At 72.1% G+C, this 57,671-nt stretch carries 51 protein-coding genes (1 of these 51 running past the window's edge); 32 read left to right on the forward strand and 19 right to left on the reverse strand.

What is annotated here, in order from left to right:
- Positions 1-570 precede the first annotated feature (570 nt).
- Entirely contained in the window at positions 571-3,297 is a 2,727-nt protein-coding gene (gene polA / locus ACF09J_RS02075; protein ID WP_392303436.1) for a DNA polymerase I, read from the forward strand.
- 232 nt (positions 3,298-3,529) lie between these two features.
- A complete protein-coding gene (locus ACF09J_RS02080; protein WP_392303437.1) occupies positions 3,530-3,916 on the forward strand; it encodes a hypothetical protein in 387 nt (128 codons plus the stop codon).
- A 36-nt stretch (positions 3,917-3,952) separates the two neighbouring features.
- Here the strand turns inward: ACF09J_RS02080 and ACF09J_RS02085 are convergent, their stop codons facing one another.
- Positions 3,953-4,885 carry a DUF4184 family protein gene (locus ACF09J_RS02085; protein ID WP_392303438.1) on the reverse strand — a complete coding sequence of 311 codons (933 nt, stop codon included), beginning with the start codon at positions 4,883-4,885 and terminating at the stop codon, positions 3,953-3,955.
- Positions 4,886-5,169: 284 nt separating this feature from the next.
- On the opposite strand from ACF09J_RS02085, the gene ACF09J_RS02090 reads away from it, so the two are divergent.
- Positions 5,170-6,930 (forward strand): lytic transglycosylase domain-containing protein, encoded by a 1,761-nt coding sequence (locus ACF09J_RS02090; RefSeq protein WP_392303439.1) that lies wholly within the window; start codon positions 5,170-5,172, stop codon positions 6,928-6,930.
- A gap of 93 nt (positions 6,931-7,023) precedes the next feature.
- Here ACF09J_RS02090 and ACF09J_RS02095 read toward each other — a convergent pair whose 3' ends face one another.
- Positions 7,024-9,864 carry an ATP-dependent RNA helicase gene (locus ACF09J_RS02095; protein WP_392303440.1) on the reverse strand — a complete coding sequence of 947 codons (2,841 nt, stop codon included), beginning with the start codon at positions 9,862-9,864 and terminating at the stop codon, positions 7,024-7,026.
- A 36-nt stretch (positions 9,865-9,900) separates the two neighbouring features.
- A complete protein-coding gene (locus tag ACF09J_RS02100; RefSeq protein ID WP_392303441.1) occupies positions 9,901-10,788 on the reverse strand; it encodes a class I SAM-dependent methyltransferase in 888 nt (295 codons plus the stop codon).
- 316 nt (positions 10,789-11,104) lie between these two features.
- On the opposite strand from ACF09J_RS02100, the gene rpsA reads away from it, so the two are divergent.
- The 4 genes from rpsA (at position 11,105) to ACF09J_RS02120 (ending at position 14,888) form a co-directional block, all read left to right on the forward strand.
- Positions 11,105-12,595, forward strand: coding sequence for a 30S ribosomal protein S1 (rpsA, locus tag ACF09J_RS02105; RefSeq protein ID WP_225074198.1), 1,491 nt, complete (start codon positions 11,105-11,107; stop codon positions 12,593-12,595).
- 178 nt (positions 12,596-12,773) lie between these two features.
- Positions 12,774-13,712, forward strand: coding sequence for a PAC2 family protein (locus ACF09J_RS02110; RefSeq protein ID WP_392303442.1), 939 nt, complete (start codon positions 12,774-12,776; stop codon positions 13,710-13,712).
- 69 nt (positions 13,713-13,781) lie between these two features.
- Positions 13,782-14,444: a dephospho-CoA kinase gene (coaE, locus tag ACF09J_RS02115; protein WP_392303443.1), complete on the forward strand. Its 663-nt coding sequence runs from the start codon at positions 13,782-13,784 to the stop codon at positions 14,442-14,444.
- A gap of 81 nt (positions 14,445-14,525) precedes the next feature.
- Complete coding sequence (locus ACF09J_RS02120; RefSeq protein ID WP_392303444.1) at positions 14,526-14,888, forward strand: tetratricopeptide repeat protein; 363 nt, start codon at positions 14,526-14,528, stop codon at positions 14,886-14,888.
- Positions 14,889-14,962: 74 nt separating this feature from the next.
- On the opposite strand, the gene ACF09J_RS02125 is transcribed toward ACF09J_RS02120, so the two are convergent.
- Positions 14,963-15,229: a DUF6343 family protein gene (locus tag ACF09J_RS02125; protein WP_392303445.1), complete on the reverse strand. Its 267-nt coding sequence runs from the start codon at positions 15,227-15,229 to the stop codon at positions 14,963-14,965.
- A 130-nt stretch (positions 15,230-15,359) separates the two neighbouring features.
- Here ACF09J_RS02125 and ACF09J_RS02130 point away from each other — a divergent pair, with 130 nt between their 5' ends.
- Positions 15,360-16,058 (forward strand): class I SAM-dependent methyltransferase, encoded by a 699-nt coding sequence (locus tag ACF09J_RS02130; RefSeq protein WP_392303446.1) that lies wholly within the window; start codon positions 15,360-15,362, stop codon positions 16,056-16,058.
- Between the two features lie 111 nt (positions 16,059-16,169).
- Positions 16,170-16,616 carry a DoxX family protein gene (locus ACF09J_RS02135; protein WP_392303447.1) on the forward strand — a complete coding sequence of 149 codons (447 nt, stop codon included), beginning with the start codon at positions 16,170-16,172 and terminating at the stop codon, positions 16,614-16,616.
- A 24-nt stretch (positions 16,617-16,640) separates the two neighbouring features.
- Here ACF09J_RS02135 and ACF09J_RS02140 read toward each other — a convergent pair whose 3' ends face one another.
- A complete protein-coding gene (locus ACF09J_RS02140; RefSeq protein WP_392303448.1) occupies positions 16,641-17,141 on the reverse strand; it encodes an RNA-binding S4 domain-containing protein in 501 nt (166 codons plus the stop codon).
- Between the two features lie 55 nt (positions 17,142-17,196).
- On the opposite strand from ACF09J_RS02140, the gene ACF09J_RS02145 reads away from it, so the two are divergent.
- A complete protein-coding gene (locus tag ACF09J_RS02145; protein ID WP_392303449.1) occupies positions 17,197-17,910 on the forward strand; it encodes a uracil-DNA glycosylase in 714 nt (237 codons plus the stop codon).
- 58 nt (positions 17,911-17,968) lie between these two features.
- Complete coding sequence (pip, locus tag ACF09J_RS02150) at positions 17,969-18,967, forward strand: prolyl aminopeptidase (RefSeq protein WP_392303450.1); 999 nt, start codon at positions 17,969-17,971, stop codon at positions 18,965-18,967.
- Here the strand turns inward: pip and ACF09J_RS02155 are convergent.
- Positions 18,939-20,168: an MFS transporter gene (locus ACF09J_RS02155; protein ID WP_392303451.1), complete on the reverse strand. Its 1,230-nt coding sequence runs from the start codon at positions 20,166-20,168 to the stop codon at positions 18,939-18,941. The two genes, pip and ACF09J_RS02155, sit on opposite strands and share 29 nt — an antisense overlap.
- Positions 20,169-20,357: 189 nt before the next feature.
- Between ACF09J_RS02155 and ACF09J_RS02160 the strand changes: the two genes are divergently transcribed.
- Positions 20,358-20,543, forward strand: coding sequence for a hypothetical protein (locus ACF09J_RS02160; RefSeq protein WP_392303452.1), 186 nt, complete (start codon positions 20,358-20,360; stop codon positions 20,541-20,543).
- 30 nt (positions 20,544-20,573) lie between these two features.
- Here ACF09J_RS02160 and ACF09J_RS02165 read toward each other — a convergent pair whose 3' ends face one another.
- Positions 20,574-21,026: a hypothetical protein gene (locus ACF09J_RS02165; protein WP_392303453.1), complete on the reverse strand. Its 453-nt coding sequence runs from the start codon at positions 21,024-21,026 to the stop codon at positions 20,574-20,576.
- Positions 21,017-21,655 (reverse strand): ATP-binding protein, encoded by a 639-nt coding sequence (locus ACF09J_RS02170; protein WP_392303454.1) that lies wholly within the window; start codon positions 21,653-21,655, stop codon positions 21,017-21,019. The genes ACF09J_RS02165 and ACF09J_RS02170 overlap by 10 nt, the downstream gene beginning before the upstream one ends.
- A gap of 247 nt (positions 21,656-21,902) precedes the next feature.
- Here ACF09J_RS02170 and ACF09J_RS02175 point away from each other — a divergent pair, with 247 nt between their 5' ends.
- From ACF09J_RS02175 to ACF09J_RS02185, 3 genes are all read left to right on the forward strand, one after another.
- Complete coding sequence (locus ACF09J_RS02175) at positions 21,903-22,763, forward strand: helix-turn-helix domain-containing protein (protein ID WP_392303455.1); 861 nt, start codon at positions 21,903-21,905, stop codon at positions 22,761-22,763.
- Positions 22,764-23,036, forward strand: coding sequence for a DUF397 domain-containing protein (locus ACF09J_RS02180; RefSeq protein WP_100569534.1), 273 nt, complete (start codon positions 22,764-22,766; stop codon positions 23,034-23,036). It begins immediately after the preceding gene.
- A 92-nt stretch (positions 23,037-23,128) separates the two neighbouring features.
- A complete protein-coding gene (locus ACF09J_RS02185; protein WP_392303456.1) occupies positions 23,129-23,917 on the forward strand; it encodes an SAM-dependent methyltransferase in 789 nt (262 codons plus the stop codon).
- Positions 23,918-23,981: 64 nt separating this feature from the next.
- Here ACF09J_RS02185 and ACF09J_RS02190 read toward each other — a convergent pair whose 3' ends face one another.
- Both ACF09J_RS02190 and ACF09J_RS02195 read right to left on the reverse strand, forming a co-directional pair.
- Positions 23,982-25,469 carry a glutamate synthase subunit beta gene (locus ACF09J_RS02190; protein WP_392303457.1) on the reverse strand — a complete coding sequence of 496 codons (1,488 nt, stop codon included), beginning with the start codon at positions 25,467-25,469 and terminating at the stop codon, positions 23,982-23,984.
- Between the two features lie 231 nt (positions 25,470-25,700).
- Positions 25,701-26,417 (reverse strand): DUF2293 domain-containing protein, encoded by a 717-nt coding sequence (locus ACF09J_RS02195; protein WP_392303458.1) that lies wholly within the window; start codon positions 26,415-26,417, stop codon positions 25,701-25,703.
- A gap of 69 nt (positions 26,418-26,486) precedes the next feature.
- On the opposite strand from ACF09J_RS02195, the gene ACF09J_RS02200 reads away from it, so the two are divergent.
- On the forward strand, positions 26,487-27,128 hold the full coding sequence (locus tag ACF09J_RS02200) for a uridine kinase (protein ID WP_392303459.1): 642 nt from the start codon (positions 26,487-26,489) through the stop codon (positions 27,126-27,128).
- An 18-nt stretch (positions 27,129-27,146) separates the two neighbouring features.
- On the opposite strand, the gene ACF09J_RS02205 is transcribed toward ACF09J_RS02200, so the two are convergent.
- Complete coding sequence (locus ACF09J_RS02205; RefSeq protein WP_392303638.1) at positions 27,147-28,238, reverse strand: magnesium and cobalt transport protein CorA; 1,092 nt, start codon at positions 28,236-28,238, stop codon at positions 27,147-27,149.
- Between the two features lie 158 nt (positions 28,239-28,396).
- Between ACF09J_RS02205 and ACF09J_RS02210 the strand changes: the two genes are divergently transcribed.
- Entirely contained in the window at positions 28,397-29,311 is a 915-nt protein-coding gene (locus tag ACF09J_RS02210; RefSeq protein WP_392303460.1) for a methyltransferase domain-containing protein, read from the forward strand.
- Between the two features lie 50 nt (positions 29,312-29,361).
- Here the strand turns inward: ACF09J_RS02210 and ACF09J_RS02215 are convergent, their stop codons facing one another.
- From ACF09J_RS02215 to ACF09J_RS02230, 4 genes are all read right to left on the reverse strand, one after another.
- Entirely contained in the window at positions 29,362-30,309 is a 948-nt protein-coding gene (locus ACF09J_RS02215; RefSeq protein ID WP_392303461.1) for a carbohydrate kinase family protein, read from the reverse strand.
- Positions 30,294-31,199, reverse strand: coding sequence for a pseudouridine-5'-phosphate glycosidase (locus tag ACF09J_RS02220; protein WP_392303462.1), 906 nt, complete (start codon positions 31,197-31,199; stop codon positions 30,294-30,296). The genes ACF09J_RS02215 and ACF09J_RS02220 overlap by 16 nt, the downstream gene beginning before the upstream one ends.
- Before the next feature lie 226 nt (positions 31,200-31,425).
- Complete coding sequence (locus tag ACF09J_RS02225; RefSeq protein ID WP_392303463.1) at positions 31,426-31,980, reverse strand: methylated-DNA--[protein]-cysteine S-methyltransferase; 555 nt, start codon at positions 31,978-31,980, stop codon at positions 31,426-31,428.
- Between the two features lie 55 nt (positions 31,981-32,035).
- Complete coding sequence (locus ACF09J_RS02230; protein WP_392303464.1) at positions 32,036-32,914, reverse strand: glycerophosphodiester phosphodiesterase; 879 nt, start codon at positions 32,912-32,914, stop codon at positions 32,036-32,038.
- A gap of 285 nt (positions 32,915-33,199) precedes the next feature.
- On the opposite strand from ACF09J_RS02230, the gene ACF09J_RS02235 reads away from it, so the two are divergent.
- The 7 genes from ACF09J_RS02235 (at position 33,200) to aroQ (ending at position 41,912) form a co-directional block, all read left to right on the forward strand.
- Positions 33,200-34,078 (forward strand): MHYT domain-containing protein, encoded by an 879-nt coding sequence (locus ACF09J_RS02235; RefSeq protein ID WP_392303465.1) that lies wholly within the window; start codon positions 33,200-33,202, stop codon positions 34,076-34,078.
- 40 nt (positions 34,079-34,118) lie between these two features.
- A complete protein-coding gene (gene uvrB / locus ACF09J_RS02240; protein ID WP_392303466.1) occupies positions 34,119-36,293 on the forward strand; it encodes an excinuclease ABC subunit UvrB in 2,175 nt (724 codons plus the stop codon).
- Positions 36,294-36,422: 129 nt separating this feature from the next.
- Positions 36,423-37,001, forward strand: a complete 579-nt coding sequence (locus ACF09J_RS02245; RefSeq protein ID WP_358732688.1) for a TerD family protein — start codon at positions 36,423-36,425, stop codon at positions 36,999-37,001.
- A gap of 80 nt (positions 37,002-37,081) precedes the next feature.
- Positions 37,082-39,049, forward strand: coding sequence for a TerD family protein (locus ACF09J_RS02250; protein ID WP_392303467.1), 1,968 nt, complete (start codon positions 37,082-37,084; stop codon positions 39,047-39,049).
- Positions 39,050-39,171: 122 nt separating this feature from the next.
- Positions 39,172-40,191 carry a TerC family protein gene (locus ACF09J_RS02255; protein ID WP_392303468.1) on the forward strand — a complete coding sequence of 340 codons (1,020 nt, stop codon included), beginning with the start codon at positions 39,172-39,174 and terminating at the stop codon, positions 40,189-40,191.
- 64 nt (positions 40,192-40,255) lie between these two features.
- The gene (locus ACF09J_RS02260) at positions 40,256-41,356 is read left to right on the forward strand and encodes a calcium:proton antiporter (protein WP_392303469.1); all 1,101 of its coding nucleotides are present in this window, start codon (positions 40,256-40,258) and stop codon (positions 41,354-41,356) included.
- Between the two features lie 82 nt (positions 41,357-41,438).
- On the forward strand, positions 41,439-41,912 hold the full coding sequence (gene aroQ / locus ACF09J_RS02265; protein WP_392303470.1) for a type II 3-dehydroquinate dehydratase: 474 nt from the start codon (positions 41,439-41,441) through the stop codon (positions 41,910-41,912).
- A 202-nt stretch (positions 41,913-42,114) separates the two neighbouring features.
- Here the strand turns inward: aroQ and ACF09J_RS02270 are convergent, their stop codons facing one another.
- Positions 42,115-42,771 carry an MBL fold metallo-hydrolase gene (locus ACF09J_RS02270; RefSeq protein ID WP_392303471.1) on the reverse strand — a complete coding sequence of 219 codons (657 nt, stop codon included), beginning with the start codon at positions 42,769-42,771 and terminating at the stop codon, positions 42,115-42,117.
- A 48-nt stretch (positions 42,772-42,819) separates the two neighbouring features.
- Positions 42,820-43,506 carry a maleylpyruvate isomerase family mycothiol-dependent enzyme gene (locus ACF09J_RS02275; RefSeq protein ID WP_392303472.1) on the reverse strand — a complete coding sequence of 229 codons (687 nt, stop codon included), beginning with the start codon at positions 43,504-43,506 and terminating at the stop codon, positions 42,820-42,822.
- Positions 43,507-43,740: 234 nt separating this feature from the next.
- On the opposite strand from ACF09J_RS02275, the gene uvrA reads away from it, so the two are divergent.
- Positions 43,741-46,749, forward strand: a complete 3,009-nt coding sequence (uvrA, locus tag ACF09J_RS02280) for an excinuclease ABC subunit UvrA (protein ID WP_392303473.1) — start codon at positions 43,741-43,743, stop codon at positions 46,747-46,749.
- Between the two features lie 196 nt (positions 46,750-46,945).
- Here the strand turns inward: uvrA and ACF09J_RS02285 are convergent, their stop codons facing one another.
- Positions 46,946-47,857, reverse strand: a complete 912-nt coding sequence (locus ACF09J_RS02285) for a carbohydrate kinase (RefSeq protein ID WP_392303474.1) — start codon at positions 47,855-47,857, stop codon at positions 46,946-46,948.
- Positions 47,858-48,023: 166 nt separating this feature from the next.
- Here ACF09J_RS02285 and ACF09J_RS02290 point away from each other — a divergent pair, with 166 nt between their 5' ends.
- The gene (locus tag ACF09J_RS02290) at positions 48,024-48,452 is read left to right on the forward strand and encodes a Rieske (2Fe-2S) protein (protein ID WP_392303475.1); all 429 of its coding nucleotides are present in this window, start codon (positions 48,024-48,026) and stop codon (positions 48,450-48,452) included.
- A 35-nt stretch (positions 48,453-48,487) separates the two neighbouring features.
- Here the strand turns inward: ACF09J_RS02290 and ACF09J_RS02295 are convergent, their stop codons facing one another.
- The gene (locus tag ACF09J_RS02295) at positions 48,488-49,435 is read right to left on the reverse strand and encodes a hypothetical protein (protein WP_392303476.1); all 948 of its coding nucleotides are present in this window, start codon (positions 49,433-49,435) and stop codon (positions 48,488-48,490) included.
- Positions 49,436-49,710: 275 nt separating this feature from the next.
- On the opposite strand from ACF09J_RS02295, the gene uvrC reads away from it, so the two are divergent.
- The 6 genes from uvrC to ACF09J_RS02325 form a co-directional block, all read left to right on the forward strand.
- A complete protein-coding gene (gene uvrC, locus ACF09J_RS02300) occupies positions 49,711-51,855 on the forward strand; it encodes an excinuclease ABC subunit UvrC (RefSeq protein ID WP_392303477.1) in 2,145 nt (714 codons plus the stop codon).
- Positions 51,852-52,853 carry an RNase adapter RapZ gene (rapZ, locus tag ACF09J_RS02305; protein ID WP_392303478.1) on the forward strand — a complete coding sequence of 334 codons (1,002 nt, stop codon included), beginning with the start codon at positions 51,852-51,854 and terminating at the stop codon, positions 52,851-52,853. The genes uvrC and rapZ overlap by 4 nt, the downstream gene beginning before the upstream one ends.
- Complete coding sequence (gene yvcK / locus ACF09J_RS02310; protein ID WP_392303479.1) at positions 52,850-53,944, forward strand: uridine diphosphate-N-acetylglucosamine-binding protein YvcK; 1,095 nt, start codon at positions 52,850-52,852, stop codon at positions 53,942-53,944. Before rapZ ends, yvcK begins: the two co-directional genes overlap by 4 nt.
- Entirely contained in the window at positions 53,935-54,924 is a 990-nt protein-coding gene (gene whiA, locus ACF09J_RS02315; protein ID WP_392303480.1) for a DNA-binding protein WhiA, read from the forward strand. The genes yvcK and whiA overlap by 10 nt, the downstream gene beginning before the upstream one ends.
- Before the next feature lie 589 nt (positions 54,925-55,513).
- A complete protein-coding gene (gene gap / locus ACF09J_RS02320; RefSeq protein WP_141362002.1) occupies positions 55,514-56,521 on the forward strand; it encodes a type I glyceraldehyde-3-phosphate dehydrogenase in 1,008 nt (335 codons plus the stop codon).
- 166 nt (positions 56,522-56,687) lie between these two features.
- Positions 56,688-57,671, forward strand: the 5' portion of a protein-coding gene (locus tag ACF09J_RS02325; protein ID WP_392303481.1) for a phosphoglycerate kinase. Its footprint extends 228 nt past the window's final position; 984 of the gene's 1,212 nt are visible here — the first part of the coding sequence; it begins with the start codon at positions 56,688-56,690; its stop codon lies beyond the right edge, outside the window.

The following is a 57,671-nucleotide window of genomic DNA, read 5'->3' on the forward strand; positions in this document are numbered from 1 at the left end:
GCGCCGCACGCCACCGCACGCACGGCCCGCCCCAGGGCCGACGACAGCCGGGGCGCGGGCCGCGCGGACGGCCTTCCGGCGTGGGGCCGGTCCGGCCGCGGCCGGCACGGCGCTGCGGGCGATGGCGTCGGGGGTTGACCCGCCGGTCCCGGTTCGGATCGTGCCCTGCGGTCGGTCTGCGCTGCCGGATGTCCTGCACTGCGGACCGTCTCCGGCATGGGCCCGGTTCCGGCCCGGGACGGCACGAGGCCACAGCGTGACGGCCGCCGGGCGCATGGCCCAGCCCCCGCTCGCCGACCGAGCCGCCGGGCTTACGGCCGGACGTGACCTTCGATGGCCGCGCGGCGAGCGTGCCGTGGAGTGGGGCGTCTCCCGGCGCTGGCTCGGCTCCGGGCTCCGGGCTCCGGGACGGCGCGATGTCGTGGGGCGTCGTGGCCGGGCCGGGCGGGGGCCGGGGCGTGGCGTTCCGCCGGGTGCGGAGGTGGACGGTGGGCCGCGGAGGCGGGCGGTGGGGGCCGGCTGTCAGGGCGCGGGCTTCGGCTGTCAGTGGTACGTGGCAGGATCGGGGGCGTGGCAGAGACAGCATCGAAGAAGACCGACACCACCCCCGGCGGCGCCCGGCCGCGGCTGATGCTCATGGACGGGCACTCGCTGGCCTACCGCGCGTTCTTCGCGCTGCCCGCGGAGAACTTCACGACCGCGACGGGCCAGCCGACGAACGCCATCTACGGCTTCGCGTCGATGCTGGCCAACACCCTGCGTGACGAGGAGCCGACGCACTTCGCCGTCGCCTTCGACGTCTCCCGCAAGACCTGGCGCTCGGCGGAGTTCACCGAGTACAAGGCGAACCGCTCCAAGACCCCGGACGAGTTCAAGGGCCAGGTCGAGCTGATCGGCGAACTGCTCGACGCGATGAACGCCTCCCGCTTCGCCGTCGAGGGGTACGAGGCGGACGACGTGATCGCCACCCTCGCCACCCAGGCCGAGGCCGAGGGCTTCGAGGTGCTGATCGTCACCGGTGACCGCGACTCCTTCCAGCTGGTCTCCGAGCACACGACGGTGCTCTACCCCACCAAGGGCGTCTCCGAGCTGACCCGGTTCACCCCGGAGAAGGTCATCGAGAAGTACGGGCTGACACCGGCCCAGTACCCGGACTTCGCCGCACTGCGCGGCGACCCGTCGGACAACCTGCCGGGCATCCCCGGCGTCGGTGAGAAGACCGCCGCGAAGTGGATCAACCAGTTCGGTTCGTTCGCGCAGCTCGTGGAGCGGGTCGAGGAGGTCAAGGGCAAGGCGGGCCAGAACCTGCGCGACCACCTCGAGTCCGTCAAGCGCAACCGCCGGCTCACCGAGCTGGAGCGGAGCGTCGAGCTCCCGAAGGCCGTCACGGACCTCACCCGCACCCCGTACGACCGCAAGGCCGTCGCGATGGTCCTGGACACCCTGGAGATCCGCAACCCCTCCCTGCGCGAGCGGCTCTTCGCCGTGGACCCGGGCGCCGAGGAGGCCGAGACGACCCCGATCACGACGGACGGCGTGGAGCTGGACGGCACCGTGCTCGGCACCGGCGAGCTGGCCGCCTGGCTCACCGAGCACGGCACGCAGGTCCTCGGCGTCGCCACCGTCGACGCCTGGGCCCTCGGCGCGGGTTCGGTCGCCGAGATCGCGCTCGCCGCGCCCGACGGAGCGGCCGCCTGGTTCGACCCGTCGCAGCTCGACGAGGCGGACGAGAGCACGCTCGCCGCCTGGCTGGCCGACGCGGACCGGCCCAAGATCTTCCACAACGCCAAGGGCGCCATGCGGGTCTTCGCCGAGCACGGCTGGACCATCGAGGGCGCCACCATGGACACCGCGCTCGCCGCCTACCTGGTCAAGCCGGGCCGCCGCTCCTTCGACCTGGACGCCCTGTCCCTGGAGTACCTGCACCGGGAGCTGGTCCCCGCCGCCGCGGCCGACGGGCAGCTCGCCTTCGGCGCGGACGAGGGCGCCGAGGCGGAGGCGCTGATGATCCAGGCCCGAGCCGTCCTCGACCTCGGCGAGGCCTTCGAGGCCCGCATCCCGGAGGTCGGCGCCGCGGACCTGCTGCGCGACGTGGAGCTGCCGACGTCCGCCCTGCTGGCCCGCATGGAGCGGAACGGCATCGCGGCGGACCGCGCCCACCTGGAAGCGATGGAGCAGATGTTCGCGGGCGCGGTGCAGCAGGCCGTGAAGGAGGCGCACGCGGCGGCCGGGCACGAGTTCAACCTCGGCTCGCCCAAGCAGCTCCAGGAAGTCCTCTTCGGCGAGCTCGCCCTCCCGAAGACGAAGAAGACGAAGACCGGCTACACCACCGACGCCGACGCCCTGGCATGGCTGGCCGGCCAGACGGACAACGAGCTGCCGGTCATCATGCTCCGCCACCGCGAGCAGGCGAAGCTGCGCGTCACCGTCGAGGGCCTGATCAAGACGATCGCGGCGGACGGCCGCATCCACACCACGTTCAACCAGACGGTCGCCGCGACCGGCCGCCTGTCGTCGACGGACCCCAATCTGCAGAACATCCCCGTCCGCACCGACGAGGGCCGGGCCATCCGGCGCGGCTTCGTGGTCGGCGAGGGCTTCGAGTCGCTGATGACCGCCGACTACAGCCAGATCGAGTTGCGCGTGATGGCCCACCTGTCCGAGGACGCGGGCCTGATCGAGGCGTTCACCTCGGGCGAGGACCTGCACACCACGGCGGCCTCGCAGGTCTTCGGCGTCGACCGCTCGGCGGTGGAGCCGGAGATGCGGCGCAAGATCAAGGCGATGTCCTACGGCCTGGCGTACGGGTTGTCGGCCTTCGGCCTCTCCCAGCAGCTGAACATCGAGGCGGCCGAGGCGCGCGGTCTGATGGACGCCTACTTCGAGCGTTTCGGCGGCGTACGGGACTATCTGCGCCGCGTGGTCGACGAGGCGCGGGCGACCGGGTACACCGAGACCCTGTTCGGCCGCCGCCGCTATCTGCCCGACCTCAACAGCGACAACCGTCAGCGCCGAGAAATGGCCGAGCGCATGGCCCTCAACGCGCCCATTCAGGGCACGGCGGCCGACATCGTCAAGATCGCCATGCTGCACGTGGACCGCGCCCTGCGCGAGGCGGGCCTCACCTCCCGCATGCTGCTCCAGGTGCATGACGAAATCGTCCTGGAGATCGCTCCCGGGGAACGCGAGACCGTGGAGCAGATCGTCCGCCACCAGATGGCCGGCGCGGTACAGCTCAGGGCCCCGCTGGACGTCTCGGTCGGCGTGGGCCCGGACTGGGAGTCGGCGGCGCACTAGCCTGCGGCGCGTGGGGGGCCCACGGAGCCGGGGCCGGAGCCCCGTCGCGTGCCGTGGCCACCGCGTACCGGCCACCGCCCGTGCGCCGGGGTGCTCCCTGAAGGGCGGCTCCGCCGGCTTCGGTGTGCTCGGAGCGAGGCCCTCCCTCGCCTGGCGCACCCGCGGCAGCGCCCGTCACTCACGTGGACCCCGAAGAGGCGCAGCCGCGAGCCGTGCCCGACAGGATGCGGGCATGGGTATACGCATGCTCAACCGCCGGCCGGCGGTGATACGGGTGGACATCGGCGAGGCCCCCAAAGGGGCACCTCTGTCGGTCCGGCCCTACGCGCCCGACGCCGGTACGGCCCGCGTTCCGGCGAATCTGACGGCGACCCTGCGCCGTGCCGCGAGCGGGCTCCGCGCCCGGTTCGGCCCCGGCGATCCTCTACCCGGGGAGACACGTGCCTGGTGTCTGTGGGCGGACACCGCTCGCGGCTACCTCGCCCTGCTGCTCTCTCCGCTGCACCGCCCCCGCCCGGTGCGCAGCATCACCGTCTTCGTCGCCACCGCGACTCCCACCGGCAACCGGCCGGGCGGCCCGCCCCCGCACCACCCCCGCCAGGACCGCCGCAACCCCTGACACCGGCCGGACCAGCCCCACCTGGACGGGACCGGCTCAACCTGCCGGGGCTGAACCGCTCGTACCACCGGGACCGCCAGAGACACCGGCACCGGCACGGTCCCCCTCCCGGCCGGAACCGACCGATCCGGCCGGCCCCGTCACACCGTCCCCGCCACCGCCCCCCGGAGGCCGTTGACCGCGCCGGAGCCTGACGTCCAGGGCGTACAGGGGCAGGCCCACGGCCAGCCCCGCGCCCGCGCCGAAGCACAGGGTCGGAATCAGTTCCCAGAGAGCGGCTGTCGCCCCCCGGCCCGTCCACCAGTGCCAGGTCCGCTGCACGGCACCGGCGACCGCGCAGGCCGCGATCACGGCGCAGGCCCGCCGCCGGTCCCGTACCGACAACTCGGGAACCCCGGCAGGCTCGCCCGCCGGAACCCGCCGCGGCGCGTGCACCAGGAACCCGGCGATCACGACGGTCGCCACCGCCGAGCTGCCGTACTGCAGATACCAGTAGACGGGCGCCCCGCCCAACTGCCGGCCCAGCACCGGGAACAGCCGCGTCCCCCAGCGGTCGTGGTGGGTGAACGCGTCCCACACCACGTGCGTCAGCGCGCCCAGCGCGGCGGAGGCGTACCACCACGGCACCGACGCCGGGCGCGGTCGCGTCCAGGGTGTGCCGCACCGTGTCAGCGCCGCCGTCCGCCCCTGCCGGGCGCGCGGCAGCAGCGCGACGAGCGGCTCGCGCAGCAGCAGCCACACCCCGACCAGCAGCCAGGCGACGAGCACATCGAGGGTGAAGACCCCGGGGAAGGAGTGCGTGATGGTGCCGAACTCCATCGCCCCGGGCACAACACCCGCTGTGTAATAGATCAGGTCGGGCGCGAAGGAGCCCGCCACGAGCACCGAAGGGACCAGCCGTCCCCGTCCCGTTCCGTCGCCGCGTATCGCGGGGAGTACGGCTGCCGCATGGCTCAGAGTGAACGGCAACGGGGCTCCTCCTGGCGTGCGTCGACCGGGCCGGCGGGCCGGTGTGATCGTCGCCGTCCAGTATGCGCGGCACGCGAGCGGTGCACCCGTTAACCAGCCGTGGCCAACCGGTGAAAATCGGGCACGAACGGGTCCCGATACCAAGGAAGTTGTCGTAGGGTCACCTGGATTCGTCAACCCGTGCGGCTCCGCGAGGGCAACCAGTCACACGGGTCGATCGTCACAACAGGGCGAACGGACAGACAGAGACGGACGCTCGGGCGTCCACAGGAGGGGCTCACTCTATGGCGGCGCATTTCGGCAGCAGGTTGCGCAAGGGAGCGGCAACCACGGCCGTGGCCGCGGCGGCGGTCGCGGCTCTGTCCGCCTCGCAGGCTCCGGACGTGACCGTCGACGAACACGGCAGACAGTCCGCCGCCGAGGCGACGCCCCAGCCCGACGGCGGCGCGACCGGCGACTCGCCGTACTTCACGGACCTGCCGCCCCTCAACAGCCCCAGCCCGGCGCCCGTCGTCGGCACCCCGATCTCCAAGGGCCCGGCCGAGGCCGGCATACCGGCCACCGTGCTCGACGCCTACAAGAAGGCCGAGGCCGAACTGCGCGCCTCCAAGCCGGGCTGCAACCTGCCCTGGCAACTCCTCGCCGCCATAGGCAAGGTGGAGTCCGGACACGCACGCGGCGGCAACGTCGGCGCCGACGGCACCACGGTGTCCCGGATCCTCGGCCCGCCCCTCGACGGCAACGGCTTCGCCCACATCAGCGACACCGACCACGGCCTGTACGACGGGGACAGCAGGTACGACCGCGCGGTCGGGCCCATGCAGTTCATCCCCTCCACCTGGGAGTGGGCGGGCCGCGACGGCAACGGCGACGGCAAGAAGGACCCCAACAACGTCTACGACGCCGTCCTCGCCGCCGGCCACTACCTGTGCCGCTACGGCTGGGACCTGTCCACCGACGCCGACCTCCGGCGCGCGATCCTCAGCTACAACAACTCGACGGAGTATCTGAACACGGTCCTGACGTGGCTGGAGTTCTACCGCAAGGGCAGCCACTCCGTCCCGGACGGAACCGGCCCCCTGCCGACCCACCGCAGCGACCGCACGCCCGGCGCGAACCCCGGTCCGACGCCGCAGCCGCCCGCCCCGAGGACGACCCCCGAGCCCGGCGGCCCCGGAAAGCCCGCCACGCCCGGCAAGCCGGGCGGCGGCTCCTCGACCCCCGGGCCGATCCCTTCCCCGCCGTCCCGGCCGACCCCGCCGTCCGAGCCGAACCCGCCGTCCACCCCGGGCACGCCCACCACGCCGCCCACCCCGACCGACACCGTGCACCACCTCCAGGACGCGGGCACCGACGAGCTCACCGCCATGGCGGGCGACGCGTTCACGGAGAAGATCAGAGCCCGTGCCGTGACCGGGGACGGCAAGGCCGTCGCCAAGGTGCGGATCCGGTTCACGATCACCGGCGACACCGACACCGCCTTCACCGGCGGCGAGAAGGTCGCCACCGTCGCCACCGACGCCTCGGGTGTGGCCGTGGCACCGGCGCTCCGGGCCGGCGAGAAGACGGGCGGCTTCACCGTCCACGCGGCGGTCGTCGGCCGTACGCTCCCCGGCGTCGACTACACGGCCACGGTCACCGAGCGCGCCGCCGACGCCCTCGCCCGCACCACCGACACCGCACTGGTCTGCACGCCGGGCGGCGAGTTCGCCGACCAGGTCGAGGTCAGGGCCACCTACAAGGGCGCCGTCGCGGACCGGGTCGCGGCCACCGCCACCCTGGTCAAGTCGGCCGACGACCCCGCCCAGAACGACAGCGGCCCCTACTTCAAGGACGCCGACGGCAAGCCGGTCCGCACCCTGACGGACCTTCAGACGGACGCGAACGGCCTGCTGAAGCTGCCGAAGCTGTACGCGGACGACACCACCGGCACGTTCCTGCTGCGCATCACCGCCGCGGGCGGCGCGACGCTGACCGTGGAGCTGAAGGTGGCGCCGGCCGACACCCCGGCCGAGCCGTCCCCCGGCCCGTCGGCATCCTCGTAGCACCGGCACGAACACCATGAGGGCGCCCCGCCACCGCGGCGGGGCGCCCTCATGACGTCCGGCGGCCGGCCCCCGCCCGGAGGACCGAACCGGTCAGCGCCTGAGCCGGGCGTTGGTGTGCCGGGTCGGCTCCGCGGACGCCGGGTCCTCCGGCCAGGGGTGCTTCGGATACCGTCCGCGCAGCTCCGCCCGTACGTTCCGGTAACCGTTCCTCCAGAACGAGGCGAGGTCGGCGGTGACGGCGGCGGGACGGCCTGCGGGGGACAGGAGGTGCACCAGGACCGGCACCCCGGCGACCGTGGGCGAGTCGTGCAGGCCGAACATCTCCTGGAGCTTCACGGCGAGCACGGGCCGTTCGGGATCCGCGTAGTCGATCCGGATCCGTGACCCGCTGGGCACCGTGAGCCGTTCCGGCGCGAGCTCGTCCAGCCGGCCGGCGTCACCGGAGGCCCAGGGCAGCAGACGGGCCAGCGCCTGCCCGGCGTCGATCCGCGCCAGGTCGGAGCGCCGCCGGGCCCGCCCGAGCTCGGGTTCCAGCCACTCGTCCACGCGCGCGTGCAGCGCGTCGTCGGACACGTCGGGCCAGGGCTCGCCGAGGTGCCGGCGCAGAAACGCCAGCCGCTGCCGCAGCACGTCCGCCTCCGCCGACCAGCGCAGCAGCCCGAACCCCTCCTGCCGCAAGCCGTCGAGCAGCGCCGCCCGTACGAGACCGGGGGCGGCGTCCGCCAGGGGCCGCACCGCCAGCTCCACGGCCCCCAGCCGCTCGACCTGCCGTGCGACGACGTCGCCGTCACCCCAGCGGACCTCGTCCCGCTCCGTACGGAGCGCACCGGCCGCGAGCCGGGCGACGTCCTCGTCGACGACCGCGGCGAGCTGCACGCGCGCGTGCCGCCTCCCCACCGGCCGGTCGGCCACGGCCACGGCGATCCAGGGCGCACCCCACAACGGAGACCCGTCCGCGAGCTCCGCCCGGGTCCCGGAGACCATCAGGTACGAGCCACCATCGAGCCGAGCCACCCGCTCCGGAAAGGCAAGAGCAGCCACGAGCCCCACGAGCCCCGCGTCCCCCGGCCGGCGCCCACTCCCAGCCCCGGGCAGCGGCTCGGCGGCCTTCGCCTCCGGGGCTGCCGGTTCCGTGTCGTGGCCGGTCCGTGGGCGGCCGGGCCCTAGCCCGGTGGGGCCCGTGTCCCCGGTGGTCTCCGGGCGCGGTCCGCTTCCGGCTCGGGCGGTGGGCAGCGGCTCGGCGGTCTTTCCTTCCGGGGCTGCCGGTTCCGTGTCGTGGCCGGTCCGTGGGCGGGCGGGCCGCAGCCCGGTGGGGCCCGTGTCGCCCGTGGCCTCCGGGCGCCGCTTGCTCCCGCTCCCGCTCCCGATCCCGGTGCCGGCCGCCCGCTCCGGCCCGGAGCGGGCGGATCGGGTGGGCGTGCCGGAGACCTCCGACACCGCGGCCCGCAGCCGACGGACCTCCGTCCGCCAGCGTGCCGCGTACGCGTCGCCGCCGCGCCGGGCGGCCCGCAGGGCCGCGGCGAGATCGTCCCCGTACTCCCGCGGCAGCTCCTCGCTCAGCAGCGCGACGACCTCCGCGACCCGTTCGGCCCCGCCGGCGGCGGACGCGTCGAGCAGGGCCCGGCCCAGCCGCGGATGCACCCCCAGCCTCGCCAGCGAGTGCCCGCGGTCCGTGGCGCGCCCGGCGGAGTCCACCGCGCCCACGGCCGTCAGCACCTCCCGCGCCGCGGCCATCGCCCCGCCAGGCGGTGGGTCCGGCAGCGCGAGCCCGGAGGCGTCCGGGTCGCCCCAGCAGGCCGCCTGGAGGGCGAACGCCGTCAGATCGGCCACCTTGATCTCCGGTGCGGGAAAGGCGGGCAGACGCGCCTCTTCGGCCTCCGCCCAGCACTGGTACACCGCGCCCGGCGCCTCACGTCCGGCGCGGCCCGCCCGCTGCCGCCCGGAGGCCCGCGAGGCCCGTACCGTCGTCAGCGCGCTCAGCCCGCGCGCGTGGTCCACGCGTGGCTCCCGCGCGAGCCCCGAGTCGACGACCACCCGCACCCCGGGCACCGTCAGCGACGACTCGGCGACCGAGGTCGCGAGGACCACCCGGCGCCGCCGCCCCGGCACCAGCACCGCGTCCTGCACCTCCGCCGGCGCCCGCCCGTGCACCTGGAGCACGTCCACGTCCCCGAGATCTCCCAGCAGACCCGCGACCCGCCCGATCTCGCCCACGCCCGGCAGGAAGCACAGCACGTCCCCCGCGCGCTCGGCCAGCGCCCGCCGCACCACCGACGCCACATGCGTCAGCAGCGCGGGGTCCACCCGCATCCCGTGCGGGGGCCGTACCGGCCGGGCGGGCGGGGCCCGGACCACCTCCACCGGATGCGACACGCCGTGCGCCTCGACGACCGGCGCCCCGCCCAGCAGCTCCGCCCACGCGCGCGCGTCCGTGGTGGCCGAGGCGGCCACAAGCCGCAGCTCCGGCCGCAGCGCCTCGCGCACGTCCCACAGGAACGCCGCCACCGTGTCCGCGTCCAGATGCCGTTCGTGGCACTCGTCGAGCACGACCACGTCGACGCCGGCCAGCTCCTGGTCGCGCTGCAACCGCTGGAGCAGCACACCGGTCGTGACGACCTCCACGCGCGCGTGGCGCCCGACGACGCGCTCCCCGCGCACGGTGTAGCCGACGCTCCCGCCCGCCTTCTCACCCAGCAGCCACGCCATGCGCCGGGCCGCCGCACGCGCCGCGATCCGCCGCGGCTCGGCCACGACCACCCGCCGCGCCGGCCCCTCGCCCAGCAGTCCGGCCAGCGCGAGCGGCACCAGCGTCGTCTTGCCGGTGCCCGGCGGCGCCACCAGGACGGCGGTCCCGTGACCGTCCAGCGCGTCGTGAAGGGCCGGCAGCGCGCCGCGCACCGGCAGCACGGCCGGCTCGTCGTGGCGGATCACGCGATCGGTCCCGTTCTCCCGCACCCCGTCACGCGCTCAGTCCCGTACGCAGACGAAGATCGCCGTCCCCGGGATCAGGTTCCCGCGCAGTGGCGACCAGCCGCCCCACTCGGAGGTGTTCCAGGCCGGCCACTCCGGCTCGACCAGGTCCACCAGCCGCAGGCCCGACGCCACCACGTCCCGCACCCGGTCCCCGACGGTCCGGTGGTGCTCGACGTACACCGCGCGGCCGCCCTCGTCCTGCTCGACGTACGGCGTGCGGTCGAAGTAGGAGCCGGACACCGACAGCCCCTCCGGGCCGGGCTCGTCCGGGAACGCCCAGCGGATCGGGTGCGTCACCGAGAACACGAACCGCCCGCCCGGCCGCAGCACCCGCCGCACCTCCCGCAGCACCGCGCGCGGGTCGGCGACGAACGGCAGCGCCCCGTACGCCGAGCACGCCAGGTCGAAGGAGCCGTCGGCGAACGGCAGCGCGCCCGCGTCGGCGCACACCAGCGGGATCGCGCCACCGATGCGCAGCGCGTGCTGGAGCTGGCGGTGCGACAGGTCGAGAGCGACCGGGCGCGCGCCCTGCCCGGCCAGCCAGCGCGAGCACTGCGCCGCGCCGGCGCCGATCTCCAGGACGTCCTTGTCCTTGAGGTCCTCGGGGTCGCCGAGCAGACCCGCCTCGACCTCGTCCAGGCCCTCCGGGCCCCACACGAAACGGTCGTCGCCGAGGAACGTGCCGTGCTCGATCTGGTACTCGTCCGCGTTGCGGTCCCACCAGCCCCGGTTGGCCCGGGAGCTCTCCGCCGCACCGGCCTCGCGCCGGGTGGCCTCCGGTTCGGCCGGTTCGAACTGTTCGGACGGTGCTGGCTCTTGGATGATCGGCTCCCTCGTACTAATCTGCGGGCTCTCCCGTCCGACCGGTTCCGGCGGTGTCACCGCAGGGACTCGCTCGGTTCGGCGTGGCCTCGGGGGACGGGTTTTGTGCCGGATATGGGGCGATCCGCCCCGGCTGTGCGGCTTCGCGCATTGACCCTGCCCGGCTGCCCCCGTATGCTACAAGTTGCGCTGCGGGCCTGCGCGCCTCAGACGGAGCAGGCTGCGCTCGCATCTGTTGTATGTCCCCTCGGTTTTCGAGGCGCCACCGGCGTTTTGTGTGGCGCTTCCTTGGCTGTCCGGCTTCTGCAGAGCGAAACGGGCTCCCGGCGTAATGCAGTACCTACGACTCAATGTCCGTACCGGAGCCCTTTCCCACATGACGAGCAGCACCGAGACCACCGCCACCACCCCGCAGGTAGCGGTCAACGACATCGGTAACGAGGAAGCCTTCCTCGCAGCGATCGACGAGACGATCAAGTACTTCAACGACGGCGACATCGTCGACGGCGTCATCGTGAAGGTCGACCGGGACGAGGTCCTGCTCGACATCGGTTACAAGACCGAAGGTGTCATCCCGAGCCGCGAGCTCTCGATCAAGCACGACGTCGACCCGAACGAGGTCGTGGCCGTCGGCGACGAGATCGAGGCCCTGGTCCTCCAGAAGGAGGACAAGGAAGGCCGCCTGATCCTCTCGAAGAAGCGCGCCCAGTACGAGCGTGCCTGGGGCACCATCGAGAAGATCAAGGAAGAGGACGGCATCGTCACCGGCACCGTCATCGAGGTCGTCAAGGGTGGTCTCATCCTCGACATCGGCCTCCGTGGCTTCCTGCCGGCCTCCCTCGTCGAGATGCGCCGTGTCCGCGACCTCCAGCCGTACGTCGGCAAGGAGCTCGAGGCCAAGATCATCGAGCTGGACAAGAACCGCAACAACGTGGTCCTGTCCCGCCGTGCCTGGCTGGAGCAGACCCAGTCCGAGGTCCGCCAGACGTTCCTCACGACCCTCCAGAAGGGTCAGGTCCGTTCCGGTGTGGTCTCCTCGATCGTCAACTTCGGTGCCTTCGTGGACCTGGGTGGCGTCGACGGCCTGGTGCACGTCTCCGAGCTGTCCTGGAAGCACATCGACCACCCGTCCGAGGTCGTCGAGGTGGGCCAGGAGGTCACCGTCGAGGTCCTCGACGTCGACATGGACCGCGAGCGTGTCTCCCTGTCGCTGAAGGCGACCCAGGAAGACCCGTGGCAGCAGTTCGCCCGCACCCACCAGATCGGCCAGGTCGTGCCCGGCAAGGTCACGAAGCTGGTTCCGTTCGGTGCGTTCGTCCGCGTGGACGAGGGCATCGAGGGTCTGGTCCACATCTCCGAGCTGGCCGAGCGCCACGTGGAGATCCCGGAGCAGGTCGTCCAGGTCAACGACGAGATCTTCGTCAAGGTCATCGACATCGACCTCGAGCGTCGTCGCATCAGCCTCTCGCTGAAGCAGGCCAACGAGTCCTTCGGTGCCGACCCGTCCGCGGTCGAGTTCGACCCGACCCTGTACGGCATGGCCGCGTCCTACGACGACCAGGGCAACTACATCTACCCCGAGGGCTTCGACCCCGAGACCAACGACTGGCTCGAGGGCTACGAGAAGCAGCGCGAGGAGTGGGAGCGCCAGTACGCCGAGGCGCAGTCCCGCTTCGAGCAGCACCAGCAGCAGGTCATCAAGTCCCGCGAGGCGGACGCCGCTGCCGCCGCCGAGGGTGGCGAGGCCGCCGCTCCGGCCGCGTCCGGCGGTTCGTACTCCTCCGAGGGCGGCGACAACTCCGGCGCCCTGGCGTCGGACGAGGCGCTGGCAGCGCTTCGCGAGAAGCTGGCCGGCGGCCAGAGCTGAGCTCCCGCACAGGGGGCCGGCCACTGAGCCTGAGCCGTTGACTTGAGGGGCCGCACCCATTCCGGGTGCGGCCCTTCGAGCTGTTCGAGGAGCCCCGCGGAACCTTGCGGCCCACGGGGAATGCGAACGTCCCACAGCTCGTTGTGAACCAACGAATACGAGGAGGGGCGGTCACACAGTGCTTGATCCGCAGGGTTTGTACGCATGGGAGCCGAAGGGTCTGGCCGTCGTCGACATGGCGCTCGCCCAGGAGTCGGCCGGCCTTGTCCTGCTCTACCACTTCGACGGATACATCGACGCGGGGGAGACCGGCGACCAGATCGTGGAGCGGCTGCTGGACGCGCAGCCCCACCAGGTCGTGGCGCGCTTCGACCACGACCGGCTCGTGGACTACCGGGCCCGCCGCCCGCTGCTGACGTTCCAGCGGGACCGCTGGAGCGGATACGAGGTGCCGGGCATCGAGGTGCGTCTCGTCCAGGACGCCACCGGCGCGCCGTTCCTTCTGCTCTGCGGGCCCGAGCCCGACGTGGAGTGGGAGCGTTTCGCCGCGGCCGTACGGCAGATCGTCGAGCGCCTCGGCGTACGCCTGTCGGTGAACTTCCACGGCATCCCCATGGGCGTCCCGCACACCCGCCCGGTGGGCCTGACCCCGCACGGCAACCGCAGTGACCTGGTGCCCGGCCACCGCAGCCCCTTCGAGGAGGCGCAGGTGCCGGGCAGCGCGGAGGCGCTCCTTGAGTACCGCCTGATGCAGGCCGGGCACGACGTGCTGGGTGTGGCCGCGCACGTGCCGCACTACATCGCGCGCTCCGCGTACCCGGACGCGGCGCTGACGGCCCTGGAGGCCATCACCTCGGCCACCGGCCTTGTCCTGCCGAGCGTCGCCCACTCCCTGCGCAACGAGGCCCACCGCACCCAGACCGAGATCGACCGGCAGATCCGCGAGGGCGACGAGGAACTCACCTCCCTCGTCCAGGGCCTCGAGCACCAGTACGACGCCGCGGCCGGCGCGGAGACCCGGGGCAACATGCTCGCCGAACCCGTCGAGATCCCGTCGGCGGACGAGATCGGCCGCGAGTTCGAACGCTTCCTGGCGGAGCGTGAGGGCGAGAACTGACCGGGGAGAGCAGCAGGTGCCGCCCGCCCGCCGGGCGGGCCGCCGAAGACAGCGCCTAAGCTGCCGCTCATGCTGAAAGTGGGCCTCACCGGGGGCATCGGTGCCGGTAAGAGCGAGGTGTCGCGGCTGCTCGTGGAGTGCGGAGCCGTGCTGATCGACGCCGATCGCATCGCGCGCGAGGTCGTCGCTCCGGGCACGCCCGGCCTCGCGGCGGTCGTCGACGCCTTCGGTCCGGAGGTGCTTGCCGAGGACGGGAGCCTGGACCGGCCCCGGCTGGGTTCCCTCGTCTTCGCCGACTCCGCGAAGCTTTCCGTCCTTAATTCGATCGTGCACCCCCTGGTGGGCGCCCGCTCCCGTGAACTGGAGCAGGCCGCCGCCGAGGACGCCGTCGTGGTCCATGACGTCCCGCTCCTCACGGAGAACGGCCTCGCCCCGCTCTACGACCTCGTGATCGTCGTGGACGCGAGCCCGGCGACCCGGCTGGACCGGCTCCTGCGGCTGCGCGGGATGACCGAGGAGGACGCACGCGCGCGCATGGCCGCGCAGGCGTCCCGGGAGAAGCGCCTGGAGATCGCGGACATCGTCATCGACAACGACGTACCGTTGGAGCGGCTCGAGCGGCGGGTACGGGAGGTGTGGGCGGAGCTGGTCCGGGCGGAGCGGGTCCGCAGGGCGCACGAGCCCCGCCGGCACCCGGACCAGGGGTCTCGGGAGCACCGCCCCCGGGCATGAGGCCAGGCACAGGGACGGACCCAGGAACAGGGCCGCCCGGCCCGTGGCGTGGAACCACTGCGGCGAGGGAAGGAAGCAGTCGTGCCCGAACGTACTCCGGAGACCGACGTCATCGAGTACCGCGCCGCCGAGAAGCTGCTCGCCGCGCGGGACCCGCGGGGCGCGGTGAAGCTGCTCGACCGGGTCATAGGCGCCCACCCGGAGAACACCTCGGCCCGGCTGCTGCGCGCCCGCGCCTTCTTCGCGTCCGCCCAGCTCCGGCCCGCGGAGCTGGAGTTCACCATCGTGCTGGAGCGTGAACCGGACAACGCGTACGCGCACTTCGCACTCGCCCGCACCTACGAGCGGCAGGGCCGCCCCGACCAGGCCCGGCGCCACTTCCGGCTGGCCGCCGCGCTGGACCCGAACCCGGAGTACCTGCAACGGGCCCGGTTCGACAGCTGACGTCCGCCGAACGTCCGGGCACTGGCGCCGAGTGTCCGGGCACCCGTCGCCGACGGCTGCCCCGCCGGCCCCTGCTACCGTCGCCGCTCGTCCGGCGGCCAGTACGGCGGCACGTCACGCCCCGGCTGATAGTGCGGACCCTGCCGCAGATGCCGGACGACCAGCAGGAAGTCGACGGCCATCACCAGCCACAGCACACCGCAGGCCGCCGCCCACCCGGGCCGTCCGACCAGCACGAACACCACCGTGCCGAAGCCCGCCCAGACCAGCCCCCACACGCTCAGCCAGAACCGCGCCCGCAGAGCACTGCGTGCGGTGGCGGGTTCACTGCCTGTACGCATCGCCGATCACCACTCCTTCTTGCAACGTACTCTCGCCCGGCCCGCACACCAAAGCAGCCCCGGACCCACTCGAACAGGTGAATAGGACCGGGAGGGGAACGGCCGTGCGGGAGCGGGCCGTTGTTCGGGCATGGAACTGAGAATGCGCGAGGGACATCAGGGGACGGGACCGGGAGCGATCACACCGGACGGCTGCGCGGTGGAGCTGTACGCGCGGCTGTCCGTGGGGGACGAGCCGGACATCATCGCCGCGGCCGTGCCCGCGGGAGCGCACATCCTGGAGCTGGGCTGCGGTGTGGGCCGCGTGACCCATCCGCTGCTGGAGCGCGGGTTCACCGTCACGGCGGTGGACGAGTCACCGGACATGCTGGAGCGGGTGCGCGGGGCGCGGACCATATGCAGCCCGATCGAGCACCTGGACGTGGGGGAGACCTTCGACGTCGTGATCCTCGCTTCGTTCCTGGTGCACACGGGCGACCCGGAGGTACGGCGAGGACTGCTGCGCGCCTGCGCGCGGCATGTCGCGGAGGACGGCTGCGTACTGATCCAGCGGGAAGGCGGCGACTACCACATCAATCTGCCGCGCGAGCGGGTGGACCCGGCGGGCTACACGGTGCGGATCCTGTCGGCGGATCCGGTCGGCGGCGGGGTGAACGCGGTCCGCGCGGAGTACGTGTTCCCGGACGCGACCTGGACCCAGACCTTCCGCTCCCGGCCGCTGACCAAGGAGCAGTTCGAGGAGGCGCTGGGGGAGGCGGGCCTGAGGGTGGACAGGTATCTGACCGAGGACGGGATATGGGTGCGGGCGGTCCCGGACAAGCGTCCATGACGGAGTCCGGACAGCGATGAGTTCGGGGCCACGGTCCGGTCTACCTCTGTGAAAGCACGACGGCCTGAAAGCACCTCGGCCGTTCCTCGTCGCCACACACAGGAGACCCGCATGTCCGTGTCCGAGCGCACCGTGCCCACCGCACCCACCACGTCGCGGACGCCCGCCTCCGGCCGCCGCGCCGCCCGTGTCGCGCTGCGAGCGGTGCAGGTGCTCCTCGCGCTGTTCTTCGTGCTCGCCAGCGCGCTGCCCAAGCTCATCGCGCATCCGACGGCGGTCGAGACCTTCGACCGGATGGGCTGGGGCAGCGTGGGCATGTACAGCATCGGAGTGCTGGAGCTGGCCGGGGGCGTGGCGCTGCTGATCCCGGCGCTCCAGTCGGTGTCGGCGGTTGCGCTGAGCGCGCTGATGGTGGGGGCGTTCATCGTGCAGCTCACCGCCTTCGACGGGCAGAACGCGGCGACCCCGGTCGTCCTGATCGTGCCGCTGGCGGTCATCGCCTGGGCGCGACGGGACCACAACGCCCGGCTGCTGCGGCTGGTGCGGCGGCAGGCGTGACGGAACCGACCGCCCGGACCGGCGTCACCGCTCCGCGGGACGACTCCCCGAGCCGCCTCCGAAACCACCCGGCCCGCCCAGGTCCCGCAGGCGTTCCAGCTCGCGGCGGTCGCGCTTGGTGGGGCGGCCCGTGCCGCGGTCGCGGATGCCGATCGGGGCGACGGCCTCGCGGGGCGGGGGCGGCGGGGAGTTGTCGACGTAGCACTGGACGGCGATGGGAGCGCCCACGCGCTTGCGGATCAGCCGCTTGACGACGACGATCCGCTCGCGGCCCTCGTGCCGCAGCCGCACCTCGTCGCCGACGCGCACCGAGTAGGCGGGTTTCACCCGCTCCCCGTTCACCCTGACGTGCCCGCCCCGGCACGCGGTGGCGCCGATGGAGCGGGTCTTGACCAGCCGGACGGCCCAGATCCAGCTGTCGATCCGCACGTTCTCCCCGCTCGCCGGCCCGGCCGCCTCGGCGGCGACGACGGCGGCGGTCGTCTTCGGATCCACGTCCCGGTCCTGGTCGTCCTGCGAAGCCATGCATCCGACCTTAGCGGCCCGACGGCCCCGACCCGGAGGTAATTACCGTGGAGGCATGGACGACAGCAGCATCCTCGCCGCCCTCGACGAGCGGATCGCCGGCTGCCGGGCCTGCCCGCGGCTGGTCGCCTGGCGGGAGGAGGTGGCCCGCACCAAACGGGCCGCGTTCGCCGACTGGACGTACTGGGGCCGCCCGGTGCCGGGATACGGACCGGCGGACGCCCGCCTGCTGATCGTCGGACTGGCCCCGGCGGCACACGGCGGCAACCGCACCGGCCGCATGTTCACCGGAGACCGCTCGGGCGACGTACTGTACGAGGCGCTGTACGAGCTGGGTCTGACCTCCCAGCCCACCTCCACCTCCGCCGACGACGGCCTGGAACTGTACGGGGTCCGCGTCACCTCGCCCGTGCACTGCGCGCCACCCGCCAACAAGCCCACCCCGGGCGAGCGCGACACCTGCCGTCCCTGGCTGGTCCAGGAACTCGACCTGCTGCGTCCCACCCTCCGCGCGGCGGTCGTCCTGGGCGCCTTCGGCTGGCAGGCGGCCCTCCCGGCCTTCGCGGAAGCCGGCTGGCCCGTCCCCCGCCCCCGCCCGCCCTTCGCCCACGGCGCCCGGGTGTCCCTCGGCGGCCTCGACCTCTTCGCCTGCTTCCACGTCAGCCAACGCAACACCTTCACGGGCAGACTCACCCCCACCATGCTCCGGGACGTCCTGCAGACAGCGGCCCGAACGGCGGGGCTGCCGGTGAGGCCACCGGCGGGGTAGCCACGGTGGCCCGGGAAACGGGACGACGCGGACGCCGTACGCCCGCTACGGTGCCCGGATGGGCCTGTACCCGGAGACCGAACCGTACGACCAGGGCATGCTCGACGTCGGCGACGGCAACCGTGTGTACTGGGAGGTCTGCGGCAATCCCCGCGGCAAGCCGGCGGTGATGCTGCACGGAGGGCCGGGCTCCGGGTGCACACCGGTACACCGGCGCTACTGCGACCCCGCCGCGTACCGGATCGTGCTGCTCGACCAGCGCGGCTGCGGCCGTTCCACGCCGCACGCGAGCGTGTACGGCACCGACATGAGCGTCAACACGACCGCGCACCTGATGGCCGACCTCGAGCTGCTGCGGCGGCACCTGGGCGTCGAGCGGTGGCTGGTGTGGGGCGCCTCGTGGGGATCGGTGCTGGCGCTGCGTTACGCGCAGACGCATCCCGGCGTGGTCTCCGAGCTGGTGCTGACGGGAATCGCGACCGGCTCCAACCCGGAGGTGGCCCTGCTGACCCACGGCCTGGGGAGGATCTTCCCCGGGGCCTTCGAGCGGTTCCTCGCCGAGCTGCCCGAGCCGGACCGCACCGGAAACCTCGCGGCCGCCTGCAATCGGCTGATCGAGTCGCCCGACCCGGCCGTGCGCGAGCGGGCCGCGCGGGCCTGGACCGACTGGGAGACGGCGATCGTCCCCGCCCCGCCCCGCTCCGTCGAGCGCTACGAGGACCCCGCGTTCCGCATGAGCTTCGCCCGTACGGTCACGCACTACTTCGGCAACGACCACTTCCTCGGCGAGGGCAACGACGAGGGCGTGGTGCTGGGCGACGCCCACAGGCTCGAGGGCATTCCCGGCACCCTCGTCCAGGGCAGCCTCGACTTCGGCAATCTCCTCGGCACCCCCTGGCGCCTCCACCGGTCCTGGCCGGACAGCGAGTTGGTCCTCGTGGACGAGGCCGGGCACGACTCGGGGGCACCGGGCGTGGTGGAAGCCCTGGTGGCGGCGACGGACGCGTACCGTCTCGGCGGCAGCGGTCTCACTGGGCGGTCTGCGCGAGGCGGTTGATGCGGTACACGTCCGGGACGCAGAGGTTGAGGAGGGTGGCCGCGGCGATCATGCCGGCGCATGCCAGCAGTACGCCCTGGGTGTCCCAGGAGCGGGCCGCGAGGGCGGTGATGAGGTAGCCGAGGGGGATGGCGAGGCGTTCCCCGATGCCGTTGAAGGCGCTCATGCGGCCCTGTTCGGCCTGGGGCACGTGCTGTTGGAACGCGGTGGTCCAGGCGACGATCGCGACATCGAGCCCGACCCCTGCCAGCGAGGCGCTCAACAGGACGAGGAGCAGCGGCGAGCCGCACGCCATGGCGGTCAGGGGAAGCGCGAGGGCCGCGCCCGCGCCGACCGCGACGGTGAGCAGTCGGTGCGGCTTCCAGCGCAGGCACACGAGGGTCCCCGCCAGCAGACCGGAGGCGAAGGCCGCCTGGATCAGGCCCCAGTCGCGTGCCCCCGCATACCGCTGGGCGGCGACGAGCGGGCCGAGAAGCTGGAAGCCCGCCAGCCACGCCGCGACGAGGACGGTCCCGGCAGCCGTGTAGGTCCACAGCCAGGTACGCGACCAGAAGCCGCTCCAGCCCGTACGCAGGTCCCCCAGAACGCCGGCGGCCCTGGTGAGCGGGGCGTCCAGACGCAGTCCGAGAAGCAGGACGGCCGCGGCGGCGAAGGTGAACGCGTCCCAGGCCAGGGCCCAGGCCGCGCCACTGGCCGCGACGACGAGCCCGCCGACGACCGGCCCGAGCACCTTGACCGCGTTGCTCGGCAGTCTCAGCAGCGCGTTGGCCTGCTGCAGGTGCTGCGCGGGAACGATCTGGGCGACGGCGCCCTGCGTGGCGGGCACGGTGAAGGACGCCGCGGTTCCCGACACGAAGCCGCACGCCGCGATCGACGCGGTCGTCGCGTGCCCGGTGGCCACGGTGACGGCCAGCGCGCCCGCCGCCAGCAGATTGCCCAGGAAGAGGATCCTGCTCCGGGACAGGCGGTCCGCGAAGACACCGCCCGCGAGGAGGAACACGATCGTGGGGACGGTGTTCGTGGCCAGCACCAGGCCGAGGGATCCCGCTCCTCCGCCCTGTTCGATGACCGAGTAGGCCAGGGCGAGCGGGGCCATCGCGGACCCGGTCGCCGAGATGAGGTTGGCCACTACGAACCGTCGGAAGGCCGCGAGCCCCCAGGGCGTGCGGATGGTCGTCGTCGGCTCGGCAGCGGTCTTCATGTCTCCCTGAACACGGGCTGTGCGCGGATCGGCGCGGATGGTGCTGGTACTGCCCAGAAATGTGAGGCGCGACGCACCTTCGGTGGTGAACCGGTGTCACGTACGTCTCAGTAGGGTCACCAGGAGAGGCGTTCGCCCCCTGCATGGCGGTTAAATCTGCACGTACAACATTGAACGTGGAGGTGCAGCGTGAACGGGCGAACGGTGCTCGAGCGCTTTCCCGCCGGCGGTCCCCGCGGGTCGTGGCCGGCGGAGGAGTTCGCGCATGCGCGACGTCTGGAGGGCTTGCCCGCCGAGGTTGTCATGGACCTCGCGACAGACACGTTCCTGGTGATCGTCCGAGGCGGAGAGCCGGGCGTTGACGCGACGGCGTGACCCGTCGGCTTCCCCGCCCCTTCCGCTTCCTTACGCGCTGACCGTGGTGGACCAGGCCGGGGTCGTCCCGGTGATGCGGCACAGCGCCAGGTAGAGGGGGATCGGCGGGGTGTAGGGGATCGTGCCCGCCGGGCGGTGGACGAGCGTGGGCGCCGTCGGTGAGGCGGGCAGCGTCGCGCCGGGGGAGTAGTGGGCCGGGGCGGGCCAGCGCAGGGCGTAGTCGGAGTCCGCGGGGACGATCCACCACCAGTGCGCGCGGTCGGCGTAGACGCAGCCCACGCGGGGCAGCCGGGGCATCAGCTGCGGACCGAGGTGGGCGGGGATCGCCACCGCGTCGCAGCCCAGGGGAGCGGTCATGTCCTCGGGCAGGGACAGCCGCCGGGGTGTGCCGTGGGTGCGCAGACGGCGCCCCATGCGTACGAGCGTGTCCAGGTTGAGCGACTGGCCTGTGCCGCCCAAGGCGCCGGCGTCGGTCACAGCCATGCGGTCCCCGTTTCCTGATGTGTCTGCCGGTGGGTCTGCCGGAGCGCCTGGCCGTGCACCTGCGGGCCGTTCTTGTCGCCGGCGTCGCGGGCCGGGACCGGCTTCGGGCGGGCGCCCCAGCCCAGGTCGCTCCGCGCGGACGCGGTCCGGCGCGGCAGCTCCGCCCACACCACGAGGCCGGTGCCCTGGTCGTGGGCTCCCCAGGCCAGGCACATGGCGTCGACGAGAAGCAGTCCCCTCCCGTGCTCCTCCTCGGGCTGCCGCGGCGACGGCAGCGGCTCGCCCGGCGCGCACCCCTCGTCCCGCACGGCTATGCGCACCAGCTCGTCCCCGTCGTGCAGCTCGCACACGATCTGCCTGCTGGCGGTGTGCACGATGGCGTTGGTGACCAGCTCCGAGACGACGAGGGCCGCCGCGTCGCAGGTGTCCTCGCACACGGACCAGCCGGTCAGCCTGGTCCGGGTCAGGCGCCTGGCCTGCGCGGGGGAGCCGGGGTGCGCGGCCAGCTCGAAGCGGAACCGACGCTCGGCAGCGCCCCCGACGGGGCCCGCTCCCGTACTCGCGCCGCGGCTCGGCGAGCTCGCGGCGGCGTCTGTTCCTAAGGGCGGAGACGGAATCACGCTTGCCACTATCGCCCCGCCGTGAACACTTGGCAAGTGGCACTCTGAAAGTTGCAGAGTGTTGGAGTCACGCTGAGGGGCCATGGCACACTGCTCGCAACAGCACGTCGAACGGCGCCAGTTGAGACTGCCGAGCCCCCAGATTTTCGAACGGGCTTTCGAGCGGTTGCCGTGGGCCGTGCGGGATTCATGACGGGAGCCTCCGGAATCCTCACGTCCGTCCGTACAGTTCGCTCCTGGGTCATGGAGGTGGAGTGTGAGTGAGCCGCGGTCCGCGCCGACCGTCGGGCAGGTCGTGCTCGGCCGGCGTCTGTGGGACCTGCGGGAGAGCGCGGGACTCAAGCGTGAGGAGGCCGCTCGCATCCTGCACGTGGCGCCTGCCACCGTGCGCCGCATGGAGATGGCCGAGGTCGCTCTCAAGATCCCGTACCTCCAGCTGCTGCTGAAGGCGTACGGCGTCTCCGACGAGGAGGCCGAGGCCTTCACGCGGCTGGCCGAGGAGGCGAACCAGCCGGGCTGGTGGCAGAGGTTCCACGACATCCTGCCGGGCTGGTTCTCGATGTACGTCAGCCTGGAGGGCGCCGCCGCGCTCATCCGCTCCTATGAGCCGCACTTCGTCCCCGGGCTGCTGCAGACCGAGGACTACGCGCGCGGAGTGCTCGAGTCCGGCGCCGTCGGGCAGACCAGCCCCGAGGGCATAGAGCGCCATGTCGCGCTGCGCATGCAACGCCAGGACCTGCTCACCCGTCCGGACGCACCCAGGTTCTGGGTGGTGATGGACGAGACCGCGCTGCGCCGCCAGGTGGGCGGCCCCGAGGTGATGCGTGCCCAGATCGACAGGCTGCTGGAGGCCGCGAAGCTGCCCAACGTGACCTTGCAGGTCGCCCCGTTCTCCGCGGGGCCGCACGCCGGCACGTACGGCCCCTTCGTGCTGTTCCGATTCGCCATGCCCGAACTTCCGGACATGGTCTACAGCGAGTACCTGACCGGCGCGGTCTACCTGGACGCGCGTCAGGAGGTGGCGAGCCACCTCGAGGTCATGGACCGCATGGCGGCGCAGGCCGCTACTGCACATCGCACGAAGGAGATCCTCCGGGATTTCCGCAAGGAGCTGTGAATGGAACGCATCACGTACCAGCCCAAGCCGCGGCTGCGCGGCGGCATCTACAACGGCATGCCCGCCCGCGAACTCGGCAGCGAGGGCTGGCACAAGCCGTGGAGCGGGGGCAACGGAGGCAACTGCCTGGAGGCCATGAAGCTGGACGACGGCCGGATCGCGGTCCGTCAGTCGACCGACCCGGACGGACCGGCGCTCATCTACACGACCGACGAGATGACGGCGTTCATCGAGGGCGCGAAGGCGGGAGAGGCGGACTTCCTGCTGGCCTGAATGACCCCTGTCTGTTGACTGTCTCAACTCCCTAATCTTGGTAACGACTTGATCATGACCACTGCTTGCTTCAGACGTTTACGAGGTGCCGTATGACCGAGATCGACACCAGCAAGCCGCATCCCGCGCGGATGTACGACTGGTACCTCGGCGGCAAGGACAACTACCCGGTCGACGAGGAACTGGGCCGCCAGATGCTGGCACTCGACCCGCGGGTGCCGGTGATGGCCAAGGTCAACCGCGCGTTCATGCACCGGGCGACGCGCTGGCTGGCCGGCCAGGGCATACGGCAGTTCCTGGACATCGGCACCGGCATACCGACCGAGCCGAACCTGCACCAGGTCGCCCAGTCGGTCGCGCCGGACGCGCGTGTCGTCTACTGCGACAACGACCCGATCGTGCTGGCCCACGCGGCGGCCCTGCTGCGCAGCGCGCCGGAGGGCATCACCGAGTACGTGCAGGCCGACGTCCGCGACCCGGCCACGATCCTTCAGGGCGCCGGAAAGGTCCTGGACTTCAGCCGGCCCGTGGCCCTGTCCCTGGTGGCACTGCTCCACTTCATCACCGACGAGGACGGCGCCCACGACCTGGTCGCCCGTCTCCTCGCCGAACTGCCCTCGGGCAGCTACCTGATGATGACCCACGCCACCTCGGACTTCACCCCGGAGGACTCCCAGGCGGCCACGGCCAAGCTGAAGGCCGCGGGCGTCACCCTCGCCCTGCGCTCCCGTGAGGAGTTCACCCACTTCTTCGACGGTCTGGAACTCGTCGAGCCCGGCGTGGAGGTCGTCCACAAGTGGCATCCGGAACTGGGCGAGCCGATCCCGGGCCAGGACGACGGCGTCATCCCGGGCTACGGGGCGGTGGCGCGAAAGCCGTGACCGCGGAAGTCGTGACGCAGTGACGTCCGGGGCGCCCCGCCGGCCAGGTGGGGCGCCCCGGACGTCACACCCGCATCGGACGGTCGTACGGGCCGATCGGGGACGGGAGGCTCCAGACGCCCGTCAGGCGGTGGTCCACGGCCGCTGCGACCGCGCGCCCCTCGGCGATGGCCCAGACGATCAGCGACTGGCCCCGGGCGGCGTCCCCGGCGGCGAACACGCCCGGGACGTTGGTCGCGAAGGCCGGGTCCCGGGCGATCGTGCCCCGGGGGGTGAGCCGCAGCCCCAACTGGTCGATGAGACCGTCCTCCTGGGACGGGCCGGAGAAGCCCAGCGCGAGCAGCACCAGATCGGCCGGGATCGCGCGCTCGGTACCCGGCAGCTGGCGCCGTTCCGCGTCCACCTCGGCCAGGTGCAGTTCGCGCACATGCCCGTCGGCGTCACCGGTGAAGCGGAGCGTCGACGCGGCGAACAGCCGCGCGTCGGCGTCCGCGACCGGTGCCGTGCCCAGGTCGCCCGCCTCCTGGTGCGCGGGCGACAGCCGGTAGATCTTCGGGTAGGTCGGCCACGGTTCGAGCTCCTCGTCGCGCTCGGTGTCCGGCTGGGCGTAGATGTCCAGCTGGGTCACGGACGCGGCGCCCTGCCGCACCGCCGTACCCAGGCAGTCGGCGCCCGTGTCCCCACCGCCGACGATCACGACATGCCGGCCGGCCGCGCACACCGGTGAGGCCTCCACGTCGCCCTCGCACACCCGGTTGGACAGCGGCAGGTACTCCATCGCCTGGTGGATGCCGGTCAACTCCCTGCCGGGCACCGGAAGTTCACGCCAGGCAGTGGCGCCCGTGGCGATCACCACCGCGTCGTAGCGTGCCCGCACATCCGCGGCCCCGACGTCCCGCCCGACCTCCGTCGACGCACGGAACTTCGTCCCCTCGGCCAGCATCTGCTCCAACCGCCGCTCCAGATGGTGCTTCTCCATCTTGAACGCGGGAATGCCGTACCGCATCAGCCCGCCGAGCCGGTCGTCCCGCTCGTACAGGGCGACCGTGTGCCCCGCCCGGGTCAGCTGCTGGGCCGCGGCCATCCCGGTCGGCCCCGAGCCGATCACCGCGACGGTCCGCCCGGACAGCCGGTCCGGCGGGCGCGGCGGGGCGAACCCCTCCTCCCAGGCGCGGTCGGCGATCGCGCACTCGACGTTCTTGATGGTGACCGCCGGCTGGTTGATCGCGAGCACGCACCCCGCCTCGCACGGCGCCGGACACAACCGCCCGGTGAACTCGGGGAAGTTGTTCGTCGCGTGCAAACGGTCGGCCGCCGCCCGCCAGTCCTCCCGCGACACCAGGTCGTTCCACTCGGGGATCAGATTGCCCAGCGGACAGGCCTCGTGGCAGAACGGCACCCCGCAGTCCATGCACCGGTCGGCCTGATCGCTGATGATCGGAAGCAGCCCGCCCGGCACGTACACCTCGTGCCAGTCCCGTACCCGCTCCTCGACCGGCCTGCGGGGCCACTCCTGGCGGGGTGTGGTCATGAAACCCTTGGGATCGGCCATGGCCGTCCCCCTTGCCTCGGGCACCACCTCTTTCCGGCCACGATACGTCCGCCACCCACCAGGCGCAGAGCCCGGTACGTCCCGGAAACCGGGCGCCTGGACCCGGGCGCCTCCGGCGGGTGTGTGGGCGGTGCGGTGCGCGCGGGCCAGGTCTGGCCGCGGTGCGGTGCGCCCGCACCCGGAGGCGTCCGTCGTGCGGCGGGCGCGGGGTCGTCGGCCCCGGGCGGGTGCTCAGGCGCGCGGTTCCTGCTCCCGCCAGGCCCGCAGCACCGAGTCCACGGCATCACTGATCCGCCGCCGGGCCTCGGGCCGCGCCACCCCGCTCATCAGCAGCCGGTCGTAGGGGGTGTCCAGGTGGCGCACGGAGGCCGTGACTGCCGAGGTGACCGCGGCCTCGGTCAGGGCGCGGCCCGAGGCGCTGCGGCCGACCCGTCCGCTGCCGCGCAGCGAGGCATGGGAGGCCGTGGCCCGCGCGCGGTCCGGCGGGCAGGCGGGAAAGAGCCGCAGGATCTCCGCCGCGAACGCGTCCGTGAAACGTATGTCCTCGGCCGCGCGCCGACGTGCGTCGCGCGCCCGGCGGCGGCGCCGGGCCTCGGCGTCCGCCAGGCACCGTTGCTCCGCGCGGACCAGCGCCGCCTCCTGGACGAGGACGCCCTGCCGCTCGTAACGGCTCCTGCGCCGGTTGAACCGCACCACCACCGCCGACAGCGCGCTCTCCTCCCGTGACCGGCGCGTCAGCGCGGTGTCGCCGCGCGGCAGGAAGACCAGGTGCCCGAGGTCGGCGCAGTCCAGGCACCGCGGCGCTCCCTCCTCCAGCACGAGCAGCGGCAGCGGACCGCGCCGGCACGCGGCGCAGTACTTGCGCCGCAACGGCTGGACGACGAGAAGGCCCTCGGACGGCCGGGGCACCCGCAGCGGGACCGGCCGAGGGGCCGTAGGTGGGGCCATACGGCGTACATTCCCCGGCGCCTGCCCGGACGCTCCTCTCGCCGCACCCCACGCCCGCCCTGACGCATCATGGGCCGTGTGCGACTTGAAGCGATCACCTGGGAACGGCTCGGCGACCTCCTCGCGGAGCGCCTGCTCGACCTGAAGCCCGCCGACGGCAGCCCCTGGCCTCGCGTCGCCTTCGACGGCGCCCCCGCCGCCCTCCCGGGCGATCTCGCCCACCGCGTCGCCGAGGCGCTGCGGCCGCTCGGCCGCCCCGCGCTGGTGGTGGGCGCCGAGGGCTTCCTGCGCCCGGCCTCCCTGCGCCTGGAACACGGCCACCGGGACGAGGAGTCCTACTACAACGGCTGGCTCGACACCGGCGCCCTGTGGCGTGAGGTCTTCGGCCCGCTCGAACCCGGCGGTGACGGCCGCGTCCTGCCCGACCTGTGGGACCCGGTCGCCGACCGCGCCACCCGCAGCGACTACGTCCAGCTCCCGCCCGGCGCCCTGTTGCTGCTGCACGGCCCCCTCCTGATGCGCCACTGGTTCCCCTTCGACCTGACCGTCCACGTCCTCCTCTCCCCGGGCGCCCTGCGCCGCCGCACCCCGGAGGCAGAGCACTGGACGCTGCCCGCCTTCGAGCGCTACGACGCCGAGACCGACCCGGCCCGCACCGCCGACGTCCTGATACGCGCCGACGACCCCCGGCACCCGGCCTGGACCGGCTGAACCAGGCGCCACCTGCGCTCAGAGCCAGCCGTTGCGGCGGAAGCCGCGGTACAGCGACACGCATATGACGGATATCAGGCAGATGACCAGCGGATAGCCGTACCGCCAGTGGAGCTCCGGCATCACGTCGAAGTTCATGCCGTACACCCCGCACACCATGGTCGGGACGGCGATCACCGCGGCCCAGGCCGTGATCTTGCGCATGTCCTCGTTCTGCGCCACCGTCACCTGCGCGAGGTGGGCCTGCAGAATCGAGTTCAGCAGTTCGTCGAAGGCGGCGATCTGCTCCTTGGCCCGCGTCTGATGGTCGAGGACGTCCCGGAAGTACGCCTGTATCTGCGGGTCGACCACCCGCATCGGCCGGGCGGAGAGCTCCTCCAGCGGACGGCCGAGCGGCACGACGGCCCGCTTCAGCTCCAGCAGCTCCCGCTTCAGCTGGTAGATCCGCCCCGGGTCGACACGGTTGCCGTCCTCCGCGAACACCTCGGTCTCCACCTCGTCGATGTCCCCCTGGAACGAGTCGGTGACGCTCAGGTAGTCGTCGACCACGTGGTCCGCTATCGCGTGCAGCACCGCCGCCGGGCCCTTGGCGAGCTGCGCCGGATCGGACTCCAGCTCCTCGCGCAGCGGACCGAGCGAGCCGTGCCGGCCGTGCCGCACGGTGATCACGAAGTCCTGCCCGGCGAAGACCATGATCTCGCCGGTGCTCACCACCTCGCTCGTCGCCGTCAGCTTCTCGTGCTCGAGGTAGCAGACCGTCTTGAACACCGCGAACAGCGTCTCGCCGTACCGCTCCACCTTCGGGCGCTGGTGCGCCTTGACCGTGTCCTCCACCGCCAGCGGATGCAGGTCGAAGAGGTCCGCGATGCCCGCGAACTCCTCGTCCGTCGGCTCGTGCAGCCCCAGCCAGACGAAACCCTCACGGGCCTTGCGCACCCGCGTCACGGCCTCCACCAGGTCGCCGGCCTCCGGGACCCGCTCGCCGTCCTGGTAGGCCACGCAGTTCACCACGGAGGAGCCCAGCGGGGACCGGACGGGATGGCTCAGGTCGACCCGGCGCCGCCCTCGGGCCAGCCGAGCCACCTTGCGCAGATTCCCCGCCATGGACATCCGGATCTCCTCGCGTGCCCCTTTTGCCGCCTGGTCGAGCCAGTCTGCCAGGCTCACGTGAGCGCCGGGTAAGCCTGTGGAAACCGCACATTCCGCTTGGTTCCCGGCTGTGGACGAACGCGGCGGGCGTCGTCGGAGGAGGCTGGGATGATCGCGGTATGACGCACAGCGACGGGCAAGCGGACGGGCCTTCGGACACGGACATGGACCACGGCAAGGACCGGGACGCGGGTCAGGACGAGAGGCAGGACGCGGACCGGGACGGCGGTCGGCAGGACGGTACGGACGGGGGCGGATATCTGCTCGACAACCGGCAGACCGAGGCGGGCGAGCGCTTCGACGCCTTCGCGTCCCTCTTCGATCCCACGACGTTCCGCCACTTCGAAGGACTAGGCGTCGGACCCGGGTGGCGCTGCTGGGAGGTCGGCGCCGGCGGCACCTCCGTCGTCTCCTGGCTGGCCGAGCGGGTCGGCCCCACCGGCACGGTCCTCGCGACCGACATCGACACCTCGCTGATCGCCGGGGCCGCCCGCCCGCCGGTGGAGGCGAGGGTCCACGACGTGGGCACCGAGGAGCCGCCGGGGAAGGGCTTCGACCTCGTCCACGCCCGGCTCGTCCTGGTCCACGTGCCGGACCGGGAACGGGCGCTGCGGTCCATGATCAGGGCGCTGCGGCCCGGCGGACGGCTGCTGCTGGAGGACGCCGACCCCGCCCTCCAGCCCCTGCTCTGCCCGGACGAGCACGGTCCCGCGGAGGAACTGGCCAACCGGCTGCGCCACGGCTTCCGCCGCCTGCTGGCCGACCGCGGCGCCGACCTGTCCTACGGCCGCAGACTCCCGCGCCTGCTGCGCGAGGCCGGTCTGCACCAGGTGGAGGCCGACGCGTACTTCCCGGTCACCTCCCCGGCCTGCACCGCCCTGGAATCCGCCACCGTCCGGCAGATCCGCGCCCGCCTCGTCGCCGCCGGCCTGGCCACCGACGAGGAGATCGACCAGCACCTGGCCAACGTGGCCTCCGGCACCATGGACCTGACCACGGCGCCGATGATCTCCGCTTGGGGCACCAAGCCGTAGCACTCCGGGCCCCCGACCCGAAAGTCAGGGGCTCTGAAGGCCCCGAAACGTCACAGCGTTCGGAAAGCCTCGGACGAGCACCGGGCTCTCGGAGGCCTCCCGCCCACCCGCGCGACCGCGAGCGCGCCGGCCGCGCAGCCCAGGGCCGCCGCGCTCTCGGGGGCGGCGCCGGCCAGCAGGGAGGCGAGGAAGGCGCCGGTGAAGGCGTCGCCCGCGCCGGTGGTGTCCCGCGGGGTGGCCGGCACCGCGGGCACGTGGGCGCGGACGGCGCCCGTGCGTGCCACCCGTGCTCCGGCGGGGCCCTGTTTCATGACCACCAGGGGGACGTGGCGGCTCAGCTCGGCCGCCGCGTCCGCCGGGTCGGGCAGACCCGCCAGCAGACAGGCCTCGTCGCGGCTCGGCAGCAGCACGTCCACCCCCTCGACGAGCGCGAGGAACCGGTCCACGCCCAGCGTGACGAGGAATCCGGCCGACGCGGGATCCAGGCTCACCGGCACACCACGCGCGCGGGCCGCCGCGACGGCGCGCGCCACCAGGGCCCGGCCCGTGACGGAGAACAGCAGGTAGCCCGACAGATGCAGGCGGGCCACCCCGTCGAGCAGCGTGTCGGACCAGTCGCCCGCCTCCAGGCGCAGCGATGCCCCGCTGTCCGTGAGGAACGTGCGCTCGGCTGCCGCCGAGGAGTCGACGAGGCAGACCACCGTCCCGGTCGGCGCCCCGGGGTCGACGATCAGGTGGGGACGCACCCCCGCGGCGACCAGCGCCCGTTCGTGCCAGCCCGCCGACTCCGCGCCCACCCGCCCCAGCAGCCGGACCTCCCGGCACCCGCTGTGGGCCGCCCAGCAGGCCACGTTGGCGCCCGCGCCGCCTGGCAGCATCCGGACCGCTGCGGAGGTGTCGGTGCCGGTGGCGAGCGGCCCGCGATGCCGTACGACGACATCCGTCACGACGTCTCCGACCACCAGCAGCGCCCCGCCGGCCGTCACGGCAGGGCCCACGCCGCCGCGATCAGCGCGGCCAGCCGTACGTTGCCGCGCACCGCCGCCAGGTTGGCGCGCAGCGAGGCGCCGTCGGTGTGCCGCACCAGGTAGTCGAGCAGGAACGGGGTCACCGCCTGCCCCGTGACGCCCTCCTCCGCGCACGCCTGCAGCGCGTCGGCGAGTACGCGCGCGTGCAGTTCGGGATCCAACTGCTCATGGGGCGGCACCGGGTTGGCGACGATCAGTGCCGACTCGGGCGCCCGCAGCGCGTTCTGCGCCCGCATGACCTCCGCCACGTCCTCCGGCGTCCGCAGCGTCCAGTCCACCGGGTGGCCGGAGTCGGACAGGTAGAAGCCGGGGAAGCGGTCCGTGCGGTACCCGGCCACCGCGACCCCCAGCGTTTCCAGCCGCTGCAGGGTCGCCGGCACGTCCAGGATCGACTTGACCCCCGCGCAGACGACCGTGATCCGCGTGCGCGCCAGCAGCCCGAGGTCGGCGGACTCGTCCTGCGTCACTGTCCACTCCCGGTGCACTCCGCCGAGCCCACCCGTGGCGAACACACGGATGCCCGCCAGCGAGGCCAGCAGCGCCGTCGCCGACACCGTGGTCGCCCCGCTCGCCCCCGCGGCCGTCGCGAGCGGCAGGTCGCGGTGACCGAGCTTGCGCATCGCCTCCTCGTTCGCGACCCGCTCCAACTGCCCCTTGTTCAGACCCACATGAGGATGGCCGTCCAGCACCGCGATGGTCGCGGGCACGGCGCCCTCCTGCCGTACCGCGCCCTCCAGTTCCAGAGCCACATGGAGATTGCGTGGGCGCGGCAGCCCATGGGCGATGATCGTGGACTCCAGGGCCACCACGGGACGACGCGCGGCCAGCGCCTCCCGCACCTCTTCGGACACCACCAGCACGTGCCTGCCTCCCGTCTGTCGGGCTCTCCCCTCATCTCTGGCGGGCGCCGCACCGGGTCAAACCCTCGGCTGGTGGCGCGGGCCACCCGTGAGCCACGTCTGCCTGTCCCTGCCCGGCGGCGCCTTCGACGCCCTCCGTGCCCGCCCGGAGGAGCACGCCGTCCCCGTCCCGGACCAGCGCAGGCGTGGCCCGCAGCGACGGGCAGGGCGCCTCGTGCCCGGCGTCTCAGAACAGCGGCTCGGGCAGCACACCTTCCAGCGCGAGCAGCCTGCGCTTGGCCTCCAGGCCGCCGCCGAAGCCGCCTATGCCCCCGTCGCTCTCGACGACCCGATGGCACGGCACGACCACCGGCAGCGGATTGGCGCCCATCGCCGCTCCCACCGCCTGGGCGGCACCCGGCTGCCCCACCCGGTCGGCCAGATCGCCGTACCCGACGACCGTGCCGTACGGCACGCCCGACGCCAGCGCACGCAGCACCTGCCGGTTGAAGCCGGAGATCAGCGACCAGTCCAGCGGCAGCTCGAAGTCCTGCCGCTCGCCCGCGAAGTAGGCCCGCACCTGGCGTATCGCCTCCGCGAGCACGGGCGATCCGGGCGCCTCGGCCGGTTCGGTGCCCAGCCGGGACGCCAGCCGGGCCAGCGCGCGCTCCCGTACCTCGTCGGTGGCGTGGAAGACGACGTTGACCAGGCCCTCGGGGGTCGCGGCCAGCAGCAGGGGGCCGATGCCGGTACCGACGACGGCCCACACGACCCGCTGCTCGTCCTGCTCGTGGCTGTCCATGGGATTACGGTACGGCCCGCCACTGACAACACCCTCTGACCTGCGCCGCCGTAGGTCAGACGGGTTTGAGCGCCGCGCGCACCACTTCCGGCTCGTTCGTGATGATGCCGTCCACGCCGTAGCCGGCGACGGTCCGGGCGCCGGCGGCGTTGTTCACCGTCCAGGCGAAGACCCCCAGCGGGATGCCGTGCGGTCCCCGGTGCGCGCGGACGGCCGCCATGTAGTCCGCCGACAGGGTGGGGTAGGACGGGTTGATCAGGTCCACGAAGGCCGCGTACCGGTGCAGGTCGGCCGCGTCCGGCCGGCCGAGGAAAGCCGTCCGGACGGCGGGCTTCAGCGCGTGCACGGTCCGCATGCTGTCGGCGCTGAAGCTCTGCACGATCAGCCGGCTCGCCAGGTGCGGGTGGTCGAGCCAGCCGTCGTTGGCGAGCACCTTGAGGGTCTGTGCCTCGATTCCCGGGTACAGCTCCGGGTTCTTGATCTCCAGGAGCAGTTTCTCGTGGTTGTGCTCGAGCCGGCGCATGTACTGGTCGAGCGTCGGCACGCGCGTGCCCGCGAACGCGGGGGAGAACCAGCTGCCCGCGTCCAGGCGGGCGATCTCGGCTGCGGTGAAGTCCTTCACCTTCCACGGGGCCCGGTCGGGAAAGACCTGCTCGACGTCGGTCGTCCGCTTCAGGGTGGCGTCGTGGATGACCACGAGCTCGCCGTCCTTGGTCCGCTGCACGTCGTTCTCCACCCAGGAGAAGCCGAGCGCCGCCGCCTTGTCGATGGCGGGCAGCGTGTTCTCCGGGGCGTGGGCGGAGGCGCCCCGGTGGGCGACGACCACGGGCTGCGGCCGGTGGGCGTCCGCGGCCCGTGACTCCGAGCCGGGCAGGAGCAGTGCGACGACCGCCGCAAGGGCGGTGGACAGGGCGGCGACTGCGCGCGCGTGCATACGTACTCCTCGCGACGAGCGATCACGGACAGCACCAGACTGACAGCACTGGGTCAACGACGCGCTCGCAGAAGAGCCACGGGTGGGCTCACAGGCCGCACGAATCCGACCGAGCCCGCTCACGGGTGCCGCACATCTGCGACGAGGCCGTGCTTCTTTGCCGGAAAGTCGTTCGGCCAATCCGGTGGCAGTCATACTCTCAGCGTCAACCCTGACCGCCTGGCGGTCCTGGGACGGGGGCATTCACGATTTCCGGGACTCGAGAGGGCGGAAGGGCGACCGCGCATGCACGGAACCGTCGACGGATTCAGCTACGGGCTCGTCACTCCGCTGGTGGCCTGTCTCATGTCCTTCCTCGGCGGGGCCCTCGGCCTGCGCTGCACCACCCGCGCCCTGCTCGTCGCCCGCTCCTGGCGCCCCGGCTGGCTCGCCCTCGGCTCGGCCGCGGTCGGCTCGGGCATCTGGACCATGCACTTCGTCGCGATGACCGGTTTCACCGTCGAAGAGGCGTCGATCGGCTATGACGGACCGACGACGTACGCGAGTCTCGCCGTCGCCGTCGTCATGACGGGAATCGGGATCTTCATCGTCGGCTACCGGGGCGCGACCGGCTCCGCCCTGTTCACCGGTGGCACGATCACCGGCCTCGGCATCGCCAGCATGCACTACCTGGGCATGGCCGGGATGCGGCTCGACGGCGCCGTCGACTACAACACCCTCGTCGTCGTGGCCTCCGTGGTGATCGCCGTCGTCGCCGCGACCGCGGCCCTCTGGGTGGCCGGACGGGCGAAAGGGTTCCTCCGGAGCGTCGGCGCCGGCCTCGTGATGGGACTCGCCGGCCTCGGCATGCACTACACGGGCATGGCCGCCCTCGACGTCCATGTGCACGGCACGGGCGGCGTGACCGGCGGCGAGTCGTCGGCAGCCCTGCTCACGCCGATGCTGATCGGCCCGCTGATCTTCCTGCTGCTCACCGGTGCCGTCGTGCTGTTCGACCCGCTGATGATCACAGGACGGTCCGGCTGGACCCCCGTCGAGCACAAGCCGGGCGTACCGGCGCGCGAACTCGTCGCCCACTCCGCACGCCGTTCCCCGGTCCGCGCCCACCGCGACACCGAGCGCGAGACGGTCCGCGAGCGCTCCCGCGCTGCACAGAACCGCTGATCAGAACCCGTTGTCAGTGGCGGGTCGTACGGTTGATGTCATGCGGCCCGTCTCTCACATCGAACGCACGGTGGCGCCCTTCGAGGTCGTCAGCCCCTACCAGCCCAGCGGCGACCAGCCGCAGGCCATCGCCGAACTCGCCCAGCGCATCAAGGCGGGGGAGCCGGACGTCGTCCTGCTCGGCGCGACCGGCACCGGCAAGTCCGCCACCACGGCGTGGATGATCGAGAAGCTTCAGCGCCCGACCCTCGTCATGGCGCCGAACAAGACGCTCGCCGCCCAGCTGGCCAACGAGTTCCGCGAACTGCTGCCCAACAACGCGGTCGAATACTTCGTCTCGTACTACGACTACTACCAGCCCGAGGCCTACGTCCCCCAGTCGGACACCTACATCGAGAAGGACTCCTCGATCAACGAGGAGGTCGAGCGCCTGCGCCACTCGGCGACCAACTCGCTGCTCACCCGCCGCGACGTCGTCGTGGTCGCCTCCGTCTCCTGCATCTACGGCCTGGGCACCCCGCAGGAGTACGTGGACCGCATGGTCCCCCTTTGGGTCGGCGACGAGATCGACCGCGACGAGCTGCTGCGCCGCTTCGTGGACATCCAGTACACGCGCAACGACATGGCCTTCGCCCGCGGCACCTTCCGGGTACGCGGCGACACCATCGAGATCTTCCCGGTCTACGAGGAGCTGGCCGTCCGCATCGAGATGTTCGGCGACGAGATCGAGGCGCTGTCGACCCTGCACCCCCTCACCGGCGAGATCATCAGCGACGACCAGCAGCTGTACGTCTTCCCGGCCTCGCACTACATCGCCGGCCCCGAGCGCATGGAGCGAGCGGTCAGCGGCATCGAGAAGGAACTCGAGGGGCGCCTGGCCGAACTGGAGAAGCAGGGCAAGCTGCTGGAGGCCCAGCGGCTGCGGATGCGCACCACCTACGACATCGAGATGCTCCGCCAGATCGGCACCTGCTCCGGTGTGGAGAACTACTCGATGCACTTCGACGACCGCGCGCCCGGCACCCCGCCCAACACCCTGCTCGACTACTTCCCGGACGACTTCCTGCTCGTCATCGACGAGTCGCACGTCACCGTGCCCCAGATCGGCGCGATGTACGAGGGCGACGCCTCCCGCAAGCGCACCCTCGTCGAGCACGGCTTCCGGCTGCCGTCCGCCCTGGACAACCGGCCGCTGAAGTGGGAGGAGTTCCAGGAACGCATCGGCCAGACGGTGTACCTGTCGGCGACCCCCGGCACATACGAGCTGTCCCGCTCGGACGGTCAGGTCGAGCAGATCATCCGCCCCACCGGCCTGGTCGACCCGCAGGTCGTCGTCAAGCCCACCGAGGGCCAGATCGACGACCTGGTGCACGAGATCCGCGGGCGCGTGGAGAAGGACGAGCGTGTTCTCGTCACCACGCTCACCAAGAAGATGGCCGAGGACCTGACGGACTACTTCCTGGAACTCGGCATCCAGGTGCGCTACCTGCACAGCGACGTCGACACCCTGCGCCGGATCGAACTGCTGCGTGAGCTGCGCAGCGGCGAGTACGACGTCCTGGTCGGCATCAACCTGCTGCGTGAGGGCCTCGACCTGCCCGAGGTGTCGCTGGTGGCGATCCTCGACGCCGACAAGGAGGGCTTCCTGCGGTCGGGCACCTCGCTGATCCAGACCATCGGCCGCGCCGCGCGCAACGTCTCCGGCCAGGTCCACATGTACGCCGACAAGGTCACCCCGGCGATGGAGAAGGCCATCGAGGAGACCAACCGCCGCCGGGAGAAGCAGATCGCGTACAACAAGGCGAACGGCATCGACCCGCAGCCGCTGCGCAAGAAGATCAACGACATCGTCGCCCAGATCGCCCGCGAGGAGGTCGACACCGAGCAACTGCTCGGCACCGGCTACCGCAAGGGGAAGGACGGCAAGGGCGCGAAGACCCCCGTGCCGGCCCGCGGTGACAACGGCGCCAAGGCCGCCGGTGCCGCCAAGTCGGCCACCTCCGCCAAGCCCGCCAAGTCCGCCAGGGGCAAGGCGAAGGAGACGGTGCCCACCGACCGCCCCGCCGCCGAACTCGCCGGGCAGATCGAGGAGATGACGGAGCGGATGCGCGCGGCCGCCGCCAACCTCCAGTTCGAGGTCGCGGCCCGGCTGCGCGACGAGGTGGCGGAGATGAAGAAGGAGCTGCGTCAGATGCGCGAGGCGGGGCTGTCCTGACCGACTGCGCTGTGTTGCAAGACCGACACAAAGTGCGGGCCCGTGTGCGGCGATGTCAGTGCCTCTGCGTAGGGTTCTTGGCAGCCGCGGAACCGGCGGCGACAGGGGCGTAGGAGAGGGGAATCAGCCGTGACCGTCAACTTGACCAAGGGTCAGGCCATCAGTCTGCAGAAGAACGACGGGGGCAGCCTGACCGCGGTCCGCATGGGTCTCGGCTGGCAGGCGGCTCCGCGCCGGGGCCTGTTCGGCTCGCGCACGCGCGAGATCGACCTCGACGCCTCCGCCGTGCTCTTCGCCGAGAAGCAGCCGGTCGACGTCGTCTTCTTCCGGCACCTGGTGAGCGACGACGGCTCGGTTCGCCACACTGGCGACAACCTGGTCGGCGGCGCCGGCCAGGGCGGCGACGACGAGTCGATCCTCGTCGACCTCCAGCGCGTCCCGGTCCACATCGACCAGATCGTCTTCACCGTGAACTCCTTCACGGGCCAGACCTTCCAGGAGGTGCAGAACGCGTTCTGCCGCCTCGTCGACGAGACCAACGGCCAGGAGCTCGCCCGCTACACCCTCGCGGGTGGTGGCGACTACACCGCCCAGATCATGGCGAAGGTGCACCGTGTGAACGGCGCCTGGACGATGACGGCCCTCGGCGTCCCCGCCAACGGCCGCACCTTCCAGGACCTGATGCCGACGATCCTGCCGCACCTGTAGAACGGCCCGGACCGCCCGGACAGGTCCGGGCAGTCGGGCGAGCGGCGCACCACGGACATCACAACAGGGGGACGAGGGCGATGACGGCCGAGCTGGTGCGGGGGCAGAACCACCCGCTCTCCGAGGTCCGCCTGGAGATCCGGATCTCGGCCGGCCGGCCGGTCGTGGTGGCGGCCACGCTCAGCGACGACAGCGGGAGGGCGAGGAGCGCCGAGTGGGTGGTGCACCCCGGTGCCCCCGTCCTGCCCGGTCTCGAGGTGTCCCGCCAGGCCGCCGCCGACCACCGGCTCGCCGTCGACCTGGGCGCCGTGCCCGAGGCGGTGCACCGCGTCGACGTGCTGCTGGCCCTACCCGCCGCGGGCGGGGGCCCGGACCGGTTCGGCGCGGTCGCCGCCCCCTTCGTCGCGGTCACCGGCCTGGACGGCACCGAGCTCGCCAGCTACACGATCACCGGCCTGGACGCCGAGTCCGCCGTGATCGCCCTGGAGCTGTACCGCCGCCAGGGCGCCTGGAAGGTGCGCGCGGTCGGCCAGGGCTACGCCGGGGGGCTCACCGAGCTCCTCACCGACCTGGGGCTGACCGAGGCCCGTGAACTGGCCGCCGCCGCAGAGGAGGCAGTGGCCCAGGGGCTGGCCCGCTCGGTGGCGGCGCCCCCGCCCCGCACGACGGACGATGCCCGTCCGCACCAGGCCCCGGCGCCGCAGCCCGCGAGTTCGGTGGGATCCGGAGGCGGGACTTCCGCACCCGGATCACCGGCCTCTCCGCCCGCGGGCGGAACCATCGACTACCGGCACCCGCGGCGACAGCCCACGCCGCCGGCCCCTTCCGGACAGCCCGCGCCCCCGCCACCGCCCGGACAGCACCCGGCGCCGACGGCCGCGGGCGCCGCGCCTCCCGGCCGCGACGGGCAGCCCGTGCGTCCGGTCGCGGGGGACGCGACCGGCTGGTCGATGGAGGAGCGGCTCTACAACCAGGTCTGGGGGATGTTCGAGGACCTGGCCCGCACCACGGCCGCCTACCGCAGCGCCGTCGACTTCGCCGACTCGCGCATGGACAAGGAGCTGGACGAGGTCCTGTCCGACCCGCGCAGCCGCATCGGCGGTCAGGGCGACGCCGCCCGGGAGGCGGCCCGCGCCAAGCACGCGCACCTCGTCGAGCAGGCCAGAGCGGCGCTCGACAGAGACCTGGCCCAGCTCACCGACGAGGCCGAGGTCGTCGAGCCTGCCCTGCCACCGGCGTACGCCCGCTGGGACAATCCGGTCTGGCACGGCTACCGCGCGCCGATGGAGACACCCATGGCGGTCCGCCTCGGCGACCTCCACCTGCCCGAGGACCCGTACCTGCGCATCCCCATGCTGATCCGGCTGCCGCTGGAGCGCGGACTGTGGATCGACAGCGGCCGCTGGGCGTCCCCCGACGACTCCTTCGCCGACGCGGGCGAACGGCGCCGTCTGGCGATGGAGGCGGCCGTGGCGCACGCGGCGCGGCTGATCGCCGTCCACCCGCCGGGTGAGTTCGGCGTCCATGTCATCGATCCGGCCGGATCCGGAGCACGGGCACTCGCGCCCCTGGTGGACACGGGCGTACTCGCGGAACCGCCCGCGGCGGGCGCGGCCGGGGCCGCGGACGTCCTGAGCCGGCTCACCGAGCGGGTCGACCTGGTGCAGATGGCCGTGCGCGGGGGCGCGCCGGACGCGCTGCCGCCCGGCCTCGACACCGCCGAACAGCTCTTGATCGTCAACGACTTCCCGCACGGGTTCGACGACCGCGCCGTGACCCGACTGCGGTACCTGGCGGACGAGGGCCCGGCCGTGGGCGTCCACCTGATGATGGTCGCCGACCGCGAGGACGCCGCCGCCTACGGTCCGTTGCTCGACCCGCTGTGGCGTTCGCTGCTGCGACTGACCCCGGTGCCCGACGACCACCTCGCCGACCCCTGGGTCGGACACGCCTGGACGTACGAGCCGCCGGTCGTGCCGCCGTGCAGCCAGGTGCTTCACACGGTGCTCACCGAGGCCGCCACGGCCCGTCGCAACTGGAACCGCTGAACCGGGATACACGCCCCGTCCCCCGTCCCCAAGGAATCGTAAAGCCATCTGACCTGCGTATTTGATCTTTTCTTTGCGTTGCTCTTTACCATTCCTTGGTCATTCCGGTACCGTTTTGTCCTGTGAACGTCTCCTTGTCCCTGTGGATCCTGACCATCGCCGGCCTGGCCGCCCTGATCGCCGTCGACTTCTTCATCGGCCGCAAACCCCATGACGTGTCGATGAGGGAAGCCGGCATCTGGACGGCTGTGTGGGTCGTCCTGGCCGGTCTCTTCGGGCTCGGTCTGCTCGTCTTCGGCGGTGGCCGGCCGGCCGGCGAGTTCTTCGCCGGCTTCATCACCGAGAAGTCGCTGAGCGTCGACAATCTCTTCGTCTTCGTCCTGATCATGGCCAAGTTCGCCGTGCCGACGCAGTACCAGCGTCGGGTGCTGATGATCGGCGTCCTCATAGCGCTAGTACTGCGGGCCGGCTTCATCGCCGCCGGAGCCGCGATCATCGCGAGCTTCTCGTGGGTGTTCTTCCTCTTCGGCGCCTTCCTGATCTGGACCGCCTGGAAGCTCATTCAGGAGGCCCGTTCCGGCGGTGACGAGGACGAGGAGTTCGACGAGAACAAGCTGCTCAAGGCAGCCGAGCGCCGCTTCGGCGTGGCCGACCGCTACCACGGCACCCGGCTGTGGATCCGGCAGAACGGCAAACGGGTGATGACGCCGATGCTGGTCGTGATGCTCGCGATCGGCACCACCGACGTCCTGTTCGCCCTCGACTCGATCCCCGCGATCTTCGGCCTCACCCAGGACCCGTACATCGTCTTCACCGCCAACGCCTTCGCGCTGATGGGCCTTCGGCAGCTGTACTTCCTGATAGGCGGCCTGCTCAAGAAGCTGGTCCACCTGTCCTACGGTCTGTCGGTGATCCTCGGCTTCATCGGCGTCAAGCTGGTGCTGCACGCGCTGCACGAGTCCGGCGCGCACGTTCCCCAGATCAGCACCCCGGTCTCCCTCGGTGTGATCTGCGCGGTTCTGGCCGTCACCACCGTCACCAGCCTGCTGGCCGCCAGGAAGCAGGCCATGGAGGAGGTGCGGGAGACGCGAGCGCTGGGGGAGCACCATGAGGGCGCGGCGAAGGACCAGGTCGATGCTTGAGCGCGAGCGCACCCGTCCCCTGATCGCGCATGCGAACGTTCCGGGACTCTGCGACGATCGCAGCATGATCACGCGGCTCAGGGGACTCTTGACGGCGTGGACGATCATCGTGCCGGTGCTCGCGCTCGTCCTGCTGATCCTCACCTGGGGCCGTTCCCTCCCCGGTGCGGTCGTCGGCGTGATCACCCTGGTCCTCGCGGGCTCGGTCCTGGCCGCGGTGCACCACGCGGAGGTGGTCGCCCACCGGGTCGGGGAACCCTTCGGCTCCCTGGTCCTCGCGATCGCCGTCACCGTCATCGAGGTCGCGCTCATCGTGACCTTGATGGCGGACGGCGGCGACAAGTCCTCGACGCTCGCCAGGGACACGGTGTTCGCGGCGGTGATGATCACCTGCAACGGCGTGGTGGGACTGAGCCTGCTGGTCGGCTCCCTGCGTCACGGCACGGCGGTCTTCAACGCCGAGGGCACCGGCGCGGCCCTCGCCACCGTGGCGACCCTGGCCACGCTGAGCCTGGTGCTCCCGGCGTTCACCACCAGCCAGCCCGGGCCGCGGTTCTCCGGAGTGCAGCTCACCTTCGCCGCGATCTCCTCGCTCGTCCTGTACGGCCTGTTCGTGACCACGCAGACCGTGCGGCACCGTGACTACTTCCTGCCGATCACCCGGCAGGGCGAGGTGATCACCTCCGAGGACCACGCGGCGGCACCGTCCGCCCGCACCGCCTGGATCAGCGTGGGACTGCTGGCCATGGCCCTGGTCGGCGTGGTCGGACTGGCCAAGGGAGTGTCACCCACTGTCGAGTCCGCGGTGCAGGCCGCCGGTCTGCACCACGCGGTGGTCGGCGTGATCATCGCCCTGCTCGTGCTGCTGCCCGAGACCATCGCCGCGTTGCGCTCCGCCCGGCGCGACCGGGTGCAGACCAGCCTCAACCTCGCGCTGGGATCCGCGATGGCCAGCATCGGCCTGACCATCCCGGCCGTCGCGCTGGCGTCGCTGTGGCTGTCCGGGCCGCTCGTCCTCGGCCTCGGCTCCACCCACATGCTGCTGCTCCTGCTCACCGTGCTGGTCAGTTCGCTGACGGTGGTGCCGGGGCGGGCCACGCCGCTCCAGGGCGGAGTCCACCTCGTGATCTTCGCGGCCTACCTGGAGCTGGCGATCAACCCGTAGGAGGACCACGGCGGCGTGATAGACCGGGTTCCGAGCAGCGGTCGCTCATCGGCCGCCGCAGGACGAACGGACCGGAGGAACCGTGCCCCGCACCCTCGCCAACGCCCCGATCATGATTCTCAACGGCCCCAACCTGAATCTGCTCGGGCAGCGGCAACCGGAGATCTACGGCTCCGACACCCTCGCGGACGTCGAGGCGCTGTGCGCCAAGGCCGCTGCCGCGCACGGCGGCACGGTCGACTTCCGCCAGTCCAACCACGAGGGAGAGCTGGTCGACTGGATCCACGAGGCCCGGCTGAAGCACTGCGGGATCGTCATCAACCCCGCCGCCTACTCGCACACCTCCGTCGCGATCCTCGACGCGCTCAACACGTGTGACGGGCTGCCGGTGGTGGAGGTGCACATCTCCAACATTCACCAGCGCGAGCAGTTCCGGCACCACTCCTACGTCTCCCTGCGCGCCGACGGCCTCATCGCGGGGTGCGGAGTGCAGGGCTACACGTTCGCGGTGGAGCGGGTCGCGGCACTGGCCGGCGCGCGGCAGGCGGACGCCTAGTCGCCCGCCGCGCGCGGCCGGGGCCGTCGGCCGAGGGTGGGGAACGGGAGACCGGCGGCCCGCACCGTGCGGGAGCCGTCTTCCCGCGCGGGGCTGCCTCCAGTCGACTGCGCGACGAGGTGAAGGGGGAGCGGGTGCGCACCGCTGGTGCGTGCGCGCGGATCACACGGGGTGCGCGGCCCGTTCGCCATCCGCCGGCCGCTCACCACCCGCGTGCGTGCCACTCCGGCAGGTGGGGGCGCTCGGCGCCCAGGGTGGTGTCGTCGCCGTGGCCCGGGTAGACCCAGGTCTCGTCCGGCAGGACGTCGAAGATCTTCGTCTCCACGTCGTGGATCAGGCTGGCGAAAGCCTTCGGGTTCTTGTGGGTGTTGCCGACCCCGCCGGGGAAGAGGCAGTCGCCCGTGAACACATGCGGATGCCCGTGCGGGTCGTCGTAGACCAGCGCGATCGAGCCGGGGGTGTGGCCGACGAGGTGGCGCGCGGTGAGTTCCACCCGCCCCACCCGGATGGTGTCCCCGTCGTCCACGAGGACGTCGGTCGGCACCGGGATGCCCTCGGCGTCGTCCCGTCCCGCGTACGTACGCGGGTGTGTGGCCGCCACGACCTCCGCCAGCGCCTGCCAGTGGTCGCCGTGCCGGTGGGTGGTGACGACGGAGGCGATGCCGTCGTCACCGATCGTGCCGAGCAGCGTGTGCGCGTCGTTCGCCGCGTCGATCAGCAGTTGCTCGTCCGTGGCCCGGCAGCGCAGCAGATAGGCGTTGTTGTCCATCGGGCCGACCGCGATCTTGGTGATCATCAGGTCCTTCAGCTCGTGCACGTCCGCCGGGCCGCCGACCTTCACCTCTCCGCTGTACGTCATGGCCGTCAGCCTATAGCGGGGGCGGCCGCACGGGGACCGCGCACGCGGCTACAGCGGCGGCAGTGCCGGGAGCGTGCCGGGCGCCGCCGTCAGGGCGGATCCCTCGCGGCGTCCCGCGAGCCAGCCGAGCAGGTCCGCCCGGCCCCCCGTGACGGTGACCGCGGGCTCGTCCGCCTTCCGGCCCGTGTCCCACGCGCGCGTGCCGTCCGTCAGCCGGGTCGGCGGCACGTCCGGGTGTCCGGAGAACCGCTGGGCCAGGAACTCGATCTCCCGCTCGACGAACTCCGCCGGAAGGTCCTCGAGCTCGTAGCCGATGCCGAGGTCCACGTGGTGCAGCTCGACCTCCACCCAGCGCCGGAACGGCACCCGGGAGGCGGAGTCGGTGACGCCGTTGCGCAGTTCCACGGTCCGCGACCAGTCCGCGGGCCCGGCCGCCGTCCGCTGGAAGCGGGCCGCGCTCTCGCGCACGTCGGCGAGCTGGGCGTCGAGGGGGCGCGGGGCGTCCCGCTCGATGTCGGTGTCCCGAGTTTCGGCGGACGCGTACATGGGGCGGCCCTCGAAGACGTTCACCAGCGCGTCGGCGTTGCGGGCGAGGTGGGCCAGGATGTGGCCCCGGGTCCAGCCGGGGAGTCGTGACTGGTCGGTCACAGCCGCGTTGTCCAGTTTGCCGGCAGCGGTCAGCAGTCGTTCGGTTGCGTCCTGCACAGAGGCCAGGTCGCGCGCGTGATCAATCATGACGCCGACCCTAGTCCCGCCACACCTTCGGGTGAAGGCGGTGAAGGACGGCCGTAAATCGAATGTACGTGCTATAAGGTCGGGAGCGGCATCGGGCATGCTGGAGAGCCGGGGATTGTTGTGTATCCGGGCGGCTTCCGGAATCCCGCCCGGCGTTGTCAGTGGCTCCCCCTAGTCTGAGAAAGCACGGGGGCCCCGCCCCTGTCACTTCTCTCAAGAAAGGTGCGGACCGGCGTGGCCGACCGTCTCATCGTCCGTGGCGCGCGCGAGCACAACCTGAAGAACGTGTCGCTCGACCTGCCTCGGGACTCGCTCATCGTCTTCACGGGCCTGTCCGGGTCGGGCAAGTCCTCCCTGGCCTTCGACACCATCTTCGCCGAGGGCCAGCGGCGCTACGTGGAGTCGCTCTCCTCGTACGCCCGTCAGTTCCTCGGCCAGATGGACAAGCCGGACGTCGACTTCATCGAGGGCCTGTCCCCGGCGGTCTCCATCGACCAGAAGTCGACCTCGCGCAACCCGCGGTCGACGGTCGGAACCATCACCGAGGTCTACGACTACCTGCGTCTGCTCTTCGCGCGCATCGGCAAGCCCCACTGCCCCGAGTGCGGCCGCCCGATCTCACGGCAGTCGCCGCAGGCCATCGTCGACAAGGTGCTGGAGCTGCCGGAGGGCAGCCGCTTCCAGGTCCTCTCGCCGCTGGTGCGCGAGCGCAAGGGCGAGTTCGTCGACCTCTTCGCCGACCTCCAGACCAAGGGCTACTCCCGCGCGCGCGTGGACGGCGAGACCATCCAGCTCTCCCAGCCGCCCACGCTGAAGAAGCAGGAGAAGCACACCATCGAGGTGGTCGTCGACCGCCTCACCGTGAAGGACTCCGCCAAGCGCCGCCTCACCGACTCCGTCGAGACCGCGCTCGGTCTGTCCGGCGGCATGGTCGTGCTCGACTTCGTCGACCTCGCCGAGGACGACCCCGAGCGCGAGCGGATGTACTCGGAGCACCTCTACTGCCCGTACGACGACCTGTCCTTCGAGGAGATGGAGCCCCGTTCCTTCTCCTTCAACTCGCCCTTCGGCGCCTGCCCCGAGTGCACGGGCATCGGCACGCGCATGGAGGTCGACCCGGAGCTGATCGTCCCGGACGAGGAGAAGACGCTCGACGAGGGCGCCATCCACCCCTGGTCGCACGGGCACACCAAGGACTACTTCGGCCGGCTGGTCGGCGCCCTCGCCGACGCCCTCGGTTTCCGCACCGACATCCCCTTCGCCGGCCTGCCGCAGCGCGCCAAGAAGGCCTTGCTCCACGGCCACAGGACGCAGATCGAGGTCCGCTACCGCAACCGGTACGGGCGCGAGCGCGTCTACACCACGCCGTTCGAGGGCGCCGTGCCGTTCGTCAAGCGCCGGCACAGCGAGGCCGAGAGCGACGCCAGCCGTGAGCGCTTCGAGGGGTACATGCGCGAGGTGCCCTGCCCCACCTGTGAGGGCACGCGCCTGAAGCCGGTCGTCCTCGCGGTCACGCTCATGGGCAGGTCGATCGCCGAGATCTCCGCGATGTCCATCAGCGACTGCGCGGAGTTCCTGCGCGGACTCAAGCTCGACGCCCGCGACAAGAAGATCGCCGAGCGCGTGCTCAAGGAGGTCAACGAGCGGCTGCGGTTCCTGGTCGACGTCGGCCTCGACTACCTCTCGCTGAACCGCGCGGCCGGCACGCTCTCCGGCGGCGAGGCCCAGCGGATCCGTCTGGCCACCCAGATCGGCTCCGGCCTCGTCGGCGTGCTGTACGTCCTCGACGAGCCGTCCATCGGACTGCACCAGCGCGACAACCACCGGCTGATCGAGACCCTGGTCAGGCTGCGCGACATGGGCAACACGCTCATCGTCGTCGAGCACGACGAGGACACCATCAAGATGGCCGACTGGATCGTCGACATCGGCCCCGGCGCGGGCGAGCACGGCGGCAAGGTCGTGCACAGCGGCTCCCTGAAGGAACTGCTCGCCAACGCCGCGTCGCAGACCGGGCAGTACCTGTCCGGCAAGAAGGCGATCCCGCTGCCCGCCATCCGGCGCCCGCTCGACCCGTCCCGCCGGCTCACCGTGCACGGCGCCCGGGAGAACAACCTGAAGGACATCGACGTGTCCTTCCCGCTGGGCCTGTTCACGGCGGTCACCGGAGTCTCCGGTTCCGGCAAGTCGACGCTGGTCAACGACATCCTGTACACCCACCTGGCCCGCGAGCTGAACGGCGCGCGCAACGTGCCCGGCCGGCACACGCGCGTGGACGGCGACGACCTCGTGGACAAGGTGGTGCACGTCGACCAGTCGCCCATCGGCCGCACCCCGCGGTCCAACCCGGCGACGTACACCGGCGTCTTCGACCACATCCGCAAGCTGTTCGCCGAGACCACCGAGGCGAAGGTCCGCGGTTACCAGCCCGGCCGCTTCTCCTTCAACGTCAAGGGCGGCCGCTGCGAGAACTGCGCGGGCGACGGCACGATCAAGATCGAGATGAACTTCCTGCCGGACGTCTACGTCCCGTGCGAGGTCTGCCACGGCGCCCGCTACAACCGGGAGACGCTGGAGGTCCACTACAAGGGCAAGTCCATCGCCGACGTGCTCAACATGCCGATCGAGGAGGCGACCGACTTCTTCGAGGCGGTCCCGGCGATCGCCCGCCACCTCAGGACTCTCAAGGACGTCGGCCTCGGCTACGTCCGGCTCGGCCAGTCCGCGACCACCCTGTCCGGCGGTGAGGCACAGCGTGTGAAGCTCGCCAGCGAGCTGCAGCGCCGCTCCACCGGACGCACGGTCTACGTCCTGGACGAGCCCACCACCGGTCTGCACTTCGAGGACATCAGCAAGCTGCTGAAGGTGCTGTCCGGACTGGTCGACAAGGGCAACACGGTCATCGTCATCGAGCACAACCTCGATGTGATCAAGACCGCCGACTGGGTCGTCGACATGGGCCCCGAGGGCGGCGCCGGCGGCGGCCTGGTCATCGCCGAGGGCACGCCCGAGCAGGTCGCCGGCGTCCCGACCAGCCACACCGGCAAGTTCCTGCGCGAGATCCTCCAGCCGGACCGGATCAGCGACGCGGCCTCCCCGGCCAAGGCCCCGCGGGCGACCGCCGCCAAGAAGGCCGTCGCGGCCACCTCGGCGACCCGCAGCACGACGGCCAAGGCCGCCAACAACACGGCGAGCAAGAAGGCGACACCCGCGAAGAAGACGACACGGGCCCGCAAGGCCTGACACGCCGTCCAGTGGTGGGGGGGGGGGGGGGGGGGGCGGGGCGGCCCGGGGCCGGCGCCGGGGGGGGGGGGGCCCCGCCCCCCGCCCCCCCCCCCCCCCGCCCGCCGGGGGGCGCCCCCCCCCCCGCGGGAATGTCCCGCGGGGCGCCGCTCGCGTGAGGCCCGCAGCGCGCCGAGGACCTACCGGACGCCGGGGTCTACGGCGCCTCCACCTCCGACGCGTACGGCGGTTCCGCTCCCGCTCGGGAGCAGGTGACCGCCGCCGCGCGGGCCGCGAACCGCAGCAGTCGGGTCCAGCCCGAGGCGCCGAGTCCCGCCAGGCCCTCGGGGGAGAGGGCGTTCTGGACGGACAGGGCGTGCAGCAGGGCCGCGTTCACGGTGTCGCCCGCGCCGATGGTGTCGACGACGTCGACCTTCTCGCCCGGCACGGAGTGCTCCGCGCCGTCCCGGGTGTACGCGGTGAGCCCGTCGCCGCCGTGGGTGATCACCACCGCCGAGGGTCCGGCGGCCAGCCACTCGCGCGGAGTGCCGCCCAGCCACCCCGCGTCCTCCTCGGAGAGCTTCAGCAGCGACACCGAGGGCAGCCAGCTCGCGAAGCGCGCCCGGTAGGCGTCCGGGTCCGCGATCAGTCCGGGCCGGATGTTCGGGTCCAGCGCGGTGAACACACCCTGGGCGGACGCCGTCCGCATCAGCTCCTCGTAGGCGCTCGCGCCCGGCTCCAGCACCAGCGAACAGGTGCCGAAGGACACCGCGCGGGTTCCGGCGGGAAGCGCGGCCGGCGCCGTGAACAGACGGTCGGCCGTGCCGTCGACGTAGAACGAGTACGCGGCGGAGCCGTCGGCGCCGACCGTGGCGACGGCCAGCGTGGTCGGCTCGGCGCCGCGCTGCACCTCGGACACGTCCACCCCGGCCTCCCGCAGCCCGTCGAGCAGGGCCTCGCCGAAGGCGTCGTACGACGTTCGGGAGCAGAACACGGTGGGCGAGCCGAGGCGGCCCAGCGCGACGGCCGTGTTGTACGGGCCGCCGCCGAGCGCCGGTCTGAGGTCCGCGAGGGCGCCCCTTCCCCGCGGTACCAGGTCGATCAGGGCCTCACCGGCGACGACGATCACGAGTCGGTTCCTCTCTCGGACAGCTCGGGCCGGGAAGCTATCCCATTGCGCGCCGGAGGTAAAACGCCGTCCCGGGTCGTCCGCGTGCGTCCGACCCGCCGCCGCCCGGTCGGGGCCCGGTGGGTATCGTCGGCGTTGTCCAGCCCCTTGACCAGTGGAGGACCTGATGTCCGGCCGCCCCTCCGCGAGCCGCCGCACGATCCTGCGGGGAGCGGCCCTCACCCCCGCCGTCGCGCTCGGGCTCACCGCCTGCGGACCGATCGGCGGCGGCACCACTGCTCCCGCCACGCCCACCGCGCCGGTCGACCTCGGTGCCGAGAGCGAGGTCCCCAAGGGCGGCGCCAAGCTGTACCGGGACCACAACGTGGTGGTCAGCCGGGGTGCGGACGGGGCCCTCAAGGCGTACAGCACGATCTGCACGCACGCGCAGTGCCCGATCAACAAGCTCCAGGGCACGAAGCTGATCTGCCCCTGTCACGGCAGCGAGTTCGACGCCACGACCGGCGAGGTCGTGCGCTCCCCGGCCACTGCGTCGCTGCCCGAACTGCCCGTGCGCGCCGAGGGCGGCAGGCTCGTCGCCGGACCCGGCGCCTGACGGCCGCGGCCGGCCCGGCCCGCTCGTTCCCCCGCTCACTCCCAGTCCCAGCCGACCCCCACGGTCCCCGACCGCACGCGCGGCTCCACCAGGTGCACCGAACGGTGCCGCTCGCTCACCGGCAGCTCCCGGCGGCCGCTGCGCGGAGCCGCCGCCGACGCCTGCGTGAACCGGTGGCAGCGCACCGGCAGGGTGCCGGCGTCGAACCGCACCTGAAGCGCGTACTGGCCGCCGGCGGTGGTGAACTCCCGGACGTACTCGCACGTCGTCCCGGCCGTTCCGTCCTCCACTCCGTACCGGAACAGGAACGTGTCACCGGCCCGCAGCCGGGTGTCGAAGAGCAGCTCGGCCACCAGCACCCCGGTGTCGTGGTGCCGGCGTATCCGACCCGTACGGCAGTTCTCCAGGGCATGCACGGTCATCCGCTCCGGCGCGCACCCCGGATCTCCGTGGTGGACGGCCACGAAACGGTCCACGCCGTCCCGGTGGGCGCGCACGATGTGCTCGGACTCGCGGCCCGCGAGCTCGCGCCGCGCCCCGATCAGCACCCGCTCGTGGTGCCCGAGCACGTGCAGCCCGCCGCCGGGCGGGCAGCCCAGCTCCGCCAGCAGCCCGCGCAGCACGTCCGAGGCCCGGACCAGGGAGCGGTAGGAGCGGACGGCGGGCCGCCCGGCCGCCGCGTGCTCGTCGGCCTCGGCCAGCAGCCGGATCAGCGACTCGTCCGGCAACCGCAGGATCTCCTCCAGCGCCCGCACGGCCCGCAGCGACTCCGGGCGCTGCGGGCGCCGGGCGCCCTGCTGCCAGTAGCTGAGACTGGTCACGCCGACCTTCACCCCGTAGCGCGTCAGATGGTGCTGCACACGCTGCAACGGCAGTCCACGGGCGGCGATCGCGGCGCGCAGCGCCACGTGGAAGGGGCCGCCCCGCAGGGCCGTGTCCAGTTCCGCGGTGGCGACGTCCGCCTGCTGTGGGGCGTGCATCATGCGCGGGCCTTTCTGTGAAGGTGCGGGCGGCTCGGCGGACCCTTCACGCGGGTCGTCGGGGCCGCCCCGCGCGAAGGCAGGGTTCTGCACATCCGGACGCCGTCGTTCACGGCCCCGAGTTCCCCCGCATTGAAGCGTGTTGACCAAGTCCCGACAACACCTGAGACCGACAGGGCTGCGTTCCCGGCCGAGGAGGGCACCCCCGGCCCCGTCACGCCGTGTCCGGGGGTGTGGAGGGCCGCCGCGGTGTCAGCGCTCGACAGTAGGGTTGAGACATGGCCGACCCCTCCAGCTACCGCCCCAAGCCGGGAGACATCCCGGACTCTCCCGGGGTCTACCGCTTCCGTGACGAGCACCGGCGGGTCATCTACGTCGGAAAGGCCAAGAGCCTGCGCCAGCGCCTGGCGAACTACTTCCAGGACCTCGCGAACCTCCACCCGCGCACCCGCAGCATGGTCACCACGGCCGCGTCCGTGGAATGGACGGTGGTGTCCACGGAGGTCGAGGCGCTGCAGCTGGAGTACTCCTGGATCAAGGAGTTCGACCCCCGGTTCAACGTCAAGTACCGCGACGACAAGAGCTACCCGTACCTCGCGGTGACGATGAACGAGGAGTTCCCGCGTGTTCAGGTGATGCGCGGCCACAAGAAGAAGGGCGTGCGCTACTTCGGGCCGTACGGGCACGCGTGGGCGATCCGCGACACCGTCGACCTCCTGCTGCGCGTCTTCCCGGTGCGCACCTGCTCGGCCGGAGTCTTCAAGAACGCCGCCCGCACCGGCCGCCCCTGCCTGCTGGGCTACATCGGCAAGTGCTCCGCGCCCTGCGTCGGCCGCGTCTCCGCCGAGGAACACCGCGAACTGGCCGAGGACTTCAGCGACTTCATGGCCGGCCGCACCGGCACGTATCTGCGCCGCCTGGAGAAGCAGATGACGGAGGCGGCGGATGAGATGGAGTACGAGCGGGCCGCCCGCCTGCGCGACGACATCGGGGCACTGAAGAAGGCCATGGAGAAGAGCGCGGTCGTGCTCGCCGACGCGACCGACGCCGACCTCGTCGCCGTCGCCGAGGACGAGCTCGAGGCGGCGGTGCAGATCTTCCACGTGCGTGGCGGACGCGTGCGCGGCCAGCGCGGCTGGGTGACCGACAAGGTGGAGGACGTCACCACCGCCGCCCTCGTCGAGCACGCCCTGCAGCAGCTGTACGGCGAGGAGAGCGGGGACGCCGTCCCCAAGGAGGTCCTCGTCCCGGCCCTGCCCGATCCGGTCGAGCCGGTCCAGGAGTGGCTCACCGAGCGCCGCGGGTCGAGCGTCTCGCTGCGCATCCCGCAGCGCGGCGACAAGAAGGCCCTCATGGAGACCGTGCAGCGCAACGCCCAGCAGGGGCTCGTCCTGCACAAGACCAGGCGCGCCTCCGACCTCACCACACGCTCGCGTGCCCTGGAGGAGATCGCCGAGGCCCTCGACCTGGACAGCGCACCCCTCAGAATCGAGTGCTACGACATCTCCCACCTCCAGGGCGACGACGTGGTGGCCTCCATGGTCGTCTTCGAGGACGGCCTCCAGCGCAAGAGCGAGTACCGCCGCTTCCAGATCAAGGGCCGCGCCGGGGACACACGGCTCTGGCACGGCGAGGGCCAGGACGACGTCCGCTCCATGCACGAGGTGATCACCCGCCGGTTCAGGCGTTACCTCGCCGAGAAGGAGAAGACCGGCGAGTGGGCCGACGGCGAGGACGTGCCCGCGGACGGACCGACCGACGGATCGACCCACGGATCGATCGACGGCGCGCCCGGCGGTCCCGTCGGCGCCCTCGTCGAGGACGACGGCCGCCCCAAGCGCTTCGCCTACCCGCCCCAGCTCGTCGTCGTCGACGGCGGGCAGCCCCAGGTCGCCGCCGCCCAGCGCGCCCTGGACGAACTCGGCATCGACGACATCGCCGTGTGCGGACTGGCCAAGCGCCTGGAGGAGGTCTGGCTGCCCGGCGAGGACGACCCGGTGGTCCTGCCCCGCAGCAGCGAGGGCCTGTACCTGCTGCAGCGCGTACGCGACGAGGCACACCGGTTCGCGATCACCTACCAGCGCACCAGACGGGCCAAGCGCTTCCGGGCCGGGCCGCTGGACGACGTGCCGGGCCTCGGCGAGACACGCAAACAGGCGCTGATCAAGCATTTCGGCTCGGTGAAGCGGCTGCGGTCCGCGACAATCGACCAGATCTGCGGGGTACCCGGTATAGGCCGCAAAACGGCCGAGACCATCGCCGCGGCCCTCGCCCGGGCGGCCCCGCCCGCACCCGCCGTCAACACGGCGACTGGAGAGATCATGGAAGACGAGGAAGAAGCGCCACCGGCGACGACGGCGGGTGACGCGGAGACGCCCGTGCCCACGAGCGTCCCGGACGACCGACGGGGGCAGGAGACATGACCGAGCACGACCCACGGCGAAGCGCCGAGCGAGATCAGTCCCACGAGGGACCGCGCGAGGAACAGCACGAGCGCGCGTCCACGGAAAACGGAGCACAGGTGAGTACGGGCATCGACACGGCCGGCGTCCCCGACGCCGCCATTCCCGAGCTGGTGATCATCTCCGGCATGTCCGGGGCCGGCCGGTCCACGGCCGCCAAGTGTCTGGAGGACCTCGGCTGGTTCGTCGTCGACAACCTGCCGCCTGCGCTGATCCCCACCATGGTGGAACTCGGTGCCCGCTCACAGGGCAACGTGGCCCGCATCGCGGTCGTCGTCGACGTACGCGGCCGCCGCTTCTTCGACAATCTGCGCGAGTCCCTGGCCGGCCTGGAGGCCAAGAACGTCACCCGCCGGATCGTCTTCCTCGAGTCCTCCGACGAGGCCCTCGTGCGCCGCTTCGAGTCGGTGCGCAGGCCCCACCCGCTCCAGGGCGACGGCCGCATCGTCGACGGTATCGCCGCCGAGCGCGAACTGCTGCGGGAACTGCGCGGCGACGCCGACCTGGTGATCGACACCTCCAGCCTCAACGTGCACGAACTGCGGGCCAAGATGGACGCCCAGTTCGCCGGCGAGGAGGAGCCCGAACTGCGGGCCACGGTGATGTCGTTCGGCTTCAAGTACGGCCTGCCGGTGGACGCCGACCTGGTCGCCGACATGCGGTTCCTGCCCAACCCGCACTGGGTCCCCGAACTGCGCCCGTACACCGGCCTGAACGACGAGGTCGCCGCCTACGTCTTCAACCAGCCCGGCGCCAAGGAGTTCCTCGACCGCTACGCCGAGCTGCTGCGGCTCATCGCGGCCGGCTACCGGCGCGAGGGCAAGCGGTACGTGACCGTCGCGATCGGCTGCACGGGCGGCAAGCACCGCTCGGTGGCCATGTCGGAGAAGCTCGCCGCGCGGCTCGCGGCCGAGGGCGTGGAGACCGTCGTCGTCCACCGGGACATGGGGCGCGAGTGAGAGGACGTACACCCCGGCTGAGCAGCCTGCGCCGGGTGGTGCCGGAGGGGCGTTCGGCACGGCAGGCGATCGCGGCGCGCGCGGGACGCCCGGCCGAGGCCCGGGGCGGCCGGGCGCGCCGCCGAGGCGCGCAGCCCAAGGTGGTCGCCCTCGGCGGCGGCATGGGCCTGTCCGCCTCGCTGGCGGCGCTGCGCCGGATCACCGGCGACCTCACCGCCGTCGTCACCGTGGCCGACGACGGCGGCTCCAGCGGGCGCCTGCGCGACGAGCTGGGCGTGCTGCCGCCCGGCGACCTGCGCAAGGCGCTGGCCGCGCTGTGCGGCGACGACGACTGGGGCCAGACGTGGGCCCGCGTGATCCAGCACCGCTTCACCTCCCAGGGCGACCTGCACGACCACGCGGTGGGCAACCTGCTGATCGTCGCCCTGTGGGAACAGCTCGGCGACCACGTCCAGGCGCTGGACCTGGTGGGCAAGCTGCTGGGCGCGCACGGGCGCGTGCTGCCCATGTCGGCCGTGCCCCTGGAGCTCCAGGCGCTGGTCAAGGGGCACGACCCGGAGCGGCCCGAGGACGTCGACACCGTCCGCGGCCAGGCCACCGTCGCGCTCACGCCGGGCGAGGTGCAGTCCGTGCACCTGGTGCCGCACGACCCGCCCGCCGTGCCCGAGGCCGTCGACGCGGTCCTGGACGCGGACTGGGTGGTGCTCGGGCCCGGCTCCTGGTTCTCCTCGGTGATCCCGCACCTGCTGGTGCCCGAGTTGCTCGACGCGCTCACCGAGACCAGGGCACGCCGGGTCCTGTCCCTGAACCTCGCGCCGCAGCCGGGAGAAACCGAGGGCTTCTCCCCGCAGCGTCATTTGGAGGTTTTGGGACGACACGCCCCTAAACTCGCCCTGGACGTGGTGCTGGCCGACGAGGCCGCCGTGCCCGACCGCGAAGTGCTCACCGAGGCCGCCAAGCGGTTCGGCGCCGCGGTCGAGCTCGCACCGGTGGCCCGGAGGGACGGAACTCCGCGGCACGACCCGGAGCTGCTGGCCGCCGCGTACGACCGTATTTTTCGGATGCATGGAAGGATCGGCCCATGGCGATGACGGCAGCGGTGAAGGACGAGGTCTCCCGGCTCCCCGTCACCCGGACCTGCTGCAGGAAGGCGGAGGTCTCCGCCCTTCTGCGGTTCGCCGGCGGCCTCCACCTGGTCAGCGGGCGCATCGTGATCGAGGCGGAGCTGGACACCGCCATGGCGGCACGGCGCCTGAAGCGGGACATCCTGGAGATCTTCGGTCACAGCTCCGAGCTGATCGTGATGGCGCCGGGCGGGCTGCGCCGGGGCTCTCGCTACGTCGTGCGCGTCGTCGCGGGCGGTGACCAGCTCGCCCGCCAGACCGGTCTGGTCGACGGGCGGGGCCGGCCGATCCGCGGCCTGCCGCCGCAGGTGGTCTCGGGGGCCACCTGCGACGCCGAGGCCGCCTGGCGCGGTGCGTTCCTGGCCCACGGCTCGCTCACCGAGCCGGGTCGCTCCTCCTCCCTGGAGGTGACCTGTCCGGGCCCGGAGGCGGCACTCGCCCTCGTCGGTGCCGCGCGTCGGCTGTCCATCGCCGCCAAGGCACGCGAGGTGCGGGGCGTGGACCGGGTGGTGGTCCGCGACGGCGACGCGATCGGCGCCCTGCTGACCCGTCTGGGCGCCCACGAGTCCGTGCTGGCCTGGGAGGAGCGGCGGATGCGCCGCGAGGTCCGCGCCACGGCCAACCGCCTCGCCAACTTCGACGACGCCAACCTGCGCCGGTCGGCGCGCGCGGCCGTCGCGGCCGGTGCGCGGGTGGCCCGCGCGCTGGAGATCCTCGCCGACGACGTCCCCGAGCACCTCGCCGCCGCGGGGCGTCTGCGCATGGAGCACAAGCAGGCCTCCCTGGAAGAGCTCGGCGCCCTCGCCGACCCACCACTGACCAAGGACGCCGTCGCGGGCCGCATCCGCCGCCTGCTGGCCATGGCCGACAAGCGAGCCTCCGACCTCGGCATCCCCGGCACCGAGGCGAACCTCTCCGAGGAGCTGGCGGACAACCTGGCGGGCTGACCACGACCGGCCGGCCGACTCGCCCGGCTTCGAGGGCCGCCCGCCGGCCCCTGTCCTGATCGTCCGCGTCGACTGTCACCGCACCCCGACCGGCCGCCACCGGTCAACCGGCACCGGCTGGTCGACCAGTGGCGGCCGGTCGGGCGACAGGGGCTACTGACAGTGATCGACCAGGGTCGCCCGACGTGGTCGACGAACGTGGTTGACAGGCCGAGCCGGTTGTCTTCCGGCAGGGTGGCCGGGGTGGGGGCGAGCCGGTGGGAGCAGGGTGCTGCGGAAGCGGGCCATGAGGGAATTGCCCGGTTTGCCGGAAGTCCGGATTAGGGTGAGATCATCTTATTTCTCAAGTGAGCTGGGAGGCTCACGAACGAGTGACCAACGTGGTCAATTGGTATGGGCAATCCATAGCGAAATCGGGCGATCCAGGCGTCCGGCTCAAGGGGTTTCGACCTTTGGTGAAGCCGTGCCGTCCAGGACGCGTCCGGATGTCACTCAGGAGGCCTTGGAGGGGTAGGGTCGTGGGTGGTCGGGGACATCCCAATACAGCTCGCCGGCGTCGAAACCGGCGTACCAACGAGGAGATCGGTTCGTGACGATCCGCGTAGGCATCAACGGCTTTGGCCGCATCGGTCGTAACTACTTCCGCGCGCTGCTGGAGCAGGGTGCAGACATCGAGATCGTGGCTGTCAATGACCTGGGTGACACCGCGACCACCGCTCACCTGCTGAAGTACGACACCATCCTGGGCCGCCTCAAGCAGGAGGTCTCCCACACCGCCGACACCATCACCGTCGACGGCCGCACCATCAAGGTGCTGTCCGAGCGCAACCCCGCCGACATCCCCTGGGGTGAACTCGGCGTCGACATCGTCATCGAGTCCACCGGCATCTTCACCAAGAAGGAAGACGCCGAGAAGCACATCGCCGGCGGCGCCAAGAAGGTCATCATCTCCGCCCCGGCGAAGAACGAAGACGTCACCATCGTGATGGGCGTCAACCAGGACAAGTACGACCCGGCCAACCACCACGTCATCTCCAACGCCTCCTGCACCACCAACTGCGTGGCGCCGATGGCGAAGGTCCTCGACGAGAACTTCGGCATCGTCAAGGGTCTGATGACCACCGTGCACGCGTACACGAACGACCAGCGCATCCTGGACTTCCCGCACAAGGACCTGCGCCGCGCCCGTGCCGCCGCCGAGAACATCATCCCGACCACCACCGGCGCCGCCAAGGCCACCGCCCTGGTCCTTCCGCAGCTCAAGGGCAAGCTGGACGGCATCGCCATGCGCGTCCCGGTGCCCACCGGCTCGGTCACCGACCTCGTCGTCGAGCTCTCCCGCGAGGTCACCAAGGAAGAGGTCAACGCCGCCTTCCAGAAGGCCGCCGAGGGCGAGCTGAAGGGCCTTCTGGACTACACCGAGGACCCGATCGTCTCCTCGGACATCGTCAACGCCCCGGCGTCCTGCACGTTCGACTCGTCCCTGACCATGGTTCAGGACGGCAAGAACGTGAAGATCATCGGCTGGTACGACAACGAGTGGGGCTACTCCAACCGCCTCGTCGACCTCACGGTCTTCGTCGGCAACCAGCTCTGACCGGCAGGGCCGGCGCCTCGATGTGAGATCAGGGCTCGGGCGGCGCACCCACGCGCCGGCCGGGCCCTGACGCACGTACAGCGGGCCGAACGACCACAACCCGCCCACGTGCGGATCGATCAGCCCTCGTACGATCAAGAGCCCCCTCTTCAGGAGTCCCAACCCAATGAAGACGATCGACGAACTTCTCTCCGAAGGCGTGGACGGCAAGCGGGTCTTCGTCCGCGCCGACCTGAACGTGCCGCTGGCCGACGGTGTCATCACCGACGACGGCCGCATCCGCGCCGTCCTGCCCACCGTCAAGGCTCTCGCCGAGGCCGGCGCCAAGGTGGTCGTGGCCTCCCACCTGGGCCGCCCCAAGGGCACCCCGGACCCGGCCTTCTCGCTGCTGCCCGCCGCCGAGCGGCTCGGCGAACTCCTGGGCGCGCCGGTGGCGTTCGCCCAGGACACCGTCGGCCCGGCCGCCCACGACGCCGTGGACGGCCTGCAGCCCGGCCAGGTCGCGGTCATCGAGAACCTGCGGTTCAACCCCGGCGAGACGGCCAAGGACGACACCGGGCGCGGCGAGTTCGCCGACCGGCTCGCCGCCCTCGCGGACGTCTACGTCGGCGACGGATTCGGCGCCGTGCACCGCAAGCACGCCTCCGTCTACGACCTGCCGGGCCGCCTCCCGCACTACGCCGGCTACCTCATCGCCACCGAGGTCGGCGTTCTGAGGAAGCTCACCGACGACGTCCGGCGGCCCTACGTCGTCGCGCTCGGCGGCGCCAAGGTCTCCGACAAGCTCGCCGTCATCGACGAGCTGCTCGGCAGGGCCGACCGGCTGCTCATCGGCGGCGGCATGGCGTACACCTTCCTCAAGGCCCAGGGCCACGAGATCGGCAAGTCCCTCGTGCAGGAGGACCAGCTCCCGGTCGTCAGGGAGTACATCGAGCGTGCCGAGAAGACCGGCGTCGAGTTGGTCCTGCCGGTGGACGCGCTGGTCTCGCCCGCGTTCCCGGACCTGAAGGCCAAGGCCCCGGTCCACCCCACCGCCGTCGCCGCGGACGCCATGCCGGCCGACCAGCTCGGCCTGGACATCGGCCCGGAGTCCCGCAAGCTGTACGCCGCGAAGCTCGCCGACGCCGCCACCGTCTTCTGGAACGGCCCG

The organism is Streptomyces sp. NPDC014889, from assembly GCF_043081205.1.
GTDB lineage: Bacteria > Actinomycetota > Actinomycetes > Streptomycetales > Streptomycetaceae > Streptomyces.

Coding starts and splice junctions, on each gene's coding strand:
- uvrB (WP_392303466.1), top strand. CDS start 34,119: ATGCGGCCCGTCTCTCACATCGAACGCACGGTGGCGCCCTTCGAGGTC.
- ACF09J_RS02185 (WP_392303456.1), top strand. CDS start 23,129: ATGACCGAGATCGACACCAGCAAGCCGCATCCCGCGCGGATGTACGAC.
- ACF09J_RS02260 (WP_392303469.1), top strand. CDS start 40,256: ATGATCACGCGGCTCAGGGGACTCTTGACGGCGTGGACGATCATCGTG.
- ACF09J_RS02080 (WP_392303437.1), top strand. CDS start 3,530: ATGGGTATACGCATGCTCAACCGCCGGCCGGCGGTGATACGGGTGGAC.
- ACF09J_RS02140 (WP_392303448.1), bottom strand. CDS start 17,141: ATGGCTTCGCAGGACGACCAGGACCGGGACGTGGATCCGAAGACGACC.
- ACF09J_RS02165 (WP_392303453.1), bottom strand. CDS start 21,026: ATGGCTGTGACCGACGCCGGCGCCTTGGGCGGCACAGGCCAGTCGCTC.
- rpsA (WP_225074198.1), top strand. CDS start 11,105: ATGACGAGCAGCACCGAGACCACCGCCACCACCCCGCAGGTAGCGGTC.
- ACF09J_RS02225 (WP_392303463.1), bottom strand. CDS start 31,980: ATGGACAGCCACGAGCAGGACGAGCAGCGGGTCGTGTGGGCCGTCGTC.
- ACF09J_RS02290 (WP_392303475.1), top strand. CDS start 48,024: ATGTCCGGCCGCCCCTCCGCGAGCCGCCGCACGATCCTGCGGGGAGCG.
- ACF09J_RS02155 (WP_392303451.1), bottom strand. CDS start 20,168: ATGAAGACCGCTGCCGAGCCGACGACGACCATCCGCACGCCCTGGGGG.
- ACF09J_RS02235 (WP_392303465.1), top strand. CDS start 33,200: ATGCACGGAACCGTCGACGGATTCAGCTACGGGCTCGTCACTCCGCTG.
- coaE (WP_392303443.1), top strand. CDS start 13,782: ATGCTGAAAGTGGGCCTCACCGGGGGCATCGGTGCCGGTAAGAGCGAG.
- whiA (WP_392303480.1), top strand. CDS start 53,935: ATGGCGATGACGGCAGCGGTGAAGGACGAGGTCTCCCGGCTCCCCGTC.
- ACF09J_RS02125 (WP_392303445.1), bottom strand. CDS start 15,229: ATGCGTACAGGCAGTGAACCCGCCACCGCACGCAGTGCTCTGCGGGCG.
- ACF09J_RS02210 (WP_392303460.1), top strand. CDS start 28,397: ATGACGCACAGCGACGGGCAAGCGGACGGGCCTTCGGACACGGACATG.
- ACF09J_RS02250 (WP_392303467.1), top strand. CDS start 37,082: ATGACGGCCGAGCTGGTGCGGGGGCAGAACCACCCGCTCTCCGAGGTC.
- ACF09J_RS02295 (WP_392303476.1), bottom strand. CDS start 49,435: ATGATGCACGCCCCACAGCAGGCGGACGTCGCCACCGCGGAACTGGAC.
- ACF09J_RS02270 (WP_392303471.1), bottom strand. CDS start 42,771: ATGACGTACAGCGGAGAGGTGAAGGTCGGCGGCCCGGCGGACGTGCAC.
- ACF09J_RS02130 (WP_392303446.1), top strand. CDS start 15,360: ATGGAACTGAGAATGCGCGAGGGACATCAGGGGACGGGACCGGGAGCG.
- uvrC (WP_392303477.1), top strand. CDS start 49,711: ATGGCCGACCCCTCCAGCTACCGCCCCAAGCCGGGAGACATCCCGGAC.
- rapZ (WP_392303478.1), top strand. CDS start 51,852: ATGACCGAGCACGACCCACGGCGAAGCGCCGAGCGAGATCAGTCCCAC.
- ACF09J_RS02180 (WP_100569534.1), top strand. CDS start 22,764: ATGGAACGCATCACGTACCAGCCCAAGCCGCGGCTGCGCGGCGGCATC.
- ACF09J_RS02145 (WP_392303449.1), top strand. CDS start 17,197: ATGGACGACAGCAGCATCCTCGCCGCCCTCGACGAGCGGATCGCCGGC.
- ACF09J_RS02205 (WP_392303638.1), bottom strand. CDS start 28,238: ATGTCCATGGCGGGGAATCTGCGCAAGGTGGCTCGGCTGGCCCGAGGG.
- pip (WP_392303450.1), top strand. CDS start 17,969: ATGGGCCTGTACCCGGAGACCGAACCGTACGACCAGGGCATGCTCGAC.
- ACF09J_RS02275 (WP_392303472.1), bottom strand. CDS start 43,506: ATGATTGATCACGCGCGCGACCTGGCCTCTGTGCAGGACGCAACCGAA.
- ACF09J_RS02200 (WP_392303459.1), top strand. CDS start 26,487: ATGGGCCGTGTGCGACTTGAAGCGATCACCTGGGAACGGCTCGGCGAC.
- ACF09J_RS02230 (WP_392303464.1), bottom strand. CDS start 32,914: ATGCACGCGCGCGCAGTCGCCGCCCTGTCCACCGCCCTTGCGGCGGTC.
- ACF09J_RS02135 (WP_392303447.1), top strand. CDS start 16,170: ATGTCCGTGTCCGAGCGCACCGTGCCCACCGCACCCACCACGTCGCGG.
- ACF09J_RS02190 (WP_392303457.1), bottom strand. CDS start 25,469: ATGGCCGATCCCAAGGGTTTCATGACCACACCCCGCCAGGAGTGGCCC.
- ACF09J_RS02195 (WP_392303458.1), bottom strand. CDS start 26,417: ATGGCCCCACCTACGGCCCCTCGGCCGGTCCCGCTGCGGGTGCCCCGG.
- ACF09J_RS02090 (WP_392303439.1), top strand. CDS start 5,170: ATGGCGGCGCATTTCGGCAGCAGGTTGCGCAAGGGAGCGGCAACCACG.